The 57,671-nt window shown below is 36.6% G+C and carries 56 protein-coding genes and 1 tRNA gene (1 of these 57 running past the window's edge); 23 read left to right on the top strand and 34 right to left on the bottom strand.

Annotation, left to right across the window (positions count from 1 at the left end; all coding sequences use genetic code 11):
* The 7 genes from J3U74_RS09445 to J3U74_RS09415 form a co-directional block, all read left to right on the top strand.
* Positions 1-1,447, top strand: the 3' portion of a protein-coding gene (locus tag J3U74_RS09445; protein ID WP_267336490.1) for an MFS transporter. It extends 74 nt beyond the left edge of the window; 1,447 of the gene's 1,521 nt are visible here — the last part of the coding sequence; its start codon lies beyond the left edge, outside the window; it ends in the stop codon at positions 1,445-1,447.
* A gap of 43 nt (positions 1,448-1,490) precedes the next feature.
* Entirely contained in the window at positions 1,491-2,630 is a 1,140-nt protein-coding gene (locus J3U74_RS09440) for a glycoside hydrolase family 88/105 protein (protein WP_267338005.1), read from the top strand.
* 106 nt (positions 2,631-2,736) lie between these two features.
* Positions 2,737-3,429, top strand: a complete 693-nt coding sequence (gene ung / locus J3U74_RS09435; RefSeq protein WP_267336488.1) for a uracil-DNA glycosylase — start codon at positions 2,737-2,739, stop codon at positions 3,427-3,429.
* Positions 3,422-4,426, top strand: coding sequence for a gluconate operon transcriptional repressor GntR (gene gntR, locus J3U74_RS09430; protein ID WP_220218556.1), 1,005 nt, complete (start codon positions 3,422-3,424; stop codon positions 4,424-4,426). Before ung ends, gntR begins: the two co-directional genes overlap by 8 nt.
* A 351-nt stretch (positions 4,427-4,777) precedes the next feature.
* Positions 4,778-5,404: a uracil phosphoribosyltransferase gene (gene upp / locus J3U74_RS09425; protein WP_220218557.1), complete on the top strand. Its 627-nt coding sequence runs from the start codon at positions 4,778-4,780 to the stop codon at positions 5,402-5,404.
* Positions 5,405-5,502: 98 nt separating this feature from the next.
* The gene (locus J3U74_RS09420) at positions 5,503-6,759 is read left to right on the top strand and encodes a uracil-xanthine permease family protein (protein ID WP_220218558.1); all 1,257 of its coding nucleotides are present in this window, start codon (positions 5,503-5,505) and stop codon (positions 6,757-6,759) included.
* A gap of 854 nt (positions 6,760-7,613) precedes the next feature.
* Complete coding sequence (locus J3U74_RS09415; protein WP_267338006.1) at positions 7,614-8,747, top strand: hypothetical protein; 1,134 nt, start codon at positions 7,614-7,616, stop codon at positions 8,745-8,747.
* Between the two features lie 251 nt (positions 8,748-8,998).
* Here J3U74_RS09415 and lysS read toward each other — a convergent pair whose 3' ends face one another.
* The 4 genes from lysS to J3U74_RS09395 form a co-directional block, all read right to left on the bottom strand.
* Complete coding sequence (lysS, locus tag J3U74_RS09410; RefSeq protein WP_267336486.1) at positions 8,999-10,513, bottom strand: lysine--tRNA ligase; 1,515 nt, start codon at positions 10,511-10,513, stop codon at positions 8,999-9,001.
* 30 nt (positions 10,514-10,543) lie between these two features.
* A protein-coding gene (gene prfB, locus J3U74_RS09405; protein WP_324099962.1) for a peptide chain release factor 2 occupies positions 10,544-11,642 on the bottom strand; the annotation gives its coding sequence in 2 pieces (ribosomal slippage) (positions 10,544-11,566 and positions 11,568-11,642; 1,098 coding nt in all).
* Positions 11,643-11,813: 171 nt separating this feature from the next.
* Complete coding sequence (locus tag J3U74_RS09400) at positions 11,814-12,440, bottom strand: Fe-Mn family superoxide dismutase (RefSeq protein ID WP_267338007.1); 627 nt, start codon at positions 12,438-12,440, stop codon at positions 11,814-11,816.
* A gap of 523 nt (positions 12,441-12,963) precedes the next feature.
* Positions 12,964-13,692, bottom strand: coding sequence for a type 1 glutamine amidotransferase (locus J3U74_RS09395; protein WP_267338008.1), 729 nt, complete (start codon positions 13,690-13,692; stop codon positions 12,964-12,966).
* Positions 13,693-14,075: 383 nt separating this feature from the next.
* Between J3U74_RS09395 and J3U74_RS09390 the strand changes: the two genes are divergently transcribed.
* The 10 genes from J3U74_RS09390 to J3U74_RS09345 all read left to right on the top strand — a co-directional run bounded on the left by J3U74_RS09390 (position 14,076) and on the right by J3U74_RS09345 (position 21,018).
* Positions 14,076-14,378, top strand: coding sequence for a hypothetical protein (locus J3U74_RS09390; RefSeq protein WP_267346933.1), 303 nt, complete (start codon positions 14,076-14,078; stop codon positions 14,376-14,378).
* 90 nt (positions 14,379-14,468) lie between these two features.
* Positions 14,469-15,059 (top strand): hypothetical protein, encoded by a 591-nt coding sequence (locus J3U74_RS09385; protein ID WP_267338010.1) that lies wholly within the window; start codon positions 14,469-14,471, stop codon positions 15,057-15,059.
* A gap of 51 nt (positions 15,060-15,110) precedes the next feature.
* The gene (locus tag J3U74_RS09380; RefSeq protein ID WP_267338011.1) at positions 15,111-15,785 is read left to right on the top strand and encodes a hypothetical protein; all 675 of its coding nucleotides are present in this window, start codon (positions 15,111-15,113) and stop codon (positions 15,783-15,785) included.
* Positions 15,786-15,861: 76 nt separating this feature from the next.
* Complete coding sequence (locus J3U74_RS09375) at positions 15,862-16,455, top strand: hypothetical protein (protein WP_267338012.1); 594 nt, start codon at positions 15,862-15,864, stop codon at positions 16,453-16,455.
* A 420-nt stretch (positions 16,456-16,875) separates the two neighbouring features.
* Positions 16,876-17,856 (top strand): hypothetical protein, encoded by a 981-nt coding sequence (locus tag J3U74_RS09370; protein WP_267338013.1) that lies wholly within the window; start codon positions 16,876-16,878, stop codon positions 17,854-17,856.
* Positions 17,857-17,862: 6 nt separating this feature from the next.
* Entirely contained in the window at positions 17,863-18,888 is a 1,026-nt protein-coding gene (locus tag J3U74_RS09365; RefSeq protein ID WP_267338014.1) for a hypothetical protein, read from the top strand.
* Between the two features lie 299 nt (positions 18,889-19,187).
* Positions 19,188-19,952 (top strand): hypothetical protein, encoded by a 765-nt coding sequence (locus J3U74_RS09360; RefSeq protein ID WP_267338015.1) that lies wholly within the window; start codon positions 19,188-19,190, stop codon positions 19,950-19,952.
* A 2-nt stretch (positions 19,953-19,954) separates the two neighbouring features.
* Complete coding sequence (locus J3U74_RS09355; protein ID WP_220218567.1) at positions 19,955-20,155, top strand: hypothetical protein; 201 nt, start codon at positions 19,955-19,957, stop codon at positions 20,153-20,155.
* Between the two features lie 62 nt (positions 20,156-20,217).
* The gene (locus J3U74_RS09350) at positions 20,218-20,562 is read left to right on the top strand and encodes a hypothetical protein (RefSeq protein WP_267330526.1); all 345 of its coding nucleotides are present in this window, start codon (positions 20,218-20,220) and stop codon (positions 20,560-20,562) included.
* Between the two features lie 21 nt (positions 20,563-20,583).
* The gene (locus tag J3U74_RS09345) at positions 20,584-21,018 is read left to right on the top strand and encodes a hypothetical protein (protein ID WP_267338016.1); all 435 of its coding nucleotides are present in this window, start codon (positions 20,584-20,586) and stop codon (positions 21,016-21,018) included.
* Positions 21,019-21,337: 319 nt separating this feature from the next.
* Here the strand turns inward: J3U74_RS09345 and J3U74_RS09340 are convergent.
* The 18 genes from J3U74_RS09340 to tyrA form a co-directional block, all read right to left on the bottom strand.
* Positions 21,338-21,413 (bottom strand) — tRNA-Asn (locus J3U74_RS09340).
* 95 nt (positions 21,414-21,508) lie between these two features.
* The gene (locus J3U74_RS09335) at positions 21,509-22,087 is read right to left on the bottom strand and encodes a YiiX/YebB-like N1pC/P60 family cysteine hydrolase (protein ID WP_220218569.1); all 579 of its coding nucleotides are present in this window, start codon (positions 22,085-22,087) and stop codon (positions 21,509-21,511) included.
* Positions 22,071-22,658, bottom strand: a complete 588-nt coding sequence (locus tag J3U74_RS09330) for a biotin transporter BioY (protein WP_220218570.1) — start codon at positions 22,656-22,658, stop codon at positions 22,071-22,073. The genes J3U74_RS09335 and J3U74_RS09330 overlap by 17 nt, the downstream gene beginning before the upstream one ends.
* 151 nt (positions 22,659-22,809) lie before the next feature.
* Positions 22,810-23,442 carry an MBL fold metallo-hydrolase gene (locus tag J3U74_RS09325; protein WP_267338017.1) on the bottom strand — a complete coding sequence of 211 codons (633 nt, stop codon included), beginning with the start codon at positions 23,440-23,442 and terminating at the stop codon, positions 22,810-22,812.
* A 4-nt stretch (positions 23,443-23,446) separates the two neighbouring features.
* Positions 23,447-24,850 carry a DHA2 family efflux MFS transporter permease subunit gene (locus tag J3U74_RS09320; protein WP_220218572.1) on the bottom strand — a complete coding sequence of 468 codons (1,404 nt, stop codon included), beginning with the start codon at positions 24,848-24,850 and terminating at the stop codon, positions 23,447-23,449.
* Between the two features lie 130 nt (positions 24,851-24,980).
* A complete protein-coding gene (gene panS / locus J3U74_RS09315; RefSeq protein ID WP_267338018.1) occupies positions 24,981-25,946 on the bottom strand; it encodes a ketopantoate/pantoate/pantothenate transporter PanS in 966 nt (321 codons plus the stop codon).
* Positions 25,947-26,000: 54 nt separating this feature from the next.
* Complete coding sequence (locus tag J3U74_RS09310; protein WP_267338019.1) at positions 26,001-26,792, bottom strand: TatD family hydrolase; 792 nt, start codon at positions 26,790-26,792, stop codon at positions 26,001-26,003.
* A gap of 8 nt (positions 26,793-26,800) precedes the next feature.
* Positions 26,801-30,013 carry an exodeoxyribonuclease V subunit gamma gene (gene recC / locus J3U74_RS09305; RefSeq protein WP_267338020.1) on the bottom strand — a complete coding sequence of 1,071 codons (3,213 nt, stop codon included), beginning with the start codon at positions 30,011-30,013 and terminating at the stop codon, positions 26,801-26,803.
* Between the two features lie 346 nt (positions 30,014-30,359).
* Positions 30,360-30,785 (bottom strand): F0F1 ATP synthase subunit epsilon, encoded by a 426-nt coding sequence (locus J3U74_RS09300; RefSeq protein ID WP_220218576.1) that lies wholly within the window; start codon positions 30,783-30,785, stop codon positions 30,360-30,362.
* 26 nt (positions 30,786-30,811) lie between these two features.
* Positions 30,812-32,194, bottom strand: coding sequence for a F0F1 ATP synthase subunit beta (gene atpD, locus J3U74_RS09295; protein ID WP_220218577.1), 1,383 nt, complete (start codon positions 32,192-32,194; stop codon positions 30,812-30,814).
* 47 nt (positions 32,195-32,241) lie between these two features.
* Entirely contained in the window at positions 32,242-33,111 is an 870-nt protein-coding gene (atpG, locus tag J3U74_RS09290) for a F0F1 ATP synthase subunit gamma (protein WP_267338021.1), read from the bottom strand.
* Positions 33,112-33,125: 14 nt separating this feature from the next.
* Positions 33,126-34,667: a F0F1 ATP synthase subunit alpha gene (atpA, locus tag J3U74_RS09285; protein WP_220218579.1), complete on the bottom strand. Its 1,542-nt coding sequence runs from the start codon at positions 34,665-34,667 to the stop codon at positions 33,126-33,128.
* An 11-nt stretch (positions 34,668-34,678) separates the two neighbouring features.
* Entirely contained in the window at positions 34,679-35,212 is a 534-nt protein-coding gene (gene atpH, locus J3U74_RS09280) for a F0F1 ATP synthase subunit delta (RefSeq protein ID WP_220218580.1), read from the bottom strand.
* Positions 35,213-35,225: 13 nt separating this feature from the next.
* Positions 35,226-35,696, bottom strand: a complete 471-nt coding sequence (gene atpF / locus J3U74_RS09275; RefSeq protein WP_220218581.1) for a F0F1 ATP synthase subunit B — start codon at positions 35,694-35,696, stop codon at positions 35,226-35,228.
* Between the two features lie 24 nt (positions 35,697-35,720).
* Positions 35,721-35,954, bottom strand: a complete 234-nt coding sequence (gene atpE, locus J3U74_RS09270) for a F0F1 ATP synthase subunit C (RefSeq protein WP_220218582.1) — start codon at positions 35,952-35,954, stop codon at positions 35,721-35,723.
* A gap of 41 nt (positions 35,955-35,995) precedes the next feature.
* Positions 35,996-36,778 carry a F0F1 ATP synthase subunit A gene (gene atpB, locus J3U74_RS09265; RefSeq protein ID WP_220218583.1) on the bottom strand — a complete coding sequence of 261 codons (783 nt, stop codon included), beginning with the start codon at positions 36,776-36,778 and terminating at the stop codon, positions 35,996-35,998.
* Between the two features lie 252 nt (positions 36,779-37,030).
* Complete coding sequence (glmM, locus tag J3U74_RS09260; RefSeq protein ID WP_220218584.1) at positions 37,031-38,368, bottom strand: phosphoglucosamine mutase; 1,338 nt, start codon at positions 38,366-38,368, stop codon at positions 37,031-37,033.
* Between the two features lie 165 nt (positions 38,369-38,533).
* Entirely contained in the window at positions 38,534-39,655 is a 1,122-nt protein-coding gene (tyrA, locus tag J3U74_RS09255) for a bifunctional chorismate mutase/prephenate dehydrogenase (RefSeq protein WP_220218585.1), read from the bottom strand.
* Between the two features lie 115 nt (positions 39,656-39,770).
* Here tyrA and xthA point away from each other — a divergent pair, with 115 nt between their 5' ends.
* The 3 genes from xthA (at position 39,771) to J3U74_RS09240 (ending at position 43,759) form a co-directional block, all read left to right on the top strand.
* On the top strand, positions 39,771-40,577 hold the full coding sequence (gene xthA, locus J3U74_RS09250; RefSeq protein WP_220218586.1) for an exodeoxyribonuclease III: 807 nt from the start codon (positions 39,771-39,773) through the stop codon (positions 40,575-40,577).
* Between the two features lie 30 nt (positions 40,578-40,607).
* A complete protein-coding gene (xseA, locus tag J3U74_RS09245) occupies positions 40,608-41,939 on the top strand; it encodes an exodeoxyribonuclease VII large subunit (protein WP_267338022.1) in 1,332 nt (443 codons plus the stop codon).
* A gap of 149 nt (positions 41,940-42,088) precedes the next feature.
* Positions 42,089-43,759, top strand: a complete 1,671-nt coding sequence (locus tag J3U74_RS09240; RefSeq protein ID WP_220218588.1) for a molecular chaperone HscC — start codon at positions 42,089-42,091, stop codon at positions 43,757-43,759.
* A 67-nt stretch (positions 43,760-43,826) separates the two neighbouring features.
* Here J3U74_RS09240 and J3U74_RS09235 read toward each other — a convergent pair whose 3' ends face one another.
* Together J3U74_RS09235 and J3U74_RS09230 are read right to left on the bottom strand one after the other, a co-directional pair.
* Positions 43,827-46,493 carry a J domain-containing protein gene (locus J3U74_RS09235; protein ID WP_267338023.1) on the bottom strand — a complete coding sequence of 889 codons (2,667 nt, stop codon included), beginning with the start codon at positions 46,491-46,493 and terminating at the stop codon, positions 43,827-43,829.
* Complete coding sequence (locus tag J3U74_RS09230; protein ID WP_220218590.1) at positions 46,490-47,188, bottom strand: DUF1266 domain-containing protein; 699 nt, start codon at positions 47,186-47,188, stop codon at positions 46,490-46,492. Before J3U74_RS09230 ends, J3U74_RS09235 begins: the two co-directional genes overlap by 4 nt.
* A 233-nt stretch (positions 47,189-47,421) precedes the next feature.
* On the opposite strand from J3U74_RS09230, the gene dolP reads away from it, so the two are divergent.
* The gene (gene dolP, locus J3U74_RS09225; protein WP_220218591.1) at positions 47,422-48,000 is read left to right on the top strand and encodes a division/outer membrane stress-associated lipid-binding lipoprotein; all 579 of its coding nucleotides are present in this window, start codon (positions 47,422-47,424) and stop codon (positions 47,998-48,000) included.
* 46 nt (positions 48,001-48,046) lie between these two features.
* On the opposite strand, the gene csdE is transcribed toward dolP, so the two are convergent.
* From csdE to J3U74_RS09200, 5 genes are all read right to left on the bottom strand, one after another.
* Complete coding sequence (gene csdE / locus J3U74_RS09220) at positions 48,047-48,442, bottom strand: cysteine desulfurase sulfur acceptor subunit CsdE (RefSeq protein WP_267338024.1); 396 nt, start codon at positions 48,440-48,442, stop codon at positions 48,047-48,049.
* A gap of 71 nt (positions 48,443-48,513) precedes the next feature.
* Positions 48,514-49,737, bottom strand: a complete 1,224-nt coding sequence (csdA, locus tag J3U74_RS09215; protein ID WP_267338025.1) for a cysteine desulfurase CsdA — start codon at positions 49,735-49,737, stop codon at positions 48,514-48,516.
* A complete protein-coding gene (locus J3U74_RS09210) occupies positions 49,694-50,572 on the bottom strand; it encodes a U32 family peptidase (RefSeq protein WP_220218593.1) in 879 nt (292 codons plus the stop codon). Before J3U74_RS09210 ends, csdA begins: the two co-directional genes overlap by 44 nt.
* 140 nt (positions 50,573-50,712) lie before the next feature.
* A complete protein-coding gene (gene ubiU / locus J3U74_RS09205; protein WP_220218594.1) occupies positions 50,713-51,708 on the bottom strand; it encodes a ubiquinone anaerobic biosynthesis protein UbiU in 996 nt (331 codons plus the stop codon).
* Positions 51,709-52,058: 350 nt separating this feature from the next.
* Positions 52,059-52,754, bottom strand: a complete 696-nt coding sequence (locus J3U74_RS09200) for a hypothetical protein (RefSeq protein WP_267338026.1) — start codon at positions 52,752-52,754, stop codon at positions 52,059-52,061.
* A 594-nt stretch (positions 52,755-53,348) separates the two neighbouring features.
* Between J3U74_RS09200 and J3U74_RS09195 the strand changes: the two genes are divergently transcribed.
* On the top strand, positions 53,349-53,894 hold the full coding sequence (locus J3U74_RS09195; protein ID WP_267338027.1) for an RNA 2'-phosphotransferase: 546 nt from the start codon (positions 53,349-53,351) through the stop codon (positions 53,892-53,894).
* 261 nt (positions 53,895-54,155) lie between these two features.
* Here the strand turns inward: J3U74_RS09195 and J3U74_RS09190 are convergent, their stop codons facing one another.
* From J3U74_RS09190 to J3U74_RS09180, 3 genes are all read right to left on the bottom strand, one after another.
* Positions 54,156-54,485 (bottom strand): DUF6572 domain-containing protein, encoded by a 330-nt coding sequence (locus J3U74_RS09190; protein ID WP_267338028.1) that lies wholly within the window; start codon positions 54,483-54,485, stop codon positions 54,156-54,158.
* Positions 54,486-54,773: 288 nt separating this feature from the next.
* The gene (locus tag J3U74_RS09185) at positions 54,774-55,193 is read right to left on the bottom strand and encodes a hypothetical protein (RefSeq protein WP_267338029.1); all 420 of its coding nucleotides are present in this window, start codon (positions 55,191-55,193) and stop codon (positions 54,774-54,776) included.
* Between the two features lie 182 nt (positions 55,194-55,375).
* On the bottom strand, positions 55,376-55,879 hold the full coding sequence (locus tag J3U74_RS09180; RefSeq protein WP_267338030.1) for a hypothetical protein: 504 nt from the start codon (positions 55,877-55,879) through the stop codon (positions 55,376-55,378).
* 222 nt (positions 55,880-56,101) lie between these two features.
* On the opposite strand from J3U74_RS09180, the gene J3U74_RS09175 reads away from it, so the two are divergent.
* Positions 56,102-56,257 (top strand): SymE family type I addiction module toxin, encoded by a 156-nt coding sequence (locus J3U74_RS09175; RefSeq protein ID WP_220217655.1) that lies wholly within the window; start codon positions 56,102-56,104, stop codon positions 56,255-56,257.
* Positions 56,258-56,302: 45 nt separating this feature from the next.
* Here the strand turns inward: J3U74_RS09175 and J3U74_RS09170 are convergent, their stop codons facing one another.
* Positions 56,303-56,692 carry a hypothetical protein gene (locus J3U74_RS09170; protein WP_267338031.1) on the bottom strand — a complete coding sequence of 130 codons (390 nt, stop codon included), beginning with the start codon at positions 56,690-56,692 and terminating at the stop codon, positions 56,303-56,305.
* A 12-nt stretch (positions 56,693-56,704) separates the two neighbouring features.
* The coding region (locus tag J3U74_RS09165) for a hypothetical protein (protein WP_267338032.1) at positions 56,705-57,671 on the bottom strand (967 nt) is incomplete at its 5' end.

The raw sequence follows: 57,671 nt of genomic DNA, 5'->3' as shown, positions 1-57,671 counted from the left end.
GGCATTAACGGCGGTATGGTTGTTATATTTTTATACCAATTTTTGTGGGTTAACGCCGATTGAAGCGACATTTATTTTTGCAGCAGCAAGAGTACTTGATGCGGTTATTAGCCCATTAATGGGGTATTTAACCGATAACTTTGGGCGCACACGTTTAGGACAACGTTTTGGGCGTCGTAAATTCTTTATTTTACTCGGTATTCCACTTATTTTTAGTTATAGCGTAATGTGGGCGCCGGGTATGAATTATCTCTATTACTTATTCACTTATCTCTTTTTTGATATGGTTTATACCATGGTGCTGGTGCCTTATGAAACCCTTGTGCCAGAGATGACCGATGATTTTAAACAAAAAACTAAGTTTTCAGGGGCAAGAATTTCAATGGCGCAGTTATCTGCCATTTTAGCTGGTTTCTTACCGGGAGTTTTACTCAATTACTTTGGTAAAGATAATGCAATATCCTTCTTTTATGCCAGCTTAGTGTTTTCTATTCTATGCTCATTTGCGCTTTGCATGGTGTACTTGTTTACCTGGGAAAGACCAACAGCGCTTAAATCCAAAGAAGCGTTGCAAGCCGAACAAGAGGCCGCCTCCTTGTCTTTTAAAGAAAGTATTTCTCATTTAATTATTGAACTGCTATCCACTTTCAAAATAAAAATATTTAGGCAGCATCTTGGAATGTATTTGGGTGGCTATATTGCTCAAGACGTCTTTAATGCTGTGTTTACTTATTATGTCATTTTTGTGCTATTACAAGAGCCGACCGTTGCCTCTACGCTAATTGGGACAATGTCCATTACGCAGTTTATTGCCGTGCTGTGTATGATGCCGTTGTGTATTAAATATGGCCCTGCGCCGGCTTATCGTGGTGTCGTGGCTATTTTTGGTATGAGTTGCTTAGCTTATGGGATTATTTGGTATTACAACTTAAGTCATATTCATACACTGTTAATTACCGTTTCAGCTATTGCAGGATTAGGGCGTGGCGGGATTAATTATGTTCCTTGGAATATCTATACCTATATTTCTGATGTCGATGAAATCATCACCGGTAAGCGTCGAGAAGGTATCTTTGCTGGTGTAATGACATTTACCCGTAAAGCCTCGCAGGCTGGCGCAGTGATGTTAATTGGTGTCTGTTTACAGTGGTCTGGTTTTGTCAGTGGGCAAAACCAACAGCCGCCAGCGGTATCGCAAACGATTTTATTGTTATTAGTAGCCGGGACTATCTTGGTTTTAACACTTGGCTTTTTAATTTCTTTGAAATTTAAATTGAATCTAAAAACTCACAAAATATTAATTGATGAAATTAACAATATCAAAGGTATTGGCTCTCAGAGTGAAAAAAGAGTCAGTGATGAAGGTAAGCCGGTAGTTGAAATGTTAACGGGTATGCCTGTCACTAAGCTTTGGGGCAATAATAATATTGGTTATAAACGTAAATAGCGTTATTGGTTTTTATATGAGTTTGATTAGAGGTAAACAAAACATGCAGATATTTCCTGTAAAACATAGCAAATTACTGTGTAAGCCCGAACATTTAATTGCTCGAGCTGATTTAGAAAAGTTGATTAAAAAGATTGTGAATAATCTGATTAATATTAAAGATGAGACAGGTGAATTTCTTCTTCGCTTAGATGACGGTCGAGTGATTGACACTAAAGGGTGGAATGGCTGGGAGTGGACGCATGGCATTGGTCTTTATGGTATGTATCAATTTTACCAACAAACTGGCGATAAATCGACACTTGCTATTATTGATGACTGGTTTAAACAGCGTTTATCCGAAGGAACTCCAACGAAGAACGTCAATACCGTGTGTCCATTTTTAACCTTAGCTTATCGTTATCAAGAGACGCAAAATCCGGTATTTTTACCTTATTTAGAGTGTTGGGCAGATTGGGTTATGTATCAAATGCCTCGGACTAAGTTTGGTGGCTTGCAACATATTGTTTATAACAGTGAAAATCATCAACAACTTTGGGATGACACCTTGATGATGAGCGTATTGCCAATTGCCAAAATTGGCAAACTGCTTAATAAACCTGAATATATTCAAGAAGCAATCTATCAAATATTAATCCACGTTCAATATTTAATGGATCGTCAAACAGGGCTTTGGTTTCATGGTTGGAGTTTTGAAGGTAACCATAACTTTGCAAAAGCAAGGTGGGCAAGGGGTAACAGTTGGCTAACTATTGTTATTCCGGAATTTATTGAGCTACTCGATCTGACTATTGATGATCCTGTTCGAAGATTATTAATTGAGGTGTTAAATGCTCAAGTAGAAGCACTCGCTAAATACCAAGATGAAAGTGGCTTATGGCATACAATTATTGATGATCCTAATTCCTATTTAGAAACATCGGCGACAGCTGGTTTTACTTATGGAATATTAAAATCGATCAGGAAACGCTATATCGCTGATGACTATAAGCTCATGGCAGAAAAAGCCATTAAAGGGGTCATGGCAAATATCAATGATGAAGGTACTTTGTTAAATGTTTCGTTTGGTACCGCCATGGGTCATAATTTGGATTATTATAAAAATATTCCACTAACTTCAATGCCATATGGGCAATCAATGGCAATTTTATGTTTGACTGAATATTTAAGGGTTTTTATTTAATTTTAACAATATTGATTAGCATTAGGCTTATTATTATTTTTAGGTATAATTAGGGGGATGAGCAAGCAACATTGCCAGCCATATCAAATCATAGTAAAGGTACTGTATGACTAATCAATTAACATGGAATGATGTCATTGGATCGGAAAAAGAGAAGCCTTATTTTAAACAAATAATGCAATTTGTGGCATCACAGCGAGCTGAGGGAAAAGTTATCTATCCCCCTCAGCATGATGTTTTTAATGCTTTTCGTTTTACGCCATTTAGTGATATCAAAGTGGTGATTTTAGGACAAGATCCTTATCACGGCCCAAATCAAGCACACGGTTTATCATTTTCTGTGTTACCTGGAATTAAACCGCCTCCATCGCTATTAAACATTTATAAAGAACTTTCAACCGATATAGCAGGGTTTCAAATTCCGTCGCATGGCTATTTAGGCTATTGGGCAACCCAAGGGGTGTTGCTATTAAATAATGTATTAACTGTTCAAGCTGGACAAGCGCATTCCCATGCCAAAATAGGCTGGGAAACATTTACTGATCATGTTATTGCGGCGGTTGATCAATACCTCGACGGGGTAGTATTTTTGTTATGGGGATCGCCTGCGCAAAAGAAAGGTCAATTTATCAATCGTCAAAAGCATCATGTTTTAACAGCTGTTCACCCTTCACCATTATCCGCACATCGTGGCTTTTTTGGGTGTCAGCATTTTTCTAAAGCCAATAGTTTGATTATCCAACAGGGAAAAACGCCGATAGATTGGCAACCAAGGTTACCGGAACAAAATAATGGGTAGTAATAAAAAACGTCGAACTGGCTTGCAGGAAATAGCTAATTTAATTGGGATAAGTAAAATGACGGTAAGCCGTTACTTGCGTGATCCCAATCTTGTTTCTAAACCACTTCAATCTCAAATTTCAGCAGCGATAGACCAACTTGGCTATATTCCCAATAAAGCGCCGGATATGTTATCGAATGCTAAAAGTTATGCTATTGGTGTGTTATTACCGTCATTAACCAATCAAGTTTTTGCGGATGTGTTAAAAGGCATTGAGATCGAGACCGATAAATATGGTTATCAAACCATGATTGCCCATACCGGGTATAGCCCGGAAAAAGAAGAAATGCGCCTACGTTCATTACTGGCTTACAATGTTGACGGGTTAATCTTAACTGAACGAACACATACCCCCGCAACCCTTAAAATGATTGAAATATCGGGCGTTCCTGTGGTTGAAATTATGGATAGTGTTTCCCCTTGTATTGATATGGCGGTTGGTATTGATAATTTTCAAGTCGCCAAAAATATGATTGAGCGTATGATTAACAAAGGCCATAAGCATATTGCTTATTTTAGTGCTCGTCAGGATGATCGCAGTCTTATCCGTCAGCAAGGTTATGAACAGGCGATGAACGATGCCGGATTGGTTGCGAAAACTTTTGCCACGAAACAATCTTCTTCTTACTCTTTAGGTAAACAACTGCTTCATCAAGCTTTGCAACAATATCCTCAAATTGACGGCGTATTTAGTACCAACGATGATTTGGCGCTAGGAGTACTGTTTGAGTGTCAACGCCTTAATATTGATGTGCCAAACCAGATTGCTGTGGCAGGTTTTCATGGGCATGACGTTGGTCAAGTGGTTACACCAAAATTGGCATCAGTTTCAACACCAAGAATTGAAATGGGACAAAAATCGGCACAAATGTTATTAAAGTCGATAAATGGTGAAACCATTTGTGAAAAAGTTGTTGATTTCCCTGTTCAATATTTAGACGGTGAAAGTATTTGATTATCGTAAATTGCACGAGTTAATGTTCTAAATCAAACCTATTAATCTGGTTGATAATAGCAATTTAGTCAGTTTTTACTTATCAATAAATAAGCTGTTGCTTTAGAGATATCAGTTTATATAAACTGCGCTTCATATGTTGCCTTTGCTTAATGATCCTAATGAAAAAAAAGCGAAAACAAAAATAAAACTATTGGTTTTTTTATCTGTTTTTGCTTATCTAACAGAGCGTTATGTTTTAAATAGGCATATTCAATTCGGGTTTTCATAAAGTGATAACTATGTTAGAATTATCGCTCAGTGGTTATTTATAACGACTAACAGATTATAAAAGATAACACTGAGGCTCCCATGAAAATTGTTGAAGTAAAACACCCTCTTGTACGCCATAAAATTGGCTTAATGCGCGAACACGATATTAGTACTAAAGACTTTCGCGATCTTGCCAGTGAAGTTGGCAGCTTATTAACTTATGAAGCAACCGCTGATTTACCGACCGAAACTGTTACTATCGAAGGTTGGTGTGGTCCTGTTCAAGTTGAACAAATCAAAGGTAAAAAAATTACGGTAGTACCTATCTTACGAGCAGGTTTAGGTATGATGGATGGCGTTCTTGAGCATATACCAAGTGCCCGGATTAGCGTTGTTGGTTTTTACCGTAACGAAGAAACCCTCGAACCTGTACCCTATTTTCAAAAATTAACATCAGATATTGAAGAGCGAATGGCTTTAGTTGTCGATCCAATGTTGGCAACAGGTGGATCTATGGTCGCGACCATTGATTTGCTCAAAAAAGCGGGCTGTAAAAATATTAAAGTTTTAGTTTTAGTTGCTGCACCGGAAGGTATTAAAGTGCTTGAGCAAGCGCATCCGGATGTTGAGCTTTATACTGCTTCAATTGATGAACGATTGAATGAGAAGGGCTACATTTTACCCGGACTTGGTGATGCCGGCGATAAAATATTCGGCACCAAATAAAATCTCAAATTTTAGACCGGTTTTAACCGGTTTTTTTATGCCTACTATTTGATTATAAATAGAGATGATTAACATTATGTTGAATAAGAGAGGACAATATGTCTAAAATTACAACAGACAATATCGATAATGATGCATCACAACTTAAACACTCGTGGCAAGATATTTTTACCGGCGCCCAAATGCTATTTGTTGCATTTGGTGCATTAGTACTTGTACCACTATTAACCGGATTAAATACCAATGTTGCTTTATTCACAGCTGGAGTGGGGACGTTATTATTTCAACTCACCACCAAAGGAAAAGTACCGGTATTTTTAGCTTCATCATTTGCTTTTATTGCACCGATTTCTTTTGGCGTAGCACAGTGGGGTATACCTGCAACATTGGGTGGACTGGTTGCTGCCGGTTTTGTGTTTATGTTTTTTGCCTTTTTGGTGAAAATTAACGGTAAGCACGTTATTGATCGTATTTTACCGCCAGTGGTTACCGGACCAATTATTATGGTTATCGGTCTATCGCTTGCACCAGTTGCAGTAAAAATGGCAATGGGTACCGACAGCGGAATACCAGCGGAAAGCTATCAGTTAATTTTGATTTCAATGGCGTCACTATTAACCACCTTAATTGTGGCAATTTGGGCCAAAGGCTTTTTTAGATTAGTGCCGATTATTGCCGGTATTGTTGTGGGGTATGCTTTGTCGTGTGTAATGGGGATTGTCAATTTTCAACCCATTATTGATGCCCCATGGTTTAAAGTGCCGGATTTCACCTTTCCGGAATTTCACTGGCAAGCTATCTTATATATGATCCCAATTGTTATTGCACCAACGATTGAGCATGTGGGTGATATTATGGCCATTAGTGCCGTAACCGGAAAAGATTATACCCGAGAACCGGGATTGCAAAGAACGTTGCTTGGTGATGGATTAGCAACCTCAAGTGCCGGCTTCTTTGGTGGCCCGCCTTGTATCACTTATGCCGAAGTTATTGGCGCTGTCACGTTAACCCGTAATTTTAAAACACGAGTAATGACTTGGGCGGCAATTTGGGCAATTTTCATGTCATTTGTTGGTAAGATCGGCGCTTTTTTAAGTACAATTCCAACTGTTGTAATGGGCGGGATTATGGTACTTTTATTCGGTTCGATTGCATCAGTAGGCATAAATATATTGATTAAACATAAGGTCGATCTTTCGATATCACGCAATATGTGCATTGTTTCATTAGTCCTTGTGTTTGGTATTGGTGGAATGATCTTTGATTTTGGATCCTATGCGCTACAAGGTATCAGCTTATGTGGAATTTTAGCCATTGTACTAAATTTAATCTTACCTCATAAGTCAACCGACTAATAAATCGTGGCTAATCATTAAATTGATGAATAGCTAAAAAATGTCACTTCTTTTTTCAAAACATTGTGGCACGGGATTTTTAAAGTTTAAAATCCCGTCTTGCAATGTTGCCCCGCATTAATAATCCGACCTTAAGTGATGGACAGGTTTTACAGCAAAAAAGTTGATAAGCCGGGTTTTTGAAGCTCAACATCCTACTCAAATTTCATACAATGACTAAAACCGTTAATTTTATAAACTAAGATTGGATTTTTTTTAATCAAAAAATATGTTTTTTTAAAGTTTTTTAAAGAGGATTTTAATTAAAGCTGTGTTTATTCGATCATTGTTTGATTTTTCTGCGATTTTCTTTACTAAAGTTAACTGTTTTCTATGAAAAAAGGGATTGCATCGTATTTTTCCAGTCACTATACTTTTATAGCATTTTAGTTGGATAACTAAAATCAAGTAATAAATCATAATTATAATTGACAGGATAGTCGAACATGTTTCGTAATTTTCAAAAAATAGACTTTAATTCAAATTCACATAATTCAAACTCTCAACATATCGTTTTTCACTCCAGTTCATTAATAAAACAAAATTTAAGATCTCTTCGTCGATCCTCTTACGGTTCAAGATTATCTCAGCAGATTTTTTTAGGTGTGGCGATTTTGTTTTCGACTTCTTTTTCCGCCCATGCATTAACCTCTAAAACGTCGAACCCTATTGAGGGTAGCGCGCCGTATTTAACTTTTGACGGAGGTCACACTCGCGCTGTTGATACCGATGGTCTACTCGGAATTACGTTATCCAACGGCGTGCAGTACACGCCTTCAACCAATACTTCTTCCACAACTCCAATCGAGTTGCCTGTGATAGGTCAGAGTTTTGCTGATATAAACATGTTAATGCCAACTGATACCAATGAAGTTGAATTGAGTGCATTGATTGGTTCGCCTTATTATTATTGGGGGGATGATGATGGTGATGGTGATATAACTGCTACCGGTAGTTTAAGTTTGTCTATTGTGGATAAATATGACCAAGCGGTATCACGTAATACAGTACCGGAAATTTGTAAGGCACCTTATCAAGTTAAATTAACTAACACTGATAGCACATTAGCTACACGTTATGGCATTCCACAAGGTAGTACTTTCAGTGCAAATGATGTTACTTATTATGTTAATCCTAAGACGGGGCCTGTGGTTTGTTTTGCCAAGCCTAGCTTGAAATATGGTGTAAGTGCTTATGCTGGCCCAGCTACGATGTGGGATCCGAATAATGGCTTTCTTCCTCAGTCATCTTATGATTTAAACTTTCCTACCGTTGGTGGTAACAATTTGTACTTTGATTTAGCTATTAGTGGTAATAATCAGGTATTATCGTGGTCTCCAGTTTCACATGGTGGTATCACAGCTACTATGACCAATTCTACAAGTACAGGGGTTCGTGTTACATTAACAGGTCCAGTTGCATCCCAATCTCAGTGGGGTTTAAATAATCCCGGTCCTGTTGCTAAACCTACTTTACCTCAGACATTCGAGTTAGTTGGCCGTGATAGTAATGGTAATGCTGTGGTCAAGTATGGGTTTGTCTTAAAGCAGTGGTTCGTCGGTCGTGGTAATGGTTTTTATGTTCATCCGAATACAGTTGCGTGGTGTAATAATATAGGTTATCGGATTCCTAAGGTAAAAGATCTAACCAATGCATCTTGCCAGCGTCACAATGCAGCTGTTAGCTGCGAAGGCTCAGTCGGTGCAACCCCTCCTTCACCGAGTAACGTTTACCAGCGTCACATTGGTGCAGGTTTCTTTACTGAGTGGGGTACTATGCGCAGCTATCCTGAGACTGATTTTACTCCCCACTGGTACTGGACTGGTGACTCAATTGGTATTACCTACCACTTTATTGTGTTCGGGGACGAGGGTACTATAGATTGGGGCGTCTACGATGAAGAGAAAGAAGACTACAACAAAAGCAAAGGGCTTTGCGTCTGGCCTTAGTTCTTATTTCTTAGGATTGGAGAATAGAGAGTAGCAGAAATAGCGTTAAGTTGTTAAAGGCTAGTTGACTCGATGAGTCAACATAGCCTTGCAATAAAGAAGCATTTTTGTGACCTAGCCCCTCATGAAAAACCCACCTCAACTAGGGTGGGTTATTTTTTTAGCGTTTTACATAAAAAGTTAAGAAGCGAGGTTTTTGGCAATAAAAAACTCACTTATGTTTTTATAAGTGAGTTTTAAGTCAGTAGCAACTATTTAATTGGACGCATTGTTGGGAATAAAATCACGTCCCGAATTGTATGGCTATTGGTAAATAGCATTACGGTTCTATCAATCCCAATTCCTAGCCCTGCTGTCGGCGGTAAACCATGTTCTAATGCAGTGATATAATCTTCATCATAGAACATAGCTTCATCATCACCGGCATCTTTTTGCGATACTTGATCAGCAAAACGTTGTGCTTGGTCTTCGGCATCGTTAAGTTCTGAGAAGCCATTACCAATTTCACGACCACCAATAAAGAACTCGAATCGGTCTGTCACAAATGGGTTTTCATCGTTTCGACGAGCTAGTGGTGAGACTTCTGCCGGGTATTCGGTGATAAATGTTGGTTGAATCAAATTAGCTTCGGCAACTTCTTCAAAAATTTCAGTCACAACTCGACCAAGCCCCCAGCCTTTTTCCACTTTGATTCCCACGGCTTTTGCAATCGCACAGGCTTTATCAAAATCATCTAAATCCGCATTATTGGTTTCTGGTCGATAATGACAAATCGCTTCACGCATGGTCATTTTGATAAATGGTTTACCAAAATCAAAAGTGTGTTCACCGTATTGTACAACTGCATCACCGGTTACCGCGATAGCTAAGCGACGGAATAGTGCTTCGGTTAATACAATCAGATCTTTATAATCGGCATACGCCATATACATTTCCATCATGGTAAATTCCGGATTATGTCTTGGCGAAACCCCTTCGTTACGGAAGTTACGGTTAATTTCAAACACACGCTCAAAGCCACCTACGACCAAACGTTTTAAGTAGAGTTCTGGTGCGATTCGTAAGTACATATCTAAATCGAGGGCGTTATGATGCGTAATAAAAGGTTTAGCTGATGCCCCACCAGGAATCACTTGCATCATTGGGGTTTCAACTTCCATAAAGTGGTTTTCTAACATGAAGTTACGAATTTCAGTTACCACTTTTGAGCGAGCGATGAAGGTATTTCTTGATTCTTCATTAGTGATAAGATCCAAATAACGTTGACGATAACGCATCTCTTGATCCGCAAGGCCATGAAATTTATCCGGTAATGGTCGTAGCGCTTTGGTCAATAAACGAATCTCTTCACAGTGAATCGAAAGTTCCCCTGTTTTGGTTTTAAATAGATAACCTTTAGCACCAACAATATCGCCTAAATCCCATTTTTTGAACTGCTCGTTATAATAGTTTTCAGGTAGATCATCTCGGGTCACATAAAGTTGGATTTGTCCCGCAACATCTTGCAAAGAAACAAAAGAAGCTTTACCCATAATACGGCGCATCATCATACGGCCGGCAACGGTAACGGTAATTTTATTTTCAATTAATTCTTCGTTGGTTTTATCGTCATACAATTTATGAAGATCACTTGAAATAGCATCACGACGAAAATCATTTGGGAAAGCAATACCTTGCTGGCGAATATTTGCTAGCTTTTCACGACGGATAGCTAGTTCGTTATTTAACTCTTCAATATGGTTTTGTTGCTCTTGCTGTGTTGACATAATTTTACCTTTTATTTATAACCAAGCGGTTTATAAACCTGCTTTTAAGCTTTCTTGAATAAATTGATCTAAATCACCGTCTAAAACGGCTTGAGTGTTACGCGTTTCAACGCCGGTACGCAAATCTTTAATTCTTGAGTCATCAAGCACATAAGAACGAATTTGACTGCCCCAACCGATATCAGATTTATTTTCTTCCATCTGCTGTTTTTCAGCGTTTTTCTTTTGCATCTCAAGTTCGTACAGTTTTGCTTTTAACTGTTTCATGGCCTGATCTTTATTACTATGCTGAGAACGGTTATTTTGACACTGCGTCACAATTCCCGTCGGCACATGCGTGATTCGAACAGCTGATTCCGTTTTATTGACATGTTGTCCGCCGGCGCCGGATGCTCGGTAAACATCAATACGAAGATCAGCGGGGTTAATATCGATATCAATATTATCATCAATTTCCGGATAGACAAAAACCGATGCAAATGATGTATGACGGCGATTACCTGAATCAAATGGGCTTTTACGAACTAAACGATGTACGCCGGTTTCGGTACGTAACCAACCATAAGCATAGTCACCCGATACTTTGATTGTCGCAGATTTAATGCCGGCAACATCACCGTCAGAAACTTCCATAACTTCAGTTGTAAATCCTTTCGATTCAGCCCAACGTAAGTACATTCTCAGTAACATTTCAGCCCAATCTTGCGCTTCAGTACCACCAGACCCCGACTGTATATCTAAATAACAATCGGCACTGTCATAATCACCAGAGAACATACGGCGAAACTCAAGTCCGGCCAGTTTCTTTTCTAACTGTTCAAGCTCAGCATTAGCCTCATCGAAAGTTTCTTGGTCTTCGGCTTCAATAGCAAGTTCAAGTAAACCTTCGACATCGTCAAGACCTTGGGTTAATGAGTTGATAGTATTTATAATTTCTTCAAGTGTGACTCGTTCTTTACCTAACGCCTGTGCTTTTTCGGGATCTGCCCAAACTTCGGACTGTTCTAATTCGGCGTTGACTTCTTCAAGCCGCTCTTTCTTGAGATCATAGTCAAAGATACCCCCGAATCACGTTTGTGCGCTCGGTAAGTTCGGCTATTTTGGATTTTATCGGATTAATTTCAAACATGTGTTAATTTGTTCGGTTTTCTGATATTTAAATAATCGCCCATTGTAGCGGATTTAAGTATATTTTAGCAATTGCCAATTTGTTATCGGGTCAATGCAATGAGCTTAATTAAGAAAAAAATGACGCTTAAAGCGTCATTGATCAAACAGGAGGGTATGATGTTTAAAAAGTCTATTTTTTAGCTTGAGCGTATAACTCAGCAACTTTGTCCCAGTTAATGACATTCCAAAATGCACCGATATAATCAACACGACGATTTTGGTATTTCAAATAGTAAGCGTGTTCCCACACATCTAAAGTTAAAATTGGCGTACCTGAAACACCTGAAAATTTTTCGCCCATTACCGGTGAATCTTGATTTGCAGTAGAGACAACTTCTAGTTTGCCATTTTGCAATACTAACCAAGCCCAACCAGAACCAAAACGAGTAGCAGCGGCGTTTGCAAATTTCTCTTTAAATGCATCAACTGAACCAAAATCTTTCTCAATCGCTGCTTTTAGTTCGCCTTTAAGTTCAGTACCAACTTTGAGTAGTTCCCAAAATAGGGTGTGATTAACATGACCACCCACGTTGTTTTTAATTCCAGTCAGTTTGTCTGCTGGTACTTTGTCTAAATTTTGAAGTAAAGTTTCAGGGCATAAATCTTTGAGTTCGGCCGGTAAAGATTCTAAAAGTGCGTTAGCATTGTTGACATAAGTTTGATGATGTTTGTCATGGTGAAGATGCATCGTTTCTGAATCGATATACGGTTCTAATGCGTCATAAGCATAAGGAAGTGGTGGTAATGTATAGGCCATGAGGATACTCCTTTCAAAATTAGATTTTAGTTATTGCTTTAATTAATTGAGTATACGGTTAAATTGTTTTACTCACAATCTATTGTTTAGATAGTTAATGACTATTTAATAATTAATCAATTTATACCAATTTAGCGTTTAATATTAATGAGTGTCATGATTGGTTAGGCGTGGGATAGACATCATGATAGCATCATTTTCGCTGACTAATTTTACTTCCTGATAATAAGCTATTAAGTTTTTCAATGCTAAACGGAGATTGGTCATTTTGTTATATTGCAAAAACATATCTACATCTTTTAGCTGTCTTAATAAAACCGATTGATGTTTTTTATGCAAGTAGCAACATGAACGATTATTAAGATCGGCGACACTAAATGACTTGCGATTTTTCCACCAATGAAATTTACGTTTTAAGGTAAAATACTTTTACCTAATTTTAGCCTCAAATTACGCCGTTTTTCTGGCTTATCTACTTGATCATTTCGCCTAACTACAATTATTACAATGAACAATCAACCTCTTAATTTGAGGTTGATGATAGGTAAAGTTGTGTAAGTTTATCTAAGAAAACAAAGAGTTTATAATTCATCTTACTGTAATCATGACTGCGTAATTTATCTTCGGTATCAACAAAACGATATTTAGCGGCTTGATTAAGATCATTTTGCGAGTGGGCAATCAACTTTTCAACCACGTCATGGGTTAACTCCATATGACATTGAAAACCATACACCAATTTGCCATAAGCAATAATTTGTCGTGGACAGCCTTCACTATAAGCAATGATTTTGGCATCTTGAGTTAAACCCGGCATATCATTGTGCCAGTGGCCGACCGCCAAACTATCACCGAAATGAGAAAAAAGCGGATTTCTTTTGCCTGCTTCGGTCAACGTAATTGGGAATTTGCCAATCTCTTTTTCCGGACTATGCTCGAAATGTGCACCTAAGGCTTCACCAATTAGTTGCGAGCCAAGACAGACACCGATGACTATTTTTTGTAATTTAATTGCCGTAGATATGACGGCCTGCTCGGCTAATGAGTCAAAATGCGGGCACTCTTTTTTTGTCGTTGCTGGCGATTGTGGTCCGCCCATGATAATCAACATATCAATCTTATCTATCTTATCGGGAAGCGGCTGACCAAGATAAACACGAGAATAACTAATGGTGTGTTGATGCATTTTTGCCCATTGCTCATATGCGCCAGGTGCTTCGAAATCTTCGTGGATGATAAAGTGCACATGCATTGGTAAATCTCCTTTAATCTTATCGATCTGTGTCCTACTCTATATTGAATATGGACAATTAAGCGCGATGTTTATTATGAATCTTTTATTAAGAAATACAATAGTGAAGATTTGGCGTATTATGCGGGAGCTGGGGAGATATTTGGTATAAAAATCTGCTTTAACAGATTTCAGAATTCCTAAAATTGGCTCCTGCGAGAGATTTTATGGTTTTAGCGCAATGATGTAGAAAAATGACATATTGTAAAAAATAATTGGGTAGATATTGAATATCATTATATTATTGGAAGAGAAGAATAGGGGAAAATTAATATTTATGAAGCACATCCCCGAATTAAAGTCGAAATTCAATCTATCCAATAAGAGTATAAATGGATGACAAAATGAAATTATTAAAGATGTTAATAATACTATTACTATTAATTAAATGTTTTACCCAAATTCTTATTTGTAAAGATGATCCTACAGTTTTTATGGCGCTAAAATTAAATCCTCTTTCTGAAAACTATAGTTATATTAATGATTTAAGTTACAATAGTTATTATGTTTTGTTTTCTGATGAAAATGAAATGATAGGACAAAATATCATTGATATGATTTATAAGATTCCTTTAATTCTTTATATTTCAGTTTTACTTATACTGTTTTTTTTAAAACATAAAAATACAAAAGAGAAAACCCTATGAAGCAATTTTTACCACATATTACTTTTTGGGGTTTGAATTTTTTTGCTTTTCCTGTCAGTCGACTTAATAGTAAAAGGAAACAATTTTAAAATGAGAATATTATTACTGATTCTATTGTCTTTGGCTAACATAGCGTGTAGTCAAAAAATTGAGAGTCAACAAGCTGATGATCATGTCACTCCCATTGAATATGATTACGTAGTTACTGAGGTTTTTTTAGAGTCTCCTCCTTCTTCTACTCCTAAGGTTTCTCCTAAGATAGATTTGCAGTCTGATACGCATTTATCTGGTCAATCAGGCTATGCCTATAAACTAAAAATCAGCGATCAAGAAGAATTAATCTTCTTAAATTATATTAAAGATTACAAACTTTATTCAGAACCAAGACTAAGTAGAAACGGTGTTATATCTAAAATCGAAGGATATGAAGGATACGATGACGTATATGCAGGTATTTATTCAATTGATTTTAAAATATCTGAAAATAAACATTATGTTGAAATGGATACTATTAGCAAAGGTTATGTTGGAACATCACAGGAACTAAACGGAAACTATCAATGTATCATTATCGATATCAAAAACTCAAAAGTTGTTAGGTCAGGGGTAGATATGTGTGACGGCGAGTGGAAAGATAATCAATGGATAAGTCAAGGAAAAGTTGAATTTGATGGCAAATGAAGTTTAAGTTCGAAAGAAAGATAAACAACTAAAAAACATGGGAATTTTAACATGAGAATATTATTACTGATTCTATTGTCTTTGGTTAACATAGCATGTAGTCAAAAAATAGAAAATCAATCAGTAGTTACTCAAACAATCTCACATTTCGATGCTACGGTTTATCAACTTATTGACCTTTTTAATAAAAAGAATTTTAAAGAAATTAACCAATATATTAATAAAGATATAGGTCTTTTCATTGTATATAATGGAAGTACCAGCCCAACAATAAGAAGAATTGAACAATTTAAATCGAATAATAAAATAATTGAAAATACAATACCGTCTTGGGTAGACGATGAATTGCTAGGGTTTTCAATATCTGGCAATCCTAAAATACAATATGAACAATATCCTACATTTGATCCATGTAGTGAAAAAGTCACTAAACTAGGTCTGTATGCCAATTCAAAAGAAAAAAATATTGAGGCTTTAAAAATAGCGCTTGATTATTATCATTGGGAACTAAAACACTATCAATTTGAAAAAAATCCTGTTTGGGAGGAATATCAAGCCATTGCCGATATAATAGCCCCTAAAACAGTTAAAGTTGTTTATATAGAAAACTTTCCAGGTATAATACCGAATCATGAAAAAAATATTTTTATATTTTATCTAACCCAATTAGATAATAAATGGTATTTATCCATTCTAGATTTTTATACTATGGATTGCAGTGTATAAAATGCGTGGTAATAAAAAAATATATCGGCAAAAATTAGACTAAATTCCTATAATACCAAAGATAAAGATGATGAAAATGAAAATAAACCGCACTACCATAAAAATTAAAAACTATTTGATTAGTTTATTTTTAGCAATTTTTTTACCATTCGGTTGTAATGCCTACGAAAATCAATATATAGATACAAAATTTGTCTATGAAGCACAATATGATCGAAATAATGATTATTTTAAATCAAAAGAGTTAGACAAGCTTTTTAATCTTAATAATGAAGACTATATGCTTCCAGATACTTTTGGTCTTGATGCAGAGTTTTATTATGTTCGACCCATTGAAATTAAAGATAATCATAAAAATTTTTATATTCTCTTATATGATAAAAATGACATTTTAAGAGATGTGCTCCTCGTTGCTAATAAATATGTATATTCTATTGATGTTCGATTAGAAAATAATAAAAATGGAATTTGCTTGGGTACATTTGATGAAGAAAATGTTTTTTTTGAGATTGAAAAAATTTATGAAGTCACTAAGGAAGTAAAATTAAAACCTTTACCAATTGAAACCAAAATATTGGACTGCCCTATACCTGCTGATTACAATACTGAGGATAATATAGGAATGGAAGATTACTTCAAATATGGCGTATTACGCAATAGAAAATTATAGTTTTAAAAAAGAATTAGTTTTAAATAGTTTTATAGAAAATCAACATAAAAATCCTGAATAATGATATACCAATTTATTGCGACTAAATGATATATAATTATTCAGGATTTTTTTACTATGGATTGCCGTGCATAATATGCGTGATAATAAAAAAATATTCTGGCAAAAATTGTTAATATTCATAGTAAGTTATCAATTAAAAATCCACCTAAAATAAAGAGGAAATAAATTTACTATTATCTGAAATCAGGTATATACTCTCCATAAATTCTGAAAACCGCACTCATATACTGCACCCGTTATTCTATACAAGCGTTTTTTAAAGTACGGGAAAACATTGTAAAAAATAAATAAGGAATATTGGCAATGAGATTGATAATAGTATGTATAACCATCCTATTTATGATAGGTTGTAAGCAAATGGCGAATAGCCAACCGATTAATAAAAATAAAAAAGACCATTTTATTACCCAAATTATGCAAGCTCCGCTTGCCAGCCCGCCAATTGGTGATAAACATGTTTTATATCCTTTTGCCACACATTGGCAACATGCAGACACAGAAAATGAACGTTCGGGGAGTGAAAAAGCTTTTGATGAATTGGCCGGAAATTTAGATAAGCAGTCCCAATCAGAACAATCCTATAAGATTACTTTAACCCAAGAAAATTTAAAGCAGATTGTTCAGGATTCCTATGATATCCCATTTAATATCAACGATATTTTAAACCAGAAGATTACAGTTCATGTGGAAAAAATAGCCGGCTTTCCTCAGTTTGATCTGTTTCTACTCACCACCAAGAACCTTGAGTTAGAATGCAACCATTGCGAGTATGGAAGACACCTTATTTTTCAATCCATTATCTCTATCAGCTCTGATCAAATTGTGGATAAATTAGCAGCCACTTACGAATATGGAAATGATCTGGGTAGAAGCTATCGATTTTTCTATTATGATAATGGGAAAATAATTATTAGGGATTTTGGTAGTGATGAGACAGACAGTGCTGCTAACGAAAAAAGAACATACCAACTGACACCACAAGGCAAATTCATCCGCTATTATGATACTAATGGTTCTTTTCAAAATACAGATCTTAATGATACAGAGGAAGGTTTAGTTCAAAACCATACTCGCGAGGGGGTATGGATAGAGATAACAGGCAGTAAATATGCGCCTCTAGGTATCGGTTATATTTATCTCGAATCGGAATACAAAAATGGCCTGCCTGTTGGTATTTGGAAATGTTATCAATTAGAACAACAATATAATGAACTGTATGAACCCATCTTATCCACCCGCAAAAAAGGCAAACTTTTGTACACAGAAACCTATAAAGATGGTGAGCTTGTGAATCGGGTGTTTATAGATGATGAAGTGGCTAAAATTAAAAAGGGGTAATATAGTATGAAAACGATAGTTATACCCTTTATCATCATCTTCTTGATGATAGGTTGTAATCAAATGGCGAATAGCCAACCGATTAATAAAAATAAAAAAGACGATCTTATTACCCAAATTATGCAAGCTCCACTTGCCAGCCCGCCAATTGGTGATAAACATGTTTTATATCCTTTTGCCACACATTGGCAAGATGCAGAAACAGAAAATGAACGTTCGGGGAGTGAAAAAGCTTTTGATGAATTGGCCAGAAATTTATATAAGCAGTCCCAATCAGAACAATCCTATAAGATTACTTTAACCCAAGAAAATTTAAAGCAGATTGTTCAGGATTCCTATGATATCCCATTTAATATCAACGATATTTTAAACCAGAAGATTACAGTTCATGTGGAAAAAATAGCCGGCTTTCCTCAGTTTGATCTGTTTCTACTCACCACCGAGAACCTTGAGTTAGAATGCAACCATTGCGAGTATGGAAATCATCTTGTTTTTCAATCCATTATATCTATCAGCTCTCATCAAATTGTGGATAGATTAGTAGCCACTTACGAATATGGAAATGATCTGAGTAGAGGCTATCGATTTTTCTATTATGATAATGGGAAAATAATTATTAGGAGATTTGGCAGTAATGAGACAGACAGTGCTGCTAAAGAAAAAAGAACATATCAACTCACCCCCCAAGGCAAATTCATCCGTTATTATGATACTAATGGTTCTTTTCAAAATACAGATCTTAATGTTACAGAGGAAGGTTTAGTTCAAAACCATACTCGCGAGGGGGTATGGATAGAGATAACAGGCAGTAAATATGCGCCTCTAGATATCGGTTATATTTATCTCGAATCGGAATATAAAAATGGTTTACTTGATGGTGTCCGGAAATGTTATCAATTAGACTATCAAAAGAAATTAGATGGTTCTAAGGATCTATCTTCTGCTAAAAAAGGCAAACTTTTGTACACAGAAACCTATAAAGACGGTGAGCTTGTCGAACGCAAATTTGTGGATAAAGAATTGATGAATTGAATTAAAGATTGTGTAGTAAACAAACGATTATTATGCTTATCACCCTCATAAATATGAATGGTGGTAAGTAAATAATATTACCTCACGGCTATTGGCAGGAGGTAACAGAATAGCAAGCTAAGTCATTATTTTGTTTAGTTAAATTTCTTTTACAACACTATAATTTAACAATAGATGATGTAAAATGTCACGAAGATTTATGTGCAAAAGATCCAAATGAAGGAAAAGATGTAAATAAAAAAATGATGAATTATTCGCATTAATTATATAAAAAAATTTAACAGTTTAAGAGTAAAATAATGAATAAATTTTTAATACTGATAACAAGCTTATTAATAATTTTCTCTTGTAAAGCGCAAGATGAGATTACCAATATTTCTAAGTCATGTCATGATTTAAAATTTCGAAATCTAATTTATTATCAAATGTGTTTAGATTGGAATTTAAGTGCAGACAATATTCTCGAAATTACTCAAAATAAGCACGAAGAGTACTTACCTGATGATGTTAATTTTGAACATTTCTATGGTTTTACCCCTGATGGTATCTATATTAGAGCTGAATTAACGAAAAATAATAAACTTTATGATATCCTGTTAGGTTCGCAGTCATGGTTTTTACTTACCGATAAGCACACTGAACAATCACAACTATATTCTTATCGAGATCCTAAAAATTCTCGATACTTTCTAGGGGACTTTGTCACCGAAGCATTAGTCGAACAACATCCTGAGTTAGAAGAACGCTACAAACAACATTATCAAACAGCAATTAACACTATTTCGCAATATCAACCAACTACCTTAAAAGATTTTAATGGTCATTATTTTTCCACTAATTTAACTGTTACTATTAGTGATACTAAGATTAAACTCAATACGCTTGATTATGATTTACCATTATTCCTAAAAGACGATGACAATATTTGCGCCTATCAAGGATTAGCAAAAGAACAAACACAAGGCGATTTTATCTTTACCCTGTTTATTAAGGATAAAAAATATTATTTTCAATCACCAGACTTTATGGATAATAAAATGATTGAAGTTTATAAAAGAGATTAAAAATGAAGAAACATATCCTTCTTTTTCTGTTTTTTATGCTAATTATCATCGGTAGTTCAAATGGCAGTACGAAAAATACCGCCATTCAACATACTTTGCCTTTTACATCTGATGGGTTAAAGAAATTTTATTCTTATGATGAAAATACGGGTACTTATAAAATAAATGCTCAATTTTTGGAAAAAAAGAATTTACCCAATTAGAAAAAAATATTAAGCCTAAAAATTTTCATGATTATTATTCAATATCAAAATATTATTACCCTGTGTTAGACGTTTCAATTGGTTTACAAAGAGTTACAGGGATTATATACGAAGGATGGGTTGAGTCAGAATATCCCTGTTTATTTTTTCAAATAAACAGTTATGATCATGCAGGAAATAGGATTGATGCTTTATTAATAGACAATAGATTCACATTTGAAGTCACCTACTGGAATGATTTTGCCATTGATAAAGATGGAAATATATTCATTCAAGAATTTTCTAAAAATGAGGTTTTAATTGATGATAGAGGAAATATTATCAAACACACCACAGTACCTAAAATAGAATCACATTTATTAAAATTTAAAATAAATAAAAATGGCAATTTTGAATCGATCCATTAAATAGTAAATACAATCATTTGGATGAAAAAACCTAAAAAAATTTTAATTATGAGCAATTTTAAAAAGAATTTAAATTTACTATTTGCAATAGTCTTCATTTCATGTTCATGCAATACAAGTTTTGCAGACGAAAATGAACATGATTTTAATAAAACTTTATCAACTGATAGTGCTTCATGTCAAAAACCTATAATAGAGTATTTTCCAAATGGAAAATTAAAATTATCAGGATGTCAAGGAAGTTATAATGGTACAGGAATCCAAGTTGGGTTATGGAAAAAATATAATGAAAAAGGCGAATTGATAGAAACTACATATTACCACCCCGACGAGTTCGGTAAAGACTACAAAATCATTACGCAATATGAAAGAAATAAAATAATATCTAAAAAAATATACAACTTTGATGATTTGTACGAAGTCGAGTTAAAAGAACTTTCGACTATACCTAAATAATAATTCAATGCTTGGATATTAGTCCAATCAATAGATTAATCTTAATATAAAAGCATGATAAAAAATAACAATGTAGATTGGAAATAATGAATAAATTTTTAATACTTTTAATTAGGTTTCGTAACTTCTCCAAAAGAACTAGTGAAAGTTATTTATTCCATTTTCATACATCCCAAGGCTCTGACGCTTTAAAGGTAACAAGATAGATTAGCGGTGAAAAAATGAACATTTTTGCTTGCCCGCATTTGAACCCGAAAAAATATAATATATTGACTTATAATTAAATAGAGATATATCGATATGAGATAAAGTGGAAAGTTGGCTCCTCCAACTGGACTTGAACCAGTGACATACGGATTAACAGTCCGCCGTTCTACCGACTGAACTATGGAGGAACCGAAATGTAGCGCGCATATTATAGATTTTATGGCGCTATGTCAATAGTTAAATTATTTTAAATTGTTATTCAGTTTTTTATTACCTCCATTTATTAGCATTCAAGTGTTAGGATTGTCTTGAATAATTCCTTTTGTCTTAATAACTGTTGTGGATGAGAACCGAGCTCACCTTGCGGAATGGTTTGCTTAAGATTTCGGTAATAATCGATCCAATAAGGGATAAACTGATCTGTGGTTAAATCTTTAAAATTCATTGGATATAATTGAAAATAATCTTCGCCCGTTTGATGCCTAAAGGCATAAGTTATTAGTTCACTACAGTAAAAACCTTTGGCATTTGCATCAAAACTATCGTTATAAGGGAAGCCTATACAAGCTTTGATACGCATTAATGCGTTTTTTATCACTAATTGGTTATTAATGGTACCAATTATATTGTATCTACCAGCAGTCAAAAATCGGTTAAGTGTATTTTTAATTACGCCTTTTTTAGGTATGGCTTCAATGACAATATTTTGACCAATATATAATCCTACATGATTTATTTTATTCATCAATTCATTGTCATTGGGCGCTGAACCACTATAGCTAACCGCACCATTAAATGTATTCTCTTCCCTTAAATACTGGAAGAGAATATCACCACACTTAATATTATTGTTTTTTAGCACGATAACGCCAAAGTGAAAACATTGTAAAGGTCGCAATAATAAATTTTAATGCATCAACCCCTACAAATGGTAGATATCCCACTTTAAATGCTTCTACAAAGCTAATATGTAAATAGCCCATTAAATACACCACACCAAATACGAAAAGCAATTGATGTGCGCATGCAAAGGCAATTAAGCCCAGAATAAAGTGGCGGTCATAGCCTTTTTCTGCTGCATATCCGGCTAGATAAGCGCTAAACACATAGCCATATAAATAACCTGCCGAAGGTGATGCCAGAGCCATAATACCACCGCTACCATTGGCGAATAATGGTAATCCTATCGCACCTAAAAGTAGATATTGCAGTATGGCTAATGCACCTAATTTACGGCCTAAAAAAGCGCCAATAAGCAGTACAGCTAACGATTGTAAAGTAAACGGAACTGGGTAAGTAGGAATGCTAATATTAGCTGCCAGCCCTAACAGTAGTGCCGCACTGGTGGTGGTAAGTAACTTACGTTGCCAGGTAGATAAGTTAACCAGCGTTGTGATAAATGTAGGGTAATAAGTTGTCATTTGTTGCTTCATTATTTTTTACCTTTGATACATGATTAATCTGGTCATAATAAAGCATTATTGATTATTGTAAACTATTTTTTATAAAAATAGTTTACAGTTGAGCTGGAAATAATGTTAGCTATCACCCTAATAAGCAGTGATAGCATAGCGCCTTTTGAGATTAAACTAAGAATGGATTATTGAGTCGTTCATGTCCAAAGCTAGACATCGGGCCATGTCCGGGTACGAAAATAAAATCATCGCCAAGTGGCAATAATTTGTGAGTAATTGATGAAATTAAATCTGCGTGATTGCCCCTAGGAAAATCTGTTCGCCCTATACTGCCATTAAATAACACATCACCCACAAAGGCTATTTTATCCGGATGATTGATAAACACGATATGGCCGGGCGTATGACCGGGGCAGAAAAGTACATCAAGCGAGATGTTGCCAACTTGAATTTTGTCACCTTCTTTTAGCCAACAATCGGGTAAAAAGGCGTTAATGAAGGGAAAACCAAATTGTATGCATTGCTCAGGTAAAGACGTAAACAAAAATTCATCTTCTTGTTGAGAGCCAATAATGTTGACATCATAATGATTAGCCAATTCAACAGCCGCTCCGACATGATCTAAGTGGCCATGCGTTAATAAAATTTGTTTAATATTTACGCCTAACTTTTCAACCGCTTTTTTGAGTAATTCCGGCTCACCACCAGGATCAACAAAGGCCGCTTCCATTGTTTGATCACACCAAATAATGCTGCAATTTTCTTGAAAAGCCGTCACCGGAATAATTTGGTACTGAAACATACATTTATCTCCTTGTTTCTTGATGATGAGCGGTTAAGTTTTTTCCGTCTTGTTTTGTGAGTTGAGCAAATATTATACTGGATAATACAGTCACGACACCTAGTATAACAAATGTTAATTGAAAAGCGTGAATTGTGCTGGTTGAACGGCTTATCAATCTTACCAAGACAGCACCTAAACCGGTACCAAAACTGATTGCTAATTGTTGATTAACGGCCATAAGGCTATTACCGCTACTGGTTGATTCTCCTTGTAAATCCGCTAATGTGATGCTGTTCATTGCGGTATATTGCATGGAATTAACACCACCAATACAAAAAAGCAGTAGGCCAATAAATATTAATGGCGTTGAAGCGTTGAGTTCCGACATTAAAATTATCAACAGACCGGCTAAAATAGTATTTGTAATTAGTACAAAACGATAGCCTAATCGACCTAAAACATGTGGGATAAATATTCTGGTGCAGATTGAGGCAACCGCCATAGGCACCAACATGATACCGGCAAATATAGCGGAATAACCAAAGCCGACTTGTAATAGCAGTGGGATAAGGAATGGCACGCCGGAAATGCCTAATCGACAAATTAGGTTGCCTATAATGCCTATTTTGAAGGTGCGGATGTTAAAAAGTGTTAATGGAAATAATGGCGCTTGTTTGTTTTTCGCATAATAACGATAAATGATTAAAAATATTATACTGACAACGGCAAGAATTAACGAAATGTAAGCAGGTTGACCTTCATTTAATAACTCGACCCCTAACGTTGCGCTGATAAAAGTGATAACAATAAAGATAAAGCCAAGCAAGTCAAAAGGCATGCGCTCACCTTTTATATTAGGCATGTATTTCCAGCTTATTATTACACCTAAAACACCAATGGGAATGTTAATAAAAAAGACCCAATGCCAACTAACCATATCGACTAAATAGCCACCTAAGACAGGACCAACAACCGGTCCGACTAGACCGGGAATCGTTGCAGTATTTAACGCCGCTAAAAATTCGCTACGCTTGAATGCTTTGATTAATACTAAACGAGATACCGGCACCATCATCGAACCGCCAATACCCTGAATAACTCGAGATATATCCAGAAAAATTAATGAGTTGGATAATGCGCATAGCAATGAGCCAAAGGTAAAGAGCGTTACTGCCATGACAAAAATATTTCTTGTACCAAATTTATCGGATAAAAACCCACTGACCGGAATAAATAAGGCAAGGGTTAATGCATAACAAATAACAGCGGATTGCATATTCAATGGCGATTGATTTAAATCTGTTGCCATAGTCGGCAATGCTGTGTTTAAAATGGAGGTATCGAGCGACTGCATAAAAAAAGCAAAAGCTGCAATCCAAGGTAAAATTCGATACACAAACGGTGGTAACTGTAATTCGCTATTCATTTTTGTTTAGCCTAAATTTGATTTGATATGCCGGGTGTAGGGATTGGAAGCAATCCCCGAAAATGAGCTCTCCAGTTTTGTTTAGGTAAACTTTGGAGAGCAGTTAAAAATCATTTTACAACAATATAAATTAATTGTTGGCTTTTTTCTTATTTTTAACAGGTTTGCCTTGCCAATAGCCAGCAAGTAGGGATCCGGAAATATTGTGCCAAACTGAAAATATTGCAGCAGGTAGTGCGGATAGTGCTGAAAAATAGGTTGTGCCAAGTGTTGCGGCTAAGGCTGAATTTTGCATGCCGACTTCCAGCGACATCGTTCGGCAGGTTGATTCATCAAAGCCAAATAAACGTCCGCCCCAGTATCCGCCAATGAGACCTAAACCATTATGAATAATAACGGCAAACATAACGGTACAGCCAACTTGACCAATTTGCGCATGACTACCTGCAACCACAATACAAATAATAAGTAATATGCAGATCATCGACATTAACGGTAAAAATCGCTCACATTTTTTCACGACAGGATTTAGGAAATGGTGAACAAGTAAGCCTAGCATTATAGGAATAAGAACGATTTGGACAATATGCACCAACATGCCCCAAACCGGTACTTCAACGGTTGTCCCGACGAGTAAAAGTGTCAAAATAGGGGTAACTACAACGCCGACAAGTGTTGAAACAGAAGAAATGGTAATAGATAACGCCACATCGCCTTTAGCCAGATAGATCATTACATTTGATGCCGTTCCGCTTGCCACGCTACCAACCAGCACCATACCGACTAATAACTCAGGTCGCATGGTAAAGAGTTTAGATAAAATCAAGGCAGTTAATGGCATGACGATATAGTGCAAGAGCGTACATATCACCACCGCTTTGGGTTTGGTTACCACCCGTTTAAAATCATCAATACTTAACGTAACGCCCATTGTGAACATCACAAATATTAATAGTTGTGAAGTATGGGGCCTCACTGGCATAAAAGTATTAGGGAAAAAATAGGCGATAAATGCACAAACTATTGCCCATAATGGGAATAGGCGTGTAAGCGAAATTAGGGATTGAACAAACAGTTGATTATAACGTTTAGCCATAAGAATCCGCCTTGTGATTCATTGATATAACTTTATAAAAATTATAGAGTTATTTTAATCGTTATGTGGTCTTTCCATTTTATTGATTCTACTAAATAGCGTCAAGGTATTTGTTAATATCGTATTGCGTATTTGCTCAGCCGGCTCATTTCGAAGTTGGCAAAGAATATTAAACGTTTCAACAATATACTCCGGACGGTTTGCTTGCCCTTGTCGACCACTCAATGGCATATCGGGAGCGTCAGTTTCCAATACTAAACTCTCAAGAGGTAATTGGGCAATAGTGTTACGGGTTTTATTCGCTCGGGCATAACTTATTACCCCACCCACGCCAATATAATAACCAATTTTGATCAATTGCATGGCTTGTTGATAACTACCGGAAAAACCATGAATCACGCCCCGACACGGTAAATCAGCTTGATGAAGTTCATGATAGATAATGTCATGGGTTTTACGAGAGTGCACTAATACCGGTAGATCACACTGTTTGGCAAGCGCTAGCTGTGATCTAAAAAAAGATAATTGCTGTTGCCAATCAATAGTTTGATCATATTTATCTAAACCAATTTCACCAATTGCGACCAGCTTTTTAGGTTTTTGTTTAACAATATGGCCAAGCTGCTCAAGGTCGGCTTGTGTATGTTGGTAGATAGGGTGTAAGCCCAAAGCGGCATAAACTTCATCGTAATCGTTCGCCAGTTGCAATATGGTATTAAAGTGATTAACCGATACCCCGGGTATGATTAAACCGACAATTTGGGCTTGACGCAATTGTCGGATTGAATCAGTTATATCATCAGTAAAAAGAGGAAAATCGAAATGGCAATGTGTGTCAATAAACATTTAGCCTCCTATTGTTCAATTACTTGATGTTGTAATATTGGCAATAAAAATCGCTGAGCTAAAAGGGTAATTTGTTCAATTAAATCATCGGTTAATTCCGGATAGATACGAGCGTAGTACTGGTCACACTCTGCAAAATGGTATAAACCGCCTTGCCAGGTGCTAAGTAATTGATTGTAAGCTTTTTCGCTCGGATCTATTTCGCCAGTTTTGGGGTTATAAGCTGTAACCAACCAGCTCCATGCACTTTTCAATGGGAGTAATAAAGGCTGATTGATTCCCTGTAAATAGCCTTCGACAAGATCGGTTAAAAATGCTAAAGCTTTATTGGCATTTATATGCAAAAACCGCCACTCGGTATCTTCACGTCCATAAGTACGGCTTTGGCTATCGACGTTATCGGGATTTAAAATACAATACAGTAGGTGATCTATCCATAAGGCAATCCCTTCACGAATCGAAAGTTTAGACGGGCGCCAAGTAAAAATACCGTCAGATTGGATATGGGTTAACCAGCCTTGTAATGGATAGTGTTGTTGGTTAATCGCAATGACTAAATTGACTTCTAAGGTTGATGTGCTAAGCCGCTCTTGCATAATTTTATTTGCTAACGGTTGCAAAGCTTCATACTGTTCATCATAGATTATTTCACCAAATGCACCGTCGGGTAGTTCACCGGTTAAGGCTAAGCGTGAATAAACGTTATCAGTAGCGCTACGCTCTGGATCAATTAATTGATTTAAAATTTGGACATTTAATTGATGACGTTGAAAATTGTCGAGATTGAAATTTTCAGCATCCGGTAACGTATCATCTAAATAGTTAACATAAAAATTAAATCGCTTTTGTAGAAAAAAGCGGATTGAATGTTGATAAAATCGTTTAAGTTCATCAACATGAATATTATCGACAGTGATTTTCGGTATATCGCTAATAAATGACTGACTTTGACCTTTATTTGATGCAGCCGGTAACCATTCATCTGCATAGCTTTTAAAATCGCTCAGAAAATTTTGCGGATTAAATGGGGTGCGCGTGTGCATAACACGTAAAATATTAGCTATTTTGGATATTGAATCTAATTTATCCTCAGAATTATCAGCATAATACTGGTTTATATAGTCCCAAAGTTCATCGACTAATACCGAAGGATAACGCTCTGTGTCATCTTTCATCTCTCGCCCGATATAACTAATATATAACTGATTTTGTGCCGATAATATTGCTTCTAAAAATAGATAACGATCATCAGTTCGTCGACTTCTATCGCCTCGTCTTGGGTGCTGTGCAATTAAATCAAAATCGAGTGGAAGCGAGGTTCTTGGATAATCACCATCATTCATGCCTAATAAACAAACCACTTTAAATGGAATAGATCGCATTGGCATCATGGTGCAAAAATTAATTTTACCCACTAAAAAGCGATGAGCTAAGTGATTTTGTTCTAAGCGAGATTGCATAGCGTCGTGCAAAATCGTAATGGAGATATTATCGGTAAAATTAGCCTGTAAACCGCTGGTTATCAGTTTTTGCCACTCATCTTGAATCATTAATAAAATTGTTTCACGTTGACCATTACTAATAAAAAAGTCATTAATAAGCTCAACGCAGCAGCTTTGCCACTCAATTAATGGTTTGTTTTCATTAAGGATGACTAACCATTTTTGTACTACGCTAATAAATTCAGCTAATTGACCAATCAATTCTGCATCTAAACCGGTTGCGCCGTCATAGGGTAAAATTTGTTGCCAGCCGCCTTGTTCACTACTCATGGTATAACCAAGTAACAATCGTTCCAGACCGAATAACCAGCTATGTGCATTTGCAAGCCCGAAGCGAATTCCTGATTCGATGATCCAAGTGCGCAACAGCGTCAGTTGTGATTCATTTATAGCAAATTTTTCAGCAATGGCGGGTATTTCCAGTAAATTAAATAGCTCTTCAGCGGTAAATCGGCTTTGTGGGAAATTTAAAATAGCAAAGAAACCTTGAACAATGGGATCAATATTCCGGGCTTTTTGATCTGAAATCGTAAAAGGTAAATAACGTTGCTTATCGGCATTAGCAAAAACAGCTTGAATATAAGGGACATATTTATCAATATCTGAAACCATAACAATACAGTCACGTAACTCAAGTGTTGGATCGGCGTCGAATGCTGAAAGTAGATAGTCATAAAGTACTTCAACTTCACGTTGTTGGCTGTGACAAGCATGAAACGTTATCGATTTATCCGCCTTATTAATTTCCCGATTAATTTGCTCACTTTGATAAAGTTCTAAAATATCTTGTTGAATAGCATGTAACAGGCTGTTGCGGTCATGATCAACATAGACATCGATATCTTGTTTATTCTCAAATTCCTGTAATAAATAAAGATTATCACGCCCCAATTTTCCCCATGAGGTGAGTAATGCATTGGGGATTTTATCTGGGGTGGTTAAGGTCTCTGATAACTGTTTTTCGACAATATCGCCCCAATACCATTTGCAAGGGTTGTTGAACATTAGATGTACATCAATATGTTGTCCAAGTGCCGAAAGTAAAGAGAGATATATTGGCGGTAATGAGGTGATACCAAAGATAAAAATGCGTTTAGGTAGCGGAGCTAATTTTGAACGGTCAAAGCTATCATCTAATAAGATTTCAAGCATTTGTTGATAAATATTTGCCCGATGATAAGGCTGACTAATTGCAATCAACTCTCGCCACAATTGCGCTTGCCATATTTCATCGGGATGATGATTTAATTCATTTACTGTTTGGTTCAATTCCCATTTTGCCAGCCAGTCGGGGCGATATACTAAGTACTGGTCAAATAAACGAGCAACTCGAGTTGCAAGCTGATAAAGTTTTTTTTCGGATTGATCAATATTGAGATAATTTTTTAGTGCACTAAATTCTGATCTCTCAATTAGCTTTGGTATTAAATAATATAAACGCCAAGTCATCGCTTCCGGATTGAAGCTATTTTCCAATGGCGCATCGGGTAACAATGTTTGATAAACTTGCCAAATGAAATCAGTTGGGAAAGGAAACGCCACATTGGCAACGATGCCAAGTGCATCGGCAAGTTCAATTTGTAACCATTGCGCCATTCCTTGACTTTGTACCATAACAACATCCGGCGTAAATACGTCTTGTAGTGGTTGCCTTTGCATCAATTCACTCACGAGTGATTTGAGTAGATCGACTTGATTTGAATGGTAAATGGTGAACATAGTTGCTTTTATGTCGAGAAAGTTACTAAAATTATCGCTGATAGCGAATAATAAATCCAGTATCCTATTATTATAAATATTCGATTATGTATCTGCAGTGCGTTTGAATGCGATTTTTACTATGAAAATGTTTATGCGGTTAACTTCGATTATTTATCGGAATCAGAAATCAATTTTGGCAAATGAGTCAGGCAATGTTATTAAAATAGCCTGTATTATCATTTTTTTGCTATGTGAGTTTTAGATGTAGCGATTTATAATTTACAGATTGATTAACGTAACGCTATAACAAAATAAAAAGGTTACTAAATTTGCTTTGGTAACCTTTTTTATTTTGGTAACTAAGTTATTGACCAATACGGCGGGTTAATTCAATAACTCGCATTTTCGCCAATGCTTTTGATAGTTCGGCAGATGCTTGGGCAAATGACATGTCATCACTTGGGTGATTAATATGCTCTTGGGCTTGTCTAACTGCTTCTTGTGCTCTGGCTTCGTCTAAGTCTTCGCCTCGAATAGCAGTATCAGCGAGAATTGTCACTATATTCGGTTGAACTTCTAAGATACCACCAGATAAATAGATAAATTCTTCTTCACCATCTGCTTTCACAATGCCTACCATACCCGGTTTAATGGTGGTAAGTAGGGGAGTATGACCCGGATAGATTCCTAGTTCACCTTCTCGCCCTGTGACTCTGATTCGCTGAACATCACCTGAAAATAGGTGAGATTCAGCACTAACAACTTCTAATTGATAGGAAGTTAGTGCCATAATACTCTCTCCGTTCAATGAATCTCTTACAGAGATTTCGCCTTCTCAATCGCTTCATCAATTGAACCAACCATATAAAATGCCTGTTCAGGTATATGGTCATAATCACCGTTCATGATGCCAGTAAATGCACTAATTGTGTCTTTTAATGGCACATATTTACCTGGCGAACCGGTAAAGACTTCTGCCACGAAGAATGGTTGTGATAAGAAGCGTTGAATCTTACGAGCACGAGCAACGGTCAATTTGTCATCTTCTGATAGTTCATCCATACCAAGAATAGCGATAATATCTTTTAATTCTTGATAACGTTGAAGAATTGACTGAACGCCACGAGCACAATCATAATGTTCTTGACCAACAACAAGTGGATCTAATTGACGACTTGTTGAGTCAAGAGGGTCAACCGCTGGGTAAATACCTAATGATGCGATTTGACGACTTAATACGATTGTTGCATCCAAGTGAGCAAAGGTTGTTGCTGGCGATGGGTCAGTTAAGTCATCGGCAGGTACATATACCGCTTGAATTGAAGTGATTGAACCGGTTTTGGTTGAAGTGATACGTTCTTGTAGTAAGCCCATTTCTTCAGCTAAGGTTGGTTGGTAACCTACCGCAGATGGCATACGACCTAATAGCGCAGATACTTCAGTACCGGCTAGTGTATAACGATAAATATTATCGATGAATAATAATACGTCTTTACCTTCATCACGGAATTTTTCAGCCATGGTTAAACCAGTTAACGCAACACGTAAACGGTTTCCTGGTGGCTCATTCATCTGACCGTAAACTAATGATACTTTGTCAAGTACGTTTGATTCTTTCATTTCGTGATAGAAGTCATTACCTTCACGAGTACGCTCACCTACACCGGTAAATACTGAATAACCAGAGTGCTCGATAGCGATGTTACGGATTAACTCCATCATGTTAACGGTTTTACCAACACCTGCACCACCGAATAGACCGACTTTACCACCTTTAGCAAATGGACAAATTAAGTCGATAACTTTAATACCGGTTTCAAGTAATTCAGTTGAGTTGGCAAGTTCTTCATAAGTTGGTGCAGCACGGTGGATCGCCCAACGCTCTTCTTCACCAATTGGGCCTGCTTTATCAACAGGATCACCAAGTACATTCATAATACGACCTAGCGTTTTAGTACCTACCGGTACTTCAATGCCGTGGCCAGTGTTTACGACGTTAAGTCCACGTCTTAAACCATCAGATGAGCCCATTGCGATACAACAAACAACGCCACCACCTAATTGTTGCTGAACTTCCAGAACTAATTTTTCGGTGCCAGTTTCCACTTCTAATGCATCATATACCTTTGGTACTGCATCTTCTGGGAATTCGACATCAACCACCGCACCGATGATCTGGACAATCTTTCCAGTAGCCATTTTTAATCCTCTACGTCTTTTTCTTAACTGTAAGCCAATATTTAGCACTAACCTGAAACAGCGGCTGCACCGGATACAATATCAATTAATTCATTAGTGATCGCACCTTGACGTGCTTTGTTATACACTATTTGTAGTTCATTAATTAAGTTTGCACCGTTATCTGTTGCTGCTTTCATGGCCACCATTCTTGCTGCTTGTTCACTCGCTAAATTGTCAACCACTGCTTGATATACTTGTGATTCAATATAACGACGTAAAATCACATCTAATAATGATTTTGCATCTGGCTCATAAATATAATCCCATGATGAAGTTTTAAGTTCTTTATCTTCTGATGCAGGTAATGGTAACAACTGCTGTATTGTTGGCTTTTGCGACATGGTATTAATAAATTTGTTAGTAACAATATATAATTTATCAATATTGCCGTTATCATATGCCTCAAGCATTGTTTTTACCGGACCGATTAAATCAGATAAAGTTGGTTCATCACCTAGATTGGTTACTTGGGTTAAGATGTTTGCTTTCACGGATGAAAAGAACGAAACCCCTCGTGAACCAATCAAAGCAAGATCTGCTTCAACGCCTTTTTTCTGCCATGCTGACATGTCAGCAATGACAGTTTTAAATAGATTGATATTTAAACCACCACACAAACCACGATCGGTTGAAATGATAAGATAGCCAACCCGTTTTACATCTCTTTCTTCTAAATAAGGATGTTTGGCGCCTATCTGAGCTAACGCTAAATGTCCAATTACTTCACGGATCATTTCAGCGTATGGACGACTAGCTGCCATTCTATCTTGCGTTTTACGCATTTTTGAATTGGCAACCATTTCCATTGCTTTAGTGATCTTTTGCGTACTTTGGATACTGGCAATTTTGGTTCTAATCTCTTTTGCATTAGCCATTTGTTACCTCGCCCTTACCAAGTTTGAGTTGATTTAAAGCTTTCAAGCATTGCTTTTAACTTACTTTCAATCTCATCATTGTAATTACCCGTTTCGTCAATTAGTTTGACAAAATCAGCATATTGACTGTGGGCATAAGCAAGAAGTGCTGTTTCAAATGATAATACTTTTGCAAGTTCAACATCTTCAAGATAACCACGTTCAGCGGCGTAAAGTACAATTGATTGTTCTGCAACAGTCATTGGAGCGTATTGCTTTTGTTTCAATAGTTCAGTTACTTTTTCACCATGACTTAATTGGTTTCTTGTTGCTTCATCTAAGTCTGATGCAAATTGCGAGAATGCCGCTAATTCACGATATTGTGCAAGTGCTGTACGAATACCGCCTGATAATTTTTTCATTATCTTCGTTTGCGCTGCGCCACCAACACGTGAAACCGAAATACCTGGGTTAACCGCAGGACGGATACCTGAGTTAAATAGGCTGGTTTCAAGGAAGATCTGACCATCAGTAATCGAAATTACGTTGGTTGGTACGAACGCTGATACGTCACCGGCTTGAGTTTCGATAATTGGTAACGCAGTTAATGAACCGGTTTTACCTTTTACTTCACCTTTAGTGAATTCTTCAACATAAGCTTCGTTAACACGAGCTGCACGTTCAAGTAGACGTGAGTGAAGATAGAATACGTCACCAGGATAAGCTTCACGCCCAGGTGGACGACGGAGTAGTAATGAAATTTGACGATAAGCAACCGCTTGTTTAGATAAATCATCATAAACAATTAGCGCATCTTGACCACGGTCACGGAAGTATTCGCCCATCGCACAACCTGCGTAAGGCGCTAAGTATTGTAATGCTGCTGACTCAGAAGCTGAGGCCACAACCACAATGGTATTTTTAAGTGCGCCATGCTCTTCAAGTTTACGCACTACGTTAGCAATAGTAGATTGTTTTTGACCGATTGCGACATAGATACATTTAACACCAGAATCACGTTGATTGATAATGGCGTCGATTGCTAATGCGGTTTTACCGGTTTGACGGTCACCGATGATAAGTTCACGCTGACCACGACCAATTGGAATCATTGAGTCAACGGCTTTATAACCTGTTTGTAGTGCTTGGTCAACAGATTGACGGTCGATAACACCCGGCGCAACCACTTCAACCGGTGAAAATCCGTCATGTTGAATTGAGCCTTTTCCGTCAATTGGTTCACCAAGAGTATTAATCACTCGACCTAATAAACCGTCACCGACTGGTACCTGTAAAATACGACCAGTACATTGGACTTTCATCCCTTCTGACAAGTCTTCGTATGGGCCCATAACGACCGCACCGACTGAATCTCGTTCAAGGTTTAATGCCATTGCGTAACGGTTGCCTGGTAATGCAATCATTTCGCCTTGCATGACATCAGTTAATCCGTGGATTCGAAGAATACCATCACTAACAGAGATAATGGTTCCTTCATTGTGAGCATCACTCACAATATTGAACTGAGCTATCCGCTCTTTAATTAGTTCACTTATTTCAGTTGAATTTAGCTGCATTATCAGTCCCCTTAAGACTGTAGAGCGTCATTTAAACGATTTAAACGCCCTCTGATACTACTATCAATAACCATATCGCCCGTACGAATAATAAAACCAGAAATGAGCGATTTATCGATTTGACATTTTAGTTTTACTTTTCGTGATAAACGTTTTTCGACAGCGATAGAAATCTTATTAAGTTGTTCGCTTGTTAGCTCACTGGCAGAAATCACATCCACATCTGCTTGGGCATCTTTATCTAAGCAATATTGTTCAAACAGAGCTAACACTTCAGGAAGAAGGGATAAACGCTTGTTCTCGGCCATTATCTTAATAAAATTAGTACTAAACTCATCTAAGACATCTTTACAGATATTGATGAGTAAATTTGCTACCGAATCGGTTTTCATGTCAGATGTTAAGATGCTTCTTACTTGTGCATCTTTGCTTACTTGGGATGTTAACACCAACATTTTATGCCATGATTCGATGCTGTTTTTTTCTACCGCAAAATCAAAAGCAGCTTTAGCATAAGGGCGAGCAACCGTAATTAAGTCAGCCATTGCTCTAATCTCCCTATAATTCCGCTACAAGTTTATCAATGATGTCGCTATTAGCGGCTTCATTAACAGAACGTTCAATAATTTTTTCTGCACCAGCAATAGCGAGTGTAGCGACTTGTTGCTTAAGCTCTTCTCTAGCTCTTTTACGTTCAGCCTCTACTTCGGCAAGTCCTTGAGCAACGATACGTTCTTTTTCTCGAGATGCCTCTTGATTAGCTTCTTCAAGAATAGCGGCTTTACGTTTATTTGCTTGCTCAATAATTGCATTAGCCTCGACCTTAGCTTGTTGCATTATGTCAGATGTATTTGCTTTGGCTAATTCCAAATCTTTTTTTGCTGTTTCTGCAGAAGCAAGTCCATCGGCTATCTCTTTTTGGCGTTTTTCAATCGCACGGATAACTGGAGGCCAAACAAACTTCATACAGAACCAAACAAACAATACAAATGTAATTGCTTGGCCGAGGAGAGTTGCGTTCATATTCATGAGACAATTCCTCTTAAATTATTTTTAGCCTGCGACAGCAAAAATGACATATAGTGCAATACCCACACAAATCATTGGGATCGCATCAACCAGACCCATAACGATAAAGAATTGAGTACGTAGCATCGGCATTAATTCTGGTTGACGAGCAGCACCTTCTAAAAATTTACCACCTAATAAACCAATACCAACTGCACCACCAATTGCAGCTAATCCCATCATTATGCCTGCGGCTACAAATAACATACTAGTATCCATTATATACTCCAGTTTATTGACAAAAAAAATTTAAATTAAAATTAATGTTCTTCCGTTGCCGATGCCATAGCTAAATAGACGATCGTCAACACCATAAAAATAAATGCTTGTAACGTAATAATTAAAATATGAAAAATAGCCCATGGTAAAGATAGTACCCATTGTGACCACCATGGTAATAATGCAGCAATTAGAATGAAGATAAGTTCACCTGCATACATGTTACCAAATAATCGAAGCCCTAAAGAGACAGGTTTCGCTAATAGACTGACCAATTCAAGTACTAAGTTGATAGGCGCAAATGCCCAGTGATTGAACGGGTGAAGGGTATATTCTTTAATAAACCCGGAAATTCCTTTGTACTTGATTGAATAAATGATGATAAGCACAAATACGCCTAAAGACATTGACATGGTAATACTAACATCCGCTGTAGGTACCACTCTTAAATGCGATAGACCTAAATATTGACCGGCATAAGGTAGGAAATCAACTGGGATAAGGTCCATAAAATTCATTAAGAAGACCCAAATAAAAACCGTTAATGCTAGCGGGGCAATGAGTTTATTTTGACCGGTGAACATGTCTTTTACGGTGTTGTTGACAAATTCAAAAATCATTTCTACTGCGCATTGTAATTTTCCTGGTACGCCGCTTGTTGCTTTTCTGGCTACACAATAAAAAATCCATAAAAAGAGCGCGCCGAGTAGAATTGAAAAGAACAATGAATCAAGATTAAAGGTCCAAAAACCTGAACCTACCTGCAAGTTCTCAAGGTGATGCTTGATATAAGCTTGTGGTGAAGCTGGAGAGGAAACTGACATAAAACCCTCTTACCTATTCCTAAAAATAAAAAAACACTGCTTATGTTAAACCATATAGGTATAAGCAATCGCTATAATAACCGAAGTCACTATTTTAAACCCAATTGCCTATATAAAGTCAAGATTTGATTAACAAATCAAAGGATTTAGACACTTTTTACTAATTTTGTGTAAATAATAACAGTTCGATTAACGATTATATTATAGGAAGTTTAACCCCATTGATTATTTAATTAATGGGGTTAAATTGAGCTAATTAGAGGTTTTCACTGTTTGGGCAATTTGTTCTGCTAATTTTTGTACTTCGGCTTCTTCACGTCCTTCGACCATGACCCGAATAAGCGGTTCTGTTCCGGACTTGCGAATTAAAACACGACCATTTTTAGCCAGTTGTGCTTCAGCTTGAGCAATTGCAGATTTGACAGCTGCATTTTGTAAAGGGTCATTTTCACCGGCAAAACGGACATTGATTAATACTTGCGGTAACATTTTCATTCCGCTACATAAATCAGCTAAAGACATGTTGTTGCGAACCATTGCCGCCAGCACTTGTAAACCTGCCACAATACCATCACCGGTTGTGGTTTTATCGAGAAGTAACACATGCCCGGAATTTTCAGCACCGAGCCGCCAATTATTTTCAATCAGTTTTTCAAGAACATAACGATCGCCAACTTTAGCCCGGGCAAAAGGGATGCCGAGGTTTTTGAGGGCAAATTCAAGCCCCATATTACTCATTAATGTTCCTACCACACCGCCTTTAAGTTGCCCTTGTCTTAGCGCTTCTCTGGCAATGATATAGATAATTTGGTCACCATCAACTTTGCGGCCTTTATGGTCAACCATAATAATGCGATCCCCGTCACCGTCTAAAGCAAAACCGACATCGGCTTTCTCTTTTAAAACACGTTCAGATAACGCTTTAATATCAGTTGCACCACAATTTTGATTAATATTTACACCGTCTGGCTCGCAGCCAATTTTTGTAACTTTAGCGCCTAATTCACGCAATACTTTCGGGGCGATATGGTAGGTTGCGCCATTAGCACAATCCACCACAATTTTTAAACCGGATAAACTCAAATCGTGATCAAATGTGCTTTTACAAAACTCAATATAACGACCAGCGGCATCGGTGATTCGGCTTGCTCGTCCTAGTTGTTCTGATTCGACGCAGTCGATCTGTTTTTCCAGTTGCGCTTCGATTGCAAGTTCGATCGCATCATCGAGCTTTTTCCCTTCGGTTGAAAAGAATTTAATGCCATTATCATAAAAAGGGTTGTGTGAGGCGGAAATCACCACGCCGGCATCGGCGCGAAATGTTCGGGTCAAATAGGCGATAGCCGGTGTCGGCATTGGACCAGTAAAGGCTGAGGCAACACCGGCTGAGGCGAAGCCTGCTTCAAGTGCCGATTCAAGCATATAACCGGAAATACGGGTATCTTTACCAATCAGCACTTTTTTTACCCCCTCTTTGGCCAGCACTCTTCCGGCGGCCCAACCCAATTTAAGGGCAAAATCTGGGGTGATAGGGTACTGCCCAACTTTGCCTCGAATTCCGTCAGTCCCAAAATATTTTCGATTAGACATGTTATTCCCTCATTTTGACGCCTTGTATTTGATAACTTTCATTATATTAAAGGGTTATCATTGCCTAATGTATCATTGAAAGTCATCAATTAAATTATTTAAAACGTAATCTTAATCCGGATCTTGTCAAGAACTTTCAGAAAATATATACGTTTAAGTATAAAATTATTCACGATTATCATTAGCAAATTTTAGTAAAACTTGGCTCTCTTTAATAAATCGCTCTGCATAAGGACCAAACCATTTAGTCACTTGATTAAAATTCTCAATAAACTCTTTTTTATTGCGTTTTTCAATTAACTCAACCATTTGCCCAAAACATTGATAATAGTGTTTGATTAGCTCGATATTATCATCTGAAGCCATAATGATATCGGCATAAAGTTCAGGGTCTTGAGCAAATAAACGACCTACCATCATTAGTTCCAGACGGTATATAGGAGAAGATAACGCAATTAATTGTTCTAAATCAGCTTGTTCACGTTGCAAATTCACCCCATAAGAAAACGAGGTAAAGTGCCGTAATGCTTGGATAAATGACATACATTTGTCATGCTCTTTAGCATCGATCGCACATAAATTTGCGCCCCAAATTCGCATTTGATCGATAAGCCATTGGTATTTTGCTGGCTCACGCCCTTCACAATAGACGATTATTTGTTTGGCTAAATTAGGCACATCCGGGCCAAACATTGGATGTAAACCAACAACCGGGCCAGGATGTTTATTTAACATGGCTTGAAGTGGTTTTACTTTTATCGAGGTGAAATCAGTCAAAATACAATCTTTAGGCAGCGGTGGTAATTGTTGAATAATTTCACAAGTTTTATTGATTGGCACCGTGACAATTACGACTGCGGCATCAGCAACAACTTCAGCGGCTTGATGCATGGTTTTTGAACCTAATGTTTTTACTTGGTAGCCTGATAAGGTAAATAATCGGGCAAATAATCGCCCCATTTGACCATTACCACCGATAATGACAACAGATCCTTTACCGGTATAGACTTTTTTAAAACCTTTGTCATTTTCACTAATGTATGACTCTCGCATTAAGCGTCGTAATATATCTTCAATTAAGGCCGGTGATATACCTAGCTTTTCTGCTTCTTGCCGTCTTTTCGCTAGCATATCAGCTTCACGCTTAGGATCATATATAGGAATACCGTGTTGGCTTTTAACTTCGCCGACTTCGGCAACTAACGCTAATCGCTGATTAATTAAAGATAAAATTGATTTATCAATCTCATCAATTTCATCACGCAGTTTGAGTAATTCCGTAGACATATTCCGTGATTCCTTTATCACAAGTGGTGACTTTTACTGTAATTGCTTAACAGTATACCGTATTTTTGATAGCATGGATCAATGACAACGTTAAATCAAATACAATAAGTTAATTATGAAAGTTATCTCATTTAATATTAATAGTCTGCGTGCTCGCATTCATCAATTAGCCGCAATTATTGATAAACATCAGCCAGATATTATCGGCTTGCAAGAAACAAAAGTTCATAATGATCAATTCCCAGTTGAAGAGCTGGCGCAATTTGGTTATCACTTACATTATCATGGTCAAAAAGGGCATTATGGTGTGGCGTTGTTAACCAAACAAAAACCGATAACGGTTAGCTGTGGCTTCCCAACGGATAGTGACGATGCGCAGTGCCGTTTGATTATGGCACAATTACCCACTAATGAAGGTAATTTAACCGTGATTAATGGTTACTTTCCACAAGGGGAGAGTTTACATCACGAAATTAAATACCCGGCAAAACGTAAGTTTTATCAAGATCTGATTGACTATCTTACCGAGCATCAATTGAGCAATGAGTTATCTTTAATTATGGGCGATATGAACATCTGTCCTGCTGATGTGGATATCGGGATTTCTGAAGATAGCCGCAAACGCTGGTTGCGTACTGGTAAATGTTCGTTTCTACCGGAAGAGCGCCAATGGATGACTAATCTTATGTCTTTGGGGTTTGTTGATACTTATCGTCATGCTCATCCAACTGAGCAAGCTTATTCGTGGTTTGATTATCGTTCAAAAGGCTTTGATAGCTATACCGGGCTTCGAATTGATTTGATTTTAGCCAGCCAAAAATTACTTGCTCACTGCCAGCAAACCGGTATTGATTACGATATTCGGGGTATGGAAAAACCGTCAGATCATGCGCCGATTTGGGCAGATTTTGATTTAGCCTAAACGTATATTATGAATAATAAGGATAATAGCATGCAAAATCGTTCGATTTTATCGGTTAAAGATCTTAACCAAATGGTGAAAGATCTCCTTTCCGATGCTATTGGTCAAATTTGGTTAGTTGGCGAGATTTCTAACTTTTCACGCCCAGCCTCCGGTCACTGGTACTTCACACTTAAAGATGAAACCGCCCAAGTGCGTTGTGCCATGTTTCGTAATAGCAATTTTCGAACCGGATTTACACCGCAAAATGGCCAACAAGTTTTAGTTAATGCTTCCGTAACACTTTATGAAGCTCGAGGTGAATATCAACTTGTTATTGATAAAATGCAACCCGCTGGCGCTGGCTTGTTACAACAAAAATTTGAGCAGTTAAAACAACGATTATCTGACGAAGGATTATTCGATCCAATTTATAAAAAAACCTTGCCTGAAAATATTCGCACAATCGGTATTATCACTTCATCAACCGGCGCTGCGCTTTATGATATCTGCCAGATATTAAAACGCCGTGATCCCTCTTTACATCTGATTATCTATCCAACTCAAGTGCAAGGCACAGAAGCGGCAGGGCAAATAGTCAAAATGATTGAGATTGCTAATAACCGTCAAGAGTGTGATGTATTAATTGTTGGTCGGGGTGGGGGCTCGCTGGAAGATCTCTGGTCATTTAATGAAGAAGTGGTCGCAAGAGCGATTTTTGCCAGTCAAATACCGATTGTTAGTGCAGTCGGGCACGAAATTGATTTTACTATCGCTGATTTTGTTGCTGATATTCGAGCGGCAACGCCGTCAGCCGCAGCTGAGTTAGTGAGTACTAACAATCTAGATCAAATAAAGCGTCTACAAGTGCAAGAACAGTATCTTTTTATGGCGATAGACAATTATCTAATGCGTCGTCGGGAAATGCTTAATAAATGGCGTCATCGATTGCAAGCTGAGCACCCACAAGCGAAGCTGTCCAAACAGTCAAATCGTCTGTTAACTTGCCGTCATGCGCTATTTGAAAACATTCAACAATACCTATTTCGGCAATCAAATCTTCATAACTATTTAGATAGAAGATTATTACGCCTCTCACCGCAAAATGATATTCGTCTTCTACGCCAAACAGTTGAAAAACGCCAGCAACAAATCATGACTTTAATGGAGCAGAAACTTACACATGCTAAACATCAGTTTGTTTTACAAACATCACAACTCAATAATGTCAGCCCACTGGCAACTTTAGAGCGTGGTTATAGCGTGACAACTAATCAAGCTAATATTGTGATACGCAGTTGTGACCAAGTTGTGATTGGTGAGCATATCACAACTCAATTAAAAACGGGGAAATTAGTTAGCCAAATTGTTAAAGTCGAATAACCGACCGACTGATTACCCGTAAATATATCACTTAGGCGCTGAGAAATGTTGCAAATTGGTCTCTAGATAAAAATTGTATCTAAAACCGCTATATGTATATAATATCAACGCATTATTAATTGAATTAATCATAAGAGAATAGTTAAGTTATGCATCCTCCAATTGGTATAGATTTAGGTACAACAAATAGTTTAATTTGTGTTTGGCAGGACGGTCAGCCAACTTTAATTCCCAACTCAATAGGCGAGTTGGTTACCCCCTCAGTTGTCAGTGTTGATAATGATGATTCTATTTTAGTTGGGCGTGCAGCATTGTCTCGCTTAACCACTCATCCCAATTGCACAGCAGCTGCGTTTAAACGGTATTTAGGGTCGAGTAAAGTTTTTGAATTAGGCAATAAAAAATTTACCCCAACAGAACTATCGGCAATGGTACTAAAATCGTTAAAAGCTGATGCACAAGCGTTTTTAGGGCAGGAGATTTGTGATGTTGTCATTTCTGTACCAGCTTATTTTAATGATGAGCAACGTAAGCAAACCCGTTTTGCCGCAGAGCTTGCCGGGTTAAATGCTGTACGTTTAATTAATGAACCCACCGCAGCAGCTATGGCATATGGCTTGCACGAGGAGCAATCGGGAAATACGTTAGTATTTGATTTGGGTGGTGGTACATTTGATGTCACAGTACTTGAGTATTCTCTGCCAATTATCGAAGTCCATGCTTCAGCAGGTGATAATTACCTTGGGGGAGAAGATTTTACTCATGAACTGGTAAAAGCTTGCTTAAGTGAGTGGAATATTAAACCACAAGATATCGCAACAGATGACTATGCCCGATTATTAGATTTAGCTGAACAGTTAAAATGTAAGTTAAATGGCGAAAAAATGCATAATTTAACTTGGTTTTGGCAGGATAAACAATGGCAATTTTCACTTAACGAAAGTCGAGCTAGAATGATTTGGTTACCCTTGCTAAACCGTTTGCGAGCACCGATTGAACAAGCATTAAGTGATGCCCGTTTAAAGCCCAATCAGCTTGAACATATTGTGTTAGTTGGCGGTTCATCGCAATTAGGTGTGGTTCGTGAGTTAGTGACAAAGTTATTTGGCAAACTCCCTTATCGTCATATTAATCCGACCACTATTGTGGCACAAGGTGCGGCTGTTCAAGCGGCTTGTCGTTTACGTAATGCAGATGTGGAAGAAGTTATCTTGACCGACGTTTGCCCTTACACATTAGGTATTGAAAGTTCTTCCGATAATGTTCGTGGTTTATTTTCCCCAATTATTGAACGTAATACGATTGTACCGACCTCAAAAGTTAAAACCTTTTATACTACACATCCGCAGCAAAAATATATCTCTGTTGCAGTATATCAAGGCGAACACCCACTTGTTAAAAACAACGTATTAATTGATCAGTTTGAGGTGCCTTTAACGCCGACCGAAGAGCTGCAAGGAATCGATGTTCGATTTAGCTATGATTTAAATGGTTTATTAGAAGTCGATGTGATAATACATGCCACCGGCCAACAGCATGGTAAAGTCATCGATCATAGCCCGATAGGATTAACAGAAAAACAAAAACAAGAAAGCCATGAACGATTGAAATCGCTTAAAGTTCATCCACGAGATCAAATGCCAAATCGTACATTATTGGCTAGATTAGATCGTGCATGGGCACAATCATTAGGTGATGAACGCAGCTTGATTGGCTCGTATATCGAAACTTTTTTAACCGTATTAGATCGGCAAAATACTGAGGAAATTGAAACAATTCGTTGTGAAATTGAATCATCTTTAACTAGCCTCGATAGATAACTTAATGAATTATTAATCTATTGATTATAATACATCCCCTTTTATTTTTTTATAAAAGGGGTTTTTGTTAGTTTTCTTTCTCATTTATTGGTGGTCCGTATCGATTTGTTTGTTCAATACTTGGCTGCCAAAGTCGAAAAATATTGAACCCTTTCCCCGTATCGGTATCATTGACACGCCTTTTTATGGCAAAAATAAGATTAATGAATATTAGGCAAAATAACATTCCTCGAAAGAGATAATCAAAATTTTGTAGATCAAGATTTTTCAGGAAGGCAGGTATCCTTGTTTCAATGAGAAATAAAAAAATTGTCATCCATACGGTCTGTATAAAAAAGCCTTTATTATTTGTGCGACCATTCCAACGCCAAAACTGAAAATACCCATTTTTAGGTAGTGATTGTGCATTGAGTTTTTCTTGATTTTCTTGATTTTCAGCTAACAGCAATGCAGCGCAAAGTCGTAGTACTAAATTATTACTCGCGTCTGTTCGTAATTGATCCAAAGCATTAATTTGCTTTTGAACACAGATGCCATAAGGATTGGATAAATGTTTTGCCAGCTTAGCAATGAAGATAGCTTGCTTTGCAGCTTTACTTTTACTGCCTACGGCTAAAAGTGTTAAGCGCTTTTCATTTATTAAAGTGTGTGCAATTTTTTGAAGATTTAGGTTGTCGCCGGCAATCGTTTGTAATGTGTGCTCTAATTGAGACTGTTGTGCTGTTTTATTTAAAACAATTTTGTATAGCAGCATCAAATAGATAGGATTTTCATTCGCTAATTTTGTTTGCCAAAATCCGGTTAAATGTTGTGGAATTTGGGTAAAATCAGTGTCGTATGGATTGGTAATGATGTTTTCAATTGAGTTAGGATAATTACTCAAAACACAATTAGTGATCTCATTGTTATTAATTATCAAGTTATACAGTTCTGATTCATTTTGCCAATTACCATACTTAAAGATATTGACCAATGGAAGAAATGGATCATCATCGGTTAAAATAAAATCACTGTTCTCTTTTTTAATTAACTTGGCTGTTTCTAAAGGGTTATTAGTAATAGCGAGAACGAGCATACAGCTACGATACCATTGCCAATAGGCCTCTTTATCGATCAAGGCGTTAGGTGGAAATGGAAATTGGTAATATTGTTCATTGTCAAAATAGACCTGCCAGTCAAACATTTCCATATTAAAATATTTCATATATCTGTAAAGATGTACTTTGGCATGCTTAGGAATTAAATCAAACCTATCTAACCATAAACGCACATATATCGCGTCATCATTATCGCTTTCAATATCAAATCTGATTGGCATTGGAAGATCTTCATCACTATTATACAACCAATCTTTAAATGCTTTTATCGGTTCAAGTTCGGTTAGCCATACTAAATGTTGCTTAGCCTGACGTTGTAGATTTTGTAAAATGAATTGTTCAAATATATCATCGCTTTGTTCTTCAAGAATTTGCTGTAATAAGGTTTGATTACCGTGGCATAACATAATGGCATGTCGGTATAAGCGATATAAACGATTGGTACCATTGTCCAGTAACAACAAAGGCAGGATTTGGCGATAATTCCAATTTATTTCTAGCGCCCAATTTATAAAGCTAGCAATTTCTGGTGAATAATCGCTAGGATCGATTTGGGCTAATCGTGATACTGTTATCGTAGACCATTGAGGAACTATATTATAAAAGTTATTGTCTGTTGATGTCGGTGCTAGGCAATAACAGTCATTAAGTGCGATACATAATAGTGGGAAATACTCTTGCGCAAAATATAAACACCAACCCGCTATCCAACTGGCTGCTTTTTGTTGATAATGACCTGTATTATAAAGATCAATCCAAGCTTGTAGCGCATTTTGTTTATCGGTAAGTAATGTATATTGAATTGCCGCTAAAAACCGCCATTCGATAATATTACGCTCATCATCATCGTTTTGGGCGATACGTTGTAAAGCATAGTCTAAAATAGATTGATTTGGTATATTTGCCACACGGTAAAAATTGGCAAATTGCATCATTAAGTCTTTATCATCAGGTAAACAGATGACTGTATCTTGCATTAAAAAAGACTCAAGTTCATCTTGTGAACGCCACCAATATAACCAATGGCAGTGAGAAATATAATCAATGGTGGCATCTTGTAGTACGATATTTGTGGTTGGTAAGGATGCGTAATTGAAAGTATCGCCACTATCAATATATTCAAGAAAATTCTCATACTTTTCATATTGTTCGGGTTTTTCGATCATCAGCTGTTGTCGCCAACGTAAACTTTCGGCGAGTAATTTGGCGCATGATTGCGATATATTCTTTGCTTGAGTGCTTATTTCTAACAAACGCCATTTTACCGAATCAATAATTGCCATAGGATAGTCATAAAATGAACTGATAAATAATTGCCATTCATCGACATTAAAGCGACGTTTTGGATCATTTAAAAGCATTTGATAAGCAGTACAAATTTCATTCTCTTTAAGCTGCTCTTCTGTCAGTGGCTGGGAAATGTCTTGTGCTGAGCTGTCCGATTCTAACTCAGCAGCAAATTTTTCAGGCGATTTGGCATATTCTATTGCATTTTCATAAGCGGCTCGTAACGCTTTAAATCCATCAGGATCGGTTTCGGGATGATGATTGGGTAATTTTGCACGATATGCTTGACGAATAGTTGCAATATCAGTCGTTTTCTCAATGCCCAGTAGTTGCCATATGTTATCATTCATGACCAATCATACTCCATTAATGATGTTGGTTTCTCTAATTCTTCAATATTAATAAACCAAGGTAATAAGTTGTAAGGCAATGTTTTGTCTGTGTATAGTTCTGCCATTACATGGCGTTGTGATGTTCTGGTTAATTGACAATGCAACTGCTCTAAGTCCTCAATTCCCCACGTTTGCCTGTATCGATGACCAATAAACCAGCCAATATGATAATGCTGCCATGATTCATAAAAACATCGAGCTCGAAGACTGATCCTATTTAAAATCCATAAAGCTTCTTGTTCGGTTACATATTTATTGGTTGTGCCGATTCGTATAAGATATGCGGCTCTTACATAATCCCAACTACGAATACCGGCAACACCACAAGCTGGAAATGTTTGTTCCACATATTTTAGTATTATTTTCTGAATGTCTGTTTGTTCTTCACAATAGTTAAGCCATTCAATTTCAGAAAATCGTGAATATTTAAAATAGAGTTGTGAAATGAATTGTGCTGGCCCGTCATCAACCAGGTCAAATATTTGTTTTAGAAAAGTTTCCCGAGAATTGATCTCCCAATTCTCACTTAAATCGATAAATGTATCATCAGGGAAAACATAAGGGGACGTAAAGATAGCACCATTTTTTTTATTTAACATAACCATAGGTGCCGATAAAGCGTATAACCAATCAATAAAATCTTGAGAAACCATTTTCTACTCAGTTGATAACAGATATTGTTTATAGCGTTGTAGAAAGATAACAGAATCATGTATAAATTGAAAGGGCATATTGTCTTGAAATTTAATGTGATTAAAATGCATAGCGGAATTATTACAAGAAGCAACAAAATTGTTTTGCAAATTGGTTTGTGCAAGGCATAATGAAATACGATTTTTTTTGTAATCATCTATACATTATTTAGCCACAAAAGAAAGGAGTTATAATGAAAAAATTCGCCTTAATGGTACTATTAATGTCAGGCGTATTGATGCTACAAGGCTGTGTTGCGGCATTGATTGGCGTTGGTGCCGGCGCTACAGCGACAATTGCAACCGATCCTCGTACTGCTGGAACCCAAGTTGATGATACAACGCTTAATTCACGAATTACCAGTAAATTAAGAGATAACGGACCTATGTTTATTGGCTCACGTATTTCAACTAGCACTTATGACGGTAATATTTTGTTAACCGGGCAAGCAAATCAAGAACAAATTGAGAAAGCTGAAAGCTTAGCAAATGAAGTTGAAGGTGTAAAAACAGTTTACAATCAAATTCGTATCGGAACGCCAGTGGGTGCTGGCACAGTAACTAATGACACATGGATCACCACTAAAGTAAAATCTCAGTTAATGCTAAATTCACAAGTTAAATCACGTAAGATAAAAGTGGTGACGGAAAATGGTGAAGTTTTCTTAATTGGTATCTTAACACCAGAACAAGGCAGACTTGCTGCTGAAGTTGCCAGTAAAGTAGCCGGTGTTAAAAAGGTGATTACGCTTTACACTTACCCAGATAACTAATCAGTTAAAATTATAAAAGAAAGGGGGATTTCCCCCTTTTTTTATCTTATTTTATTGATTCGATCCGTTCGATAAGTTTTGCCAGACCTTGCTGTCGTGATTGGCTAAGTTCTTGAGCAATTTTCAGTTCTTTAAATAATGCCGGAAAGTCGATAGCATGAATTTGCGTGGCATTTTTGTTATTGGCTATCAAGATCAAAATAGCAAGTAATCCTTTAACAATCCTTCCTTCACTATCACCTTGAAAGATAAATGTGCCGTCAGCTTGTTTTTGATAAGTTAACCATACTCGGTTTTCACAACCGTTCACTTGATTTCCCTCGGTTTTTTGATCTGGAGGAAAATCAGGCAATTGCTTAGCTAAAAGTATCAGTTGTCGATAGCGATCTTGCCAGTTATGTTGCTGAGAAAATAGTTCAGTTAAAGATTGTTGTGAAACCATATTATAGACCTATTTAGGGTGATAAAAATTTGCCATGCTAGTTCAGTTTAGATAGATGTTTTCGCATAAATTTATGCAAATATCTCAATGGCATTATTAAGGGCAGTTATCAATTTATCAATATCTTGTTGATTATTATAAGGCATAAGCGATATACGAATCACACCGTGACAACCAAGTTTATTCATCAACGGTTGAGCGCAAAGCTCCCCTGTACGTATGGCAATATTTTGATCGCCTAATAAGATTGCAATATCATTATGATGAATATGCTTAAAATTAAAGCTGATAATAGGGCTACCTTCGACGCTATAAAATTGAATATCATCAAACTGTTTTAATTGCGATCTTGCGTAATTGGATAATTGAATTAAATAGTTATCTGCCTGAACTTCATCCCATTTATTTAACCAGCTAAGTGAGGCATTTAGGCCAACAATCCCGGCGATATTTTGCGTTCCGGCTTCAAATTTGTAGGGCAATTGTGCAACTTGAAATTCAGAAAATGTGGTTGTCTTCAACATCTTCCCGCCACCTTGCCAAACGCTCATTTGTTCCAGTAACGTCGCTTTGCCATATAACACCCCTAGCCCAGTTGGGGCATATAGCTTGTGTGCTGAAAAGGCATAAAAATCGATATTGAGCTTGTCAACATTGATTGGCTGATGAACAATACCTTGCGCCCCGTCAACCACTAATATCGCATTATTTTGGTGAACAAGTTGACTAATTTGCGCTAAATCTGGACAAAATCCCGTTACGTTAGACATTTGCGTCACCGCAACGATTTTTGTGCGTGATGAGATGAGTGAAGAAAGCTCATCAATATCCGCTGACCATTGAATGACTTTTGCTCCAGTCTGCTTAGCAACGATTAACCAAGGTAATAAATTGCTATGATGCTCTAATTCGCTAACGATAATTTCATCGCCAGGTTGTAATAGGGGGCGAGCATAACTTTGAGCAATTAAGTTAATTGATTCAGTTGTGCCACGCGTCCAAATAATTTCATGGCTATGTTTGGCATGAATCAGATTAGCAACATTTTCTCTTGTTGTGTGAATGGTTTGTGTTACCTGCAGCGCATTATGGTGCAAACTGCGTTCAGCCGTTGCGGTGTTGTGCGCATAATATTGTACTGTCGCATCAATCATCGCTTGTGGCTTAAGCGCAGTGGCTGCCGAATCAAGGTAGACACTTTGATTATTGAGCGCGGGGAAATCGGCCCGAAATTGCTCGGCATCAAAATATTTATTGCGCAAGTTCAAGTCCTGCAATTCCATTCCAGTAACCATTACAGTCTCGTTTATGTTCAATGTGCAAAGGATTTAATCCGTCTTCATTGGCTTTAAACTGTTTGACCACATCTAAGGTTTCAACACCTAATGGCGAGATGCGGACAATATCAACCAATCCTTTCATCTCTTTAAGATTATTGCCTAAATTATAACAATAACCACTTTGCGTTTGAATGCCGTTTAACACAAATACTTTTTGCTGTTCTTGTGAAAATACTTCACGGCCGGTTGGGTATTTAATACAGCAGGTTTCACATTTATCTTTTGGTCTATCTTCGGAACGAGCGGTAAAACAGCGAGCAGAATAAGCTAACGGTAAGTAGCCATAACTAAAGACTTCAACTTCAAAATTTCGAGCTATATTCAAGCTATCAAATTGATTAAGTACATTGTTTAACCAATCGCGAGAAAGTTCAACAGGCATACACCAACGTACCATACCCTGTTTTTGTAATAACTTTAAGGTTAAAGCGTTATAACAGTTAATAGCCGGACCTGCCACAAAAGGTAAATGATTATCATGGGCAATGTTAATTGCTGCTAAGTCATTAGCTTCAACTAAAAAATCACCATTGTTTACCAGCTGCCTTAAATCATTAAGTTCTGATGGCGCTTCAAGTAATGCTAAAGTGGAAAGGACGACTTGCTTGCCAGATTTGGCAATCTCTTTTGCTAAGTCTAACCAATTGGGCACCTTCATTTCACGGCGTTTGGTACATACCGTTTCACCCATATAAATAATGTCTGCTTCACTATTTGTGGCAGCATGGTAAAAAGCTTCAGTTTCGATTTTAGGCCAATAGTACAGCACTGGTCCTAATGCGTATTTCATCGTTTTGCTCACTATATTTATATTAGATTGATTTAACTAAAAATCGCTACAGCGATTTTATTTACATTGTCATTAATTAAAATATGAATCTATTTCAATCATCTTTATTGTGAATGACTAATTGGCAAGTTAATTCTACATTATTGCCATTTACGGTGATAAGCACCTAATGTGGTTTGCGTTCCTTCTGAAACAGAACCAAGTGTATCCATCCAATTTTTTTCTGCCTGATAGGATTGTGGATTAGCTTTATAGCGGTCAATAGCTTGTCGCCATACTTTGGTCACTTGTTCAACATAAGCCGGGCTACGTTGACGACCTTCGATTTTCACCGAGGCAATATTAGCAGCAAATAATTCCGGTAAAAGTTCAATCGTATTTAAACTGGTTGGCTCTTCAATCGGATGATAAAGCTCTTGACCAACAAAGTAGCGACCTTTACATAAGGTTGGATAGCCAGCATTTTCACCTTTTTTATGACAGTCGATCAAAACATTATTTAGTCTTGACTCAAGACCCTTTTCGGTCTCTTCCCAGCGCACAAATTTTGCTGGTGAGCACGCACCAACAGTGTTAGGTGATTCGCCAGTTAAATAAGAAGACAAGTAACAACGGCCTTCTGCCATAATACATAAACTGCCAAAAGCAAAAACTTCTAATGGAACAGGCGACACTTGAGAAAGCTGTTTTACCTGATGCATTGACAATACACGAGGCAACACAATTCGATGTACGTGAAAATTATTATAATAAAACTTAATTGACTCTTCATTGGTCGAAGAGGCTTGCACCGAAACATGGCGCTCTAAATTGGGATATTTTTCAGCTGCATAATCAAGCATTGCAAGATCGGCAATGATTAAAGCATCAGCGCCAATGTTTGCAGCGGTATCAACCGCATGTTGCCACCGCTGAAAATTTTCAGGATGCGCAAAAGTATTAATCGCAATATGCAATTTTTTACCACGTTTATGTACATAATCCGCAGCTTCAATTAATCGCTTCTCATTAAAATTTAAACCAGCAAAGTGACGGGCATTGGTATCATCTTTCAAACCAATATAGACAGCATCAGCGCCATTATCAATCGCCACTTTTAACGATGGTAAAGATCCAGCAGGACAAAGAAGTTCCATAATTATTCCTAACTTAAGTTCGGTATTTAATACGCCATGTATTATGCAATAATTCCTGATTTAATGCGAATAGAAAGCAAATTTCTAGGCTAAAAAAAACATACAACCCTGTTTTTTATATAACTGTATGTAATAAATATAATTTTTAATAAAGTAAGTGATTACTATTGATAATTAAATTGAATCAAAACGGTGATAGTTAACATAGGATAATTTACGATTTTGCAAAGTAAAAAACCAGACATTTATTATTTAATTTCTGGTTTTTATATTTAAAAAGAATTTTATCAATAATCAACTAAATTCAATCTATTTTATGTTTAGCGTACTATGTTGATGATAATTAATACTTATTTCAGCGCATTTTCAAGTTGTGTTAAATTTTCAGTCGAATTTAATTGAGTCATACAATTATTGATTAATTGTGAAGTGATATCTTGAACTAACTGATAGTTATTACTTTCCCATTCGTCAAAAGTTTTGGTTTTATCCTCTACCGATAAACTGTTGTGAGAACAAGCAAAGTAAAATCCTTCCGCTTTAATCGATGTTTGATAAATAAAATTGTATTTATTATCCGTCAAACCATCATAAATCAGTTTAAATTTATAAGGTTGAATGGTGATAGTGTGTTCTTTTTGTTTGTTGGCTTTTATTTTTTTTAAAATTGTATATAACTGAGGTTTTAAAAGCTCCATGGTATTATTTGGTACTGAATTTACGTAGCTACCTTTTAATTCTTCCTTTGAAAAAGTATTCACGTTGCCACCAAGACTAGTAAAAAAGCCTGCGGCAAATTGAACTACTTTCAATCCAACAACTTGTGCTGTATTACTTCGGGTAACAATATTTAAATAACTATTCGTATCTTTAACTACTTCTCCATTAATGGCATTTTCCGTTAACACCTTAATATTCGCACCATTATTTAAAGTTATTACTTCTGTTTCCACAATCTGTGTTCTAGGCAATGGTTCTCTGTTGCCAGAACATCCAAATAATAAAAGCAAGCAACAACTTAAAATAACATATTTAATCTTTTCCATAATTTTATATTTCCTTTTACTTATTTATATTTCATCAAATAATTTTTTATTGGTATAAACAATAAGTTATTGTTTGATGCATCTTTATTATTGTATTGAATAAAGTAATTGTCCAGATTTGTTAATTATTTATCTATTTAACGAATTTCTTAAATGATAGCTAATATAGCGCTTTTGGTGATCGGCTTTATTGTAATGTAAAACCGTTTGTCGCTATCTTCAAAACACGTTGACGTTCTGGGGCAGGCAGTGACGCCATTGCTAACCTACTACTCGTAACAACTAAACAAGGTAATTATTATGACTAAGGTATACGTTGTGCTAAAATTAACCACCAGTTGAAGCACGGGCACTAAACCTGACAAGCACTTTTATATCGTGGGTTACATGTATGATGTCGGGCATAATAGTCCCAGCTCAGAACTCACTATTAAGGGCTAGCGGTTGAAACAGATACGTTTTTATGCCAAACGGCCTATCATCATTAAAGTTAAGCAAAACTAATTTATTATTGAACTTGTTATATGGATCTAAAAATAGATAAAAAAATTATCCTAACTCAGAGTTAGAGCGTGGATTAGTAAGGAAATAAAGATGAGTAAACAACTAGATAAAATAAGTAAATTCTTAAGTTATATTTTGAGACATCAACCAGAAGCTATTGGAATTACATTAGATTCTGATGGTTGGGTTAATATTGACAGACTCATCATGCAAGCTAATCAACATAATGAATCTCTTACTAGAGAGTTGATAGAGCAAGTTGTTAAAACAAGTGATAAAAAACGTTTTACGATTTCGGATGACGGTCTAAAAATACGTGCAGCGCAAGGGCATTCAACTGAGCAAGTAAAAATAAGCCATGTAGAACAAATTCCCCCAGAATTTTTATATCACGGCACAGCCACTCGATTTATTGATTCCATTAAAAACCAAGGATTAATTGCTGGCAGTCGCCATTATGTCCATTTATCTGGCGATGAGAAGACTGCTAAGAAAGTAGGCGAAAGGCATGGGAAACCGGTAGTATTAAAAGTAAAAGCCTTACAGATGTCTCAACAAGGTTTTAAATTTTATTTGGCAGATAACGGTGTTTGGTTGACTAATGCTGTTCCTAATACTTTTTTAATATTTGACTAAATCTTATTTAATTTAGCCCGTTGTGTTTTAGTTTAGAAGGATCAAATAAGTTATTTATTATTTGATTCTCTAAAATTAAATTTCTATATTTTTTAAATAAAATCCTAGTCGATATTGTTTATCAATAAATTTTGAACGTGTAAATTGGAAGTGTAATTCAAAAATTGACTATAAAATATTAGATCAAAAAGGAGCATAAATAATTGGTATAGTGTATAGCTTGTTATAATAAACAACCTAAATTCTGGGTAACTTTTAGAATCAACCTATTCCATACTCTATTGTAGTATTAATTGATATTATAACTTCGTTAACTTTCTCCAAAAAACATATACATTCGTCAGGTATTTGGTACTTAAAATATATTTTTATCAAAAAATTATTTCTTCCTTTAGCGTCAGGGAAATATTTATATATTTTTTTACTTTCGATAACACTGATATAAAGATTTAGTTTTTCTTGCAATTTGAATAGATGAGATTCGTAAGGTAGATTCCAAGTTAAATGATCAGTTAATCCTAATTCAACTAAATTTTTAATATTTTTAGGAATTCCAATCATATCTAATTTATTTATATCTTCTATAGACATATTAATAATTACCTTTTAGTTATCAGGTCTAACTACTTCTCCTTCCAACAACCTACTGAGCGATTCTATACCATCGGTTATGTGCTACCCAATCCCAGACCACAACTGACCATTAAAGGCAGGTGGCTGTAACAGATAGGGTTTTATGCTGGGCGACCTGTAATCATTAAAGTTGAGCAGAACAAGTTGATTATTGAACTTGCGATGCAGATTTAAAAAGCAATAAAATATCTCAGTATCTGACTGAGATCTTTTTTATAGTTAAACTTTTCATAACGTTTATGATTATTAGAATAAATTGCTAAAATCAACTTTTTTTAATTGAAGCTCATAAAGCAATTTATCTATAAACTCTTTGCTTGCAACAACTATTTTGGATAGTTCAATATCTGAATAGACTTTTTCCATCCATATACTACCAAACTGCCAATAGCCTGTAATTTCCTTCTTAAAGAATAGGATTGGTCCTTCTTCATAATCCATAGAGTAATATTCAAAATCACCCTGTTTCTCATAAATCCAATCATTCAATTTCTTTGCCAATTCAACTAGTAATATTCCATTCTCAGCAAAAACAGGGATATTATCTATTAAAATAAATAAATTACCCTCAACTTCAGAAAAAAGCTGAGGATTCGATGAAACTTCACCGATAAATAAATCGGTATAATCAATATTTATTGAGAATTTACTGGGAATGCGTTCCATATTTTTCCATCATTTCCTATTATTATTCGGATACTTGTTTGACCTTTTGTACCAATAGGTTTATTCATATCAACTACAACTCTGAAAGAACCATCGACATTATTAGGTAGAAATTTAGCATTAGGAGAGTTTAATGCCTCTTTAACTAAGTTTTGAATATCAGATACATTATTTGTATTAAATTAAGCACTTCTATTAGCTGTGGTGCCAACCATATGTTTATCTTTTGGTGTCCATGTAGTTACATTATTTTTTGCTGCATCAAATGCAGTTTTAGAAGCATTATCTAAAGCCCCCCAATTATTATTTGGAATAATGGCCTCTTGCTTACCTGTAGTCGCCGTCGTCCCGTTTTCAGCATTAATTTCTTGCTCTTTCGCTACATGTTCACCAAATTTACTACTTTCGTTTGCTTTCTGATTGGCAGCCTGATTATCAAGTATTTTATCCTTAGTCTCTTTATAATTTCCACCATCTTGTTCAACATTTCCTTTTCCGTGTTGTAGCTCTAAGTCTGTTTTGTCTAATGGTTTGTTGGCAGTAGGTCCCTTTCCGGCATTATTACCACGGATTTGCGTGCGGGTACTGGACAGAAGATTGATATCATTATCGGCAGATAAATAAACCAGCTTATCACCGACTAACTTCCCGTAATTGGTAATATCATTTTTCGCATCGATTGCCACCCGCTCACCGAATACCGTGCCACTATTGGTGACATTATTGCCGGATAACTGAATATTTTTTGGAAGTTATCGGAAGAAGATAAAACTGTGATTGAGATATTTTTAGAAGACTTTTTAATCAGGAAGGAGATTAAATTACAAGCTAGGTAAGGCGGATAAAAAAGTAACATAGTAGTAACAGGCGACAACCTGCTACTACTACAACTATACGAAATGGTTATTATGATTAAGATGCATTTCTACGCTAAAATCAACCCCAGACCACAACTGACAATTAAAGGCAGGTGGCTTGAGCAGATAGGCTTTTATGTAGGATGCCCTGTTATCATTAAAATCGAGCAGGGCAAGTTGGTTGTTGAACTTGCGATGCAGATCTAAAAATAGATAAGAAGAGCCCCGTTGGTTAGGTGGGAGATTTACTATCTACCACCACTTAGGATAATTAATAAATTCATTTTTGATGACAGAGTAAACATCATCAGTAATTTTACTGCTATAATCTGCAGTCATAACATTTCCTTCAGGATCTCGTCTCTTAATTGACCATGCAAACTCTATGAACTCATTACTTTTTATTATCTTCATGATAAAAGTATCATCCATATCATTTAATATAGTGTTTTTTCCCTCATTAAGCCCTTTAGAGAATCGATCCCAGACGCTACATTCAATCCAAAGTTCTCCACTATATGCTAAAAGATGAGTGAACTGATTTATATTAATATCAATTTTGAATTTAATTGACGGTAAATAATCATCTATTTCTATCTCATTAAAAATAATCTTGATAGGATCACTTAAATTAATACTCATTAATACTCCTACTTATTTAACTGGTCGAGCATGAATTACTGCAGGAAGCTCACCTAGTTGACGAGGTGGTGCTAATTTTAGCTCCCAACCGTCGATTGTAATTAACTTATTATATTCAACGCCATTTTTTGTTGCTGAATTAAGAGCCCCTTGCAAACTGTTCAATTGTTGTTGTGACGATAACCTTACAGCTTCTGGCGTATAGTCTTTCGCTTTAAATTGAGCATATTCGGCAATATGTTCTGCTGCATTACCATGAATCCATACTTTCTGCCCATTAGGTAAAGTCATCTCAAATGATTTAGGAATAACTGAACCAGAGTAATTCGGTTGAGTTGCCTTCACTGAATCCCATACGGTACCAGTTGTTCCATTATTTATGTTAGCACTCGTTCCCTTTCCAACTTTAGTTTGTTTAATGATAGTGTTATTAGCTCTATCATAAACAATTTTATAATTCCCGTTTTCACTAAGAGTCGTTTTTATTTCATTTAATACGACAGATGGATTTTCAATACGATTATTTTTATATAATTCCATTATAGCAGCAAGTTCATTCAGTTCAGACTTACTTAATGAATTAACTAATGAGCCAGCAGTCATTCCTAAACCTGCCGCCGGGTAACCTTCAAATCCAACAGTTTCGATTAACCAAGTTCCTACATTATTGGCACACAATACAGGATTGGCAGTACAAGAAGCAATAGCAGGACCGGCTATATCAATTGCGATAGGTGCGGCTATCAGTCCGCCTATCACAATCACTTGCGGTTCGCCGTACTCTATTATCGTTTCGTTATAACTGTTTATTCCTTCCCAGATAACCTTATCTTCACAAGCTCTATCGCCGTTACATGAAGCCTCTGCGGCCTTTACAATGGCTTGACCAATATGATTATTCTCAACCGCATTCTTCCCGGCAGCAATCGCCGCACCGGCAGCGCCGGTATCACCGCCACCGGCGGCAATCGCCAGGCCG

Source organism: Gilliamella sp. B3892, from assembly GCF_026536305.1.
Lineage (GTDB): Bacteria > Pseudomonadota > Gammaproteobacteria > Enterobacterales > Orbaceae > Gilliamella.
The sequence above is the reverse complement of the archived record's forward strand: the minus strand, read 5'-3'. Positions and strand labels throughout refer to the sequence as shown.

Bases quoted from the DNA above. Each gene is read 5' to 3' on its own strand.
- J3U74_RS09365 (WP_267338014.1), top strand. From the start codon at position 17,863: ATGAAAACGATAGTTATACCCTTTATCATCATCTTCTTGATGATAGGT.
- lysS (WP_267336486.1), bottom strand. From the start codon at position 10,513: ATGTCAACACAGCAAGAGCAACAAAACCATATTGAAGAGTTAAATAAC.
- J3U74_RS09390 (WP_267346933.1), top strand. From the start codon at position 14,076: ATGAAATTATTAAAGATGTTAATAATACTATTACTATTAATTAAATGT.
- J3U74_RS09395 (WP_267338008.1), bottom strand. From the start codon at position 13,692: ATGCATGTGCACTTTATCATCCACGAAGATTTCGAAGCACCTGGCGCA.
- J3U74_RS09300 (WP_220218576.1), bottom strand. From the start codon at position 30,785: ATGGCACTAACTTCCTATCAATTAGAAGTTGTTAGTGCTGAATCTCAC.
- J3U74_RS09185 (WP_267338029.1), bottom strand. From the start codon at position 55,193: ATGGAACGCATTCCCAGTAAATTCTCAATAAATATTGATTATACCGAT.
- J3U74_RS09230 (WP_220218590.1), bottom strand. From the start codon at position 47,188: ATGGTTTCTCAAGATTTTATTGATTGGTTATACGCTTTATCGGCACCT.
- gntR (WP_220218556.1), top strand. From the start codon at position 3,422: ATGGGTAGTAATAAAAAACGTCGAACTGGCTTGCAGGAAATAGCTAAT.
- csdE (WP_267338024.1), bottom strand. From the start codon at position 48,442: ATGGTTTCACAACAATCTTTAACTGAACTATTTTCTCAGCAACATAAC.
- ubiU (WP_220218594.1), bottom strand. From the start codon at position 51,708: ATGGAACTTCTTTGTCCTGCTGGATCTTTACCATCGTTAAAAGTGGCG.
- J3U74_RS09310 (WP_267338019.1), bottom strand. From the start codon at position 26,792: ATGTTTATTGACACACATTGCCATTTCGATTTTCCTCTTTTTACTGAT.
- J3U74_RS09380 (WP_267338011.1), top strand. From the start codon at position 15,111: ATGAGAATATTATTACTGATTCTATTGTCTTTGGTTAACATAGCATGT.
- atpB (WP_220218583.1), bottom strand. From the start codon at position 36,778: ATGTCAGTTTCCTCTCCAGCTTCACCACAAGCTTATATCAAGCATCAC.
- J3U74_RS09190 (WP_267338028.1), bottom strand. From the start codon at position 54,485: ATGTCTATAGAAGATATAAATAAATTAGATATGATTGGAATTCCTAAA.
- J3U74_RS09210 (WP_220218593.1), bottom strand. From the start codon at position 50,572: ATGAAATACGCATTAGGACCAGTGCTGTACTATTGGCCTAAAATCGAA.
- xthA (WP_220218586.1), top strand. From the start codon at position 39,771: ATGAAAGTTATCTCATTTAATATTAATAGTCTGCGTGCTCGCATTCAT.
- dolP (WP_220218591.1), top strand. From the start codon at position 47,422: ATGAAAAAATTCGCCTTAATGGTACTATTAATGTCAGGCGTATTGATG.
- J3U74_RS09400 (WP_267338007.1), bottom strand. From the start codon at position 12,440: ATGGCCTATACATTACCACCACTTCCTTATGCTTATGACGCATTAGAA.
- J3U74_RS09385 (WP_267338010.1), top strand. From the start codon at position 14,469: ATGAGAATATTATTACTGATTCTATTGTCTTTGGCTAACATAGCGTGT.
- atpA (WP_220218579.1), bottom strand. From the start codon at position 34,667: ATGCAGCTAAATTCAACTGAAATAAGTGAACTAATTAAAGAGCGGATA.
- J3U74_RS09240 (WP_220218588.1), top strand. From the start codon at position 42,089: ATGCATCCTCCAATTGGTATAGATTTAGGTACAACAAATAGTTTAATT.
- atpF (WP_220218581.1), bottom strand. From the start codon at position 35,696: ATGAATATGAACGCAACTCTCCTCGGCCAAGCAATTACATTTGTATTG.
- J3U74_RS09440 (WP_267338005.1), top strand. From the start codon at position 1,491: ATGCAGATATTTCCTGTAAAACATAGCAAATTACTGTGTAAGCCCGAA.
- upp (WP_220218557.1), top strand. From the start codon at position 4,778: ATGAAAATTGTTGAAGTAAAACACCCTCTTGTACGCCATAAAATTGGC.
- J3U74_RS09370 (WP_267338013.1), top strand. From the start codon at position 16,876: ATGGCGAATAGCCAACCGATTAATAAAAATAAAAAAGACCATTTTATT.
- J3U74_RS09170 (WP_267338031.1), bottom strand. From the start codon at position 56,692: ATGAGTATTAATTTAAGTGATCCTATCAAGATTATTTTTAATGAGATA.
- atpG (WP_267338021.1), bottom strand. From the start codon at position 33,111: ATGGCTAATGCAAAAGAGATTAGAACCAAAATTGCCAGTATCCAAAGT.
- J3U74_RS09235 (WP_267338023.1), bottom strand. From the start codon at position 46,493: ATGAATGATAACATATGGCAACTACTGGGCATTGAGAAAACGACTGAT.
- xseA (WP_267338022.1), top strand. From the start codon at position 40,608: ATGCAAAATCGTTCGATTTTATCGGTTAAAGATCTTAACCAAATGGTG.
- J3U74_RS09360 (WP_267338015.1), top strand. From the start codon at position 19,188: ATGAATAAATTTTTAATACTGATAACAAGCTTATTAATAATTTTCTCT.
- J3U74_RS09320 (WP_220218572.1), bottom strand. From the start codon at position 24,850: ATGAATAGCGAATTACAGTTACCACCGTTTGTGTATCGAATTTTACCT.
- J3U74_RS09200 (WP_267338026.1), bottom strand. From the start codon at position 52,754: ATGGAAAAGATTAAATATGTTATTTTAAGTTGTTGCTTGCTTTTATTA.
- J3U74_RS09345 (WP_267338016.1), top strand. From the start codon at position 20,584: ATGAAAAAACCTAAAAAAATTTTAATTATGAGCAATTTTAAAAAGAAT.
- atpE (WP_220218582.1), bottom strand. From the start codon at position 35,954: ATGGATACTAGTATGTTATTTGTAGCCGCAGGCATAATGATGGGATTA.
- recC (WP_267338020.1), bottom strand. From the start codon at position 30,013: ATGTTCACCATTTACCATTCAAATCAAGTCGATCTACTCAAATCACTC.
- J3U74_RS09330 (WP_220218570.1), bottom strand. From the start codon at position 22,658: ATGAAGCAACAAATGACAACTTATTACCCTACATTTATCACAACGCTG.
- glmM (WP_220218584.1), bottom strand. From the start codon at position 38,368: ATGTCTAATCGAAAATATTTTGGGACTGACGGAATTCGAGGCAAAGTT.
- J3U74_RS09355 (WP_220218567.1), top strand. From the start codon at position 19,955: ATGAAGAAACATATCCTTCTTTTTCTGTTTTTTATGCTAATTATCATC.
- csdA (WP_267338025.1), bottom strand. From the start codon at position 49,737: ATGGTTACTGGAATGGAATTGCAGGACTTGAACTTGCGCAATAAATAT.
- panS (WP_267338018.1), bottom strand. From the start codon at position 25,946: ATGGCTAAACGTTATAATCAACTGTTTGTTCAATCCCTAATTTCGCTT.
- J3U74_RS09420 (WP_220218558.1), top strand. From the start codon at position 5,503: ATGTCTAAAATTACAACAGACAATATCGATAATGATGCATCACAACTT.
- ung (WP_267336488.1), top strand. From the start codon at position 2,737: ATGACTAATCAATTAACATGGAATGATGTCATTGGATCGGAAAAAGAG.
- J3U74_RS09375 (WP_267338012.1), top strand. From the start codon at position 15,862: ATGAAAATAAACCGCACTACCATAAAAATTAAAAACTATTTGATTAGT.
- J3U74_RS09175 (WP_220217655.1), top strand. From the start codon at position 56,102: ATGATTAAGATGCATTTCTACGCTAAAATCAACCCCAGACCACAACTG.
- atpH (WP_220218580.1), bottom strand. From the start codon at position 35,212: ATGGCTGACTTAATTACGGTTGCTCGCCCTTATGCTAAAGCTGCTTTT.
- J3U74_RS09325 (WP_267338017.1), bottom strand. From the start codon at position 23,442: ATGTTTCAGTACCAAATTATTCCGGTGACGGCTTTTCAAGAAAATTGC.
- tyrA (WP_220218585.1), bottom strand. From the start codon at position 39,655: ATGTCTACGGAATTACTCAAACTGCGTGATGAAATTGATGAGATTGAT.
- atpD (WP_220218577.1), bottom strand. From the start codon at position 32,194: ATGGCTACTGGAAAGATTGTCCAGATCATCGGTGCGGTGGTTGATGTC.
- J3U74_RS09195 (WP_267338027.1), top strand. From the start codon at position 53,349: ATGAGTAAACAACTAGATAAAATAAGTAAATTCTTAAGTTATATTTTG.